The sequence below is a fragment of the Vibrio sp. DW001 genome (assembly GCF_029016285.1).
GTDB lineage: Bacteria > Pseudomonadota > Gammaproteobacteria > Enterobacterales > Vibrionaceae > Vibrio.
In genome coordinates this window covers 1,557,128-1,614,798 of the sequence record NZ_CP091976.1, presented here as the reverse complement: position 1 = coordinate 1,614,798, position 57,671 = coordinate 1,557,128, and the positions used below count along the sequence as shown (strand labels likewise).

30 protein-coding genes (2 of these 30 running past the window's edge) are annotated in these 57,671 nt (G+C 42.6%); 11 read left to right on the top strand and 19 right to left on the bottom strand.

Annotated features, from left to right (window positions below; genetic code table 11):
- Positions 1 to 849: the 5' end (the start) of a hybrid-cluster NAD(P)-dependent oxidoreductase gene (locus L3V77_RS24645; protein ID WP_275138247.1), read on the bottom strand. It extends 990 nt beyond the left edge of the window; 849 of the gene's 1,839 nt are visible here — the first part of the coding sequence; the start codon lies at positions 847 to 849; its stop codon lies beyond the left edge, outside the window.
- A gap of 209 nt (positions 850 to 1,058) precedes the next feature.
- Here L3V77_RS24645 and pyrC point away from each other — a divergent pair, with 209 nt between their 5' ends.
- Positions 1,059 to 2,087 (top strand): dihydroorotase, encoded by a 1,029-nt coding sequence (gene pyrC, locus L3V77_RS24640; protein WP_275137451.1) that lies wholly within the window; start codon positions 1,059 to 1,061, stop codon positions 2,085 to 2,087.
- Positions 2,088 to 2,149: 62 nt separating this feature from the next.
- Here pyrC and L3V77_RS24635 read toward each other — a convergent pair whose 3' ends face one another.
- Complete coding sequence (locus tag L3V77_RS24635; protein WP_275138246.1) at positions 2,150 to 2,938, bottom strand: helix-turn-helix transcriptional regulator; 789 nt, start codon at positions 2,936 to 2,938, stop codon at positions 2,150 to 2,152.
- A 489-nt stretch (positions 2,939 to 3,427) separates the two neighbouring features.
- Here L3V77_RS24635 and L3V77_RS24630 point away from each other — a divergent pair, with 489 nt between their 5' ends.
- Complete coding sequence (locus tag L3V77_RS24630; protein WP_275137450.1) at positions 3,428 to 4,354, top strand: porin; 927 nt, start codon at positions 3,428 to 3,430, stop codon at positions 4,352 to 4,354.
- 222 nt (positions 4,355 to 4,576) lie between these two features.
- Positions 4,577 to 5,146 carry a glutaredoxin gene (locus tag L3V77_RS24625; RefSeq protein WP_275137449.1) on the top strand — a complete coding sequence of 190 codons (570 nt, stop codon included), beginning with the start codon at positions 4,577 to 4,579 and terminating at the stop codon, positions 5,144 to 5,146.
- Between the two features lie 71 nt (positions 5,147 to 5,217).
- On the opposite strand, the gene L3V77_RS24620 is transcribed toward L3V77_RS24625, so the two are convergent.
- On the bottom strand, positions 5,218 to 5,352 hold the full coding sequence (locus tag L3V77_RS24620; RefSeq protein ID WP_275137448.1) for a hypothetical protein: 135 nt from the start codon (positions 5,350 to 5,352) through the stop codon (positions 5,218 to 5,220).
- Positions 5,353 to 5,543: 191 nt separating this feature from the next.
- On the opposite strand from L3V77_RS24620, the gene L3V77_RS24615 reads away from it, so the two are divergent.
- Positions 5,544 to 6,410, top strand: coding sequence for a patatin-like phospholipase family protein (locus L3V77_RS24615; protein WP_275137447.1), 867 nt, complete (start codon positions 5,544 to 5,546; stop codon positions 6,408 to 6,410).
- Here L3V77_RS24615 and L3V77_RS24610 read toward each other — a convergent pair.
- From L3V77_RS24610 to L3V77_RS24595, 4 genes are all read right to left on the bottom strand, one after another.
- Positions 6,397 to 6,786, bottom strand: a complete 390-nt coding sequence (locus tag L3V77_RS24610; RefSeq protein ID WP_275137446.1) for a YbaN family protein — start codon at positions 6,784 to 6,786, stop codon at positions 6,397 to 6,399. The genes L3V77_RS24615 and L3V77_RS24610 overlap by 14 nt on opposite strands.
- 353 nt (positions 6,787 to 7,139) lie before the next feature.
- Positions 7,140 to 7,874, bottom strand: a complete 735-nt coding sequence (locus tag L3V77_RS24605) for a hypothetical protein (protein ID WP_275137445.1) — start codon at positions 7,872 to 7,874, stop codon at positions 7,140 to 7,142.
- Between the two features lie 413 nt (positions 7,875 to 8,287).
- Positions 8,288 to 9,799 carry an EAL domain-containing protein gene (locus L3V77_RS24600; RefSeq protein ID WP_275137444.1) on the bottom strand — a complete coding sequence of 504 codons (1,512 nt, stop codon included), beginning with the start codon at positions 9,797 to 9,799 and terminating at the stop codon, positions 8,288 to 8,290.
- On the bottom strand, positions 9,783 to 10,568 hold the full coding sequence (locus tag L3V77_RS24595; protein ID WP_275137443.1) for a hypothetical protein: 786 nt from the start codon (positions 10,566 to 10,568) through the stop codon (positions 9,783 to 9,785). Before L3V77_RS24595 ends, L3V77_RS24600 begins: the two co-directional genes overlap by 17 nt.
- A 195-nt stretch (positions 10,569 to 10,763) precedes the next feature.
- Here L3V77_RS24595 and L3V77_RS24590 point away from each other — a divergent pair, with 195 nt between their 5' ends.
- Both L3V77_RS24590 and L3V77_RS24585 read left to right on the top strand, forming a co-directional pair.
- Complete coding sequence (locus L3V77_RS24590) at positions 10,764 to 12,839, top strand: response regulator (protein WP_275137442.1); 2,076 nt, start codon at positions 10,764 to 10,766, stop codon at positions 12,837 to 12,839.
- Positions 12,840 to 13,001: 162 nt separating this feature from the next.
- Complete coding sequence (locus L3V77_RS24585) at positions 13,002 to 13,262, top strand: hypothetical protein (protein ID WP_275137441.1); 261 nt, start codon at positions 13,002 to 13,004, stop codon at positions 13,260 to 13,262.
- Positions 13,263 to 13,297: 35 nt separating this feature from the next.
- On the opposite strand, the gene fghA is transcribed toward L3V77_RS24585, so the two are convergent.
- Entirely contained in the window at positions 13,298 to 14,149 is an 852-nt protein-coding gene (fghA, locus tag L3V77_RS24580) for an S-formylglutathione hydrolase (protein ID WP_275137440.1), read from the bottom strand.
- A gap of 361 nt (positions 14,150 to 14,510) precedes the next feature.
- Positions 14,511 to 14,909, bottom strand: a complete 399-nt coding sequence (locus L3V77_RS24575; protein WP_275137439.1) for a VOC family protein — start codon at positions 14,907 to 14,909, stop codon at positions 14,511 to 14,513.
- A gap of 445 nt (positions 14,910 to 15,354) precedes the next feature.
- Between L3V77_RS24575 and L3V77_RS24570 the strand changes: the two genes are divergently transcribed.
- The 5 genes from L3V77_RS24570 to L3V77_RS24550 all read left to right on the top strand — a co-directional run bounded on the left by L3V77_RS24570 (position 15,355) and on the right by L3V77_RS24550 (position 20,620).
- A complete protein-coding gene (locus tag L3V77_RS24570; protein WP_342752118.1) occupies positions 15,355 to 17,454 on the top strand; it encodes a DUF3466 family protein in 2,100 nt (699 codons plus the stop codon).
- A 149-nt stretch (positions 17,455 to 17,603) separates the two neighbouring features.
- Positions 17,604 to 18,758 (top strand): cupin domain-containing protein, encoded by a 1,155-nt coding sequence (locus L3V77_RS24565; protein WP_275137437.1) that lies wholly within the window; start codon positions 17,604 to 17,606, stop codon positions 18,756 to 18,758.
- A gap of 193 nt (positions 18,759 to 18,951) precedes the next feature.
- Positions 18,952 to 19,611: a hypothetical protein gene (locus L3V77_RS24560; RefSeq protein ID WP_275137436.1), complete on the top strand. Its 660-nt coding sequence runs from the start codon at positions 18,952 to 18,954 to the stop codon at positions 19,609 to 19,611.
- Between the two features lie 292 nt (positions 19,612 to 19,903).
- Entirely contained in the window at positions 19,904 to 20,113 is a 210-nt protein-coding gene (locus tag L3V77_RS24555) for a cold-shock protein (protein ID WP_195705240.1), read from the top strand.
- 204 nt (positions 20,114 to 20,317) lie between these two features.
- On the top strand, positions 20,318 to 20,620 hold the full coding sequence (locus tag L3V77_RS24550; RefSeq protein ID WP_275137435.1) for a YkgJ family cysteine cluster protein: 303 nt from the start codon (positions 20,318 to 20,320) through the stop codon (positions 20,618 to 20,620).
- 41 nt (positions 20,621 to 20,661) lie between these two features.
- Here the strand turns inward: L3V77_RS24550 and L3V77_RS24545 are convergent, their stop codons facing one another.
- The 10 genes from L3V77_RS24545 to L3V77_RS24500 form a co-directional block, all read right to left on the bottom strand.
- Entirely contained in the window at positions 20,662 to 21,414 is a 753-nt protein-coding gene (locus L3V77_RS24545) for an efflux RND transporter periplasmic adaptor subunit (RefSeq protein ID WP_275137434.1), read from the bottom strand.
- Positions 21,415 to 21,419: 5 nt separating this feature from the next.
- The gene (locus L3V77_RS24540; RefSeq protein ID WP_275137433.1) at positions 21,420 to 23,414 is read right to left on the bottom strand and encodes a preprotein translocase subunit SecA; all 1,995 of its coding nucleotides are present in this window, start codon (positions 23,412 to 23,414) and stop codon (positions 21,420 to 21,422) included.
- Complete coding sequence (locus L3V77_RS24535; RefSeq protein ID WP_275137432.1) at positions 23,407 to 25,548, bottom strand: peptidase M50; 2,142 nt, start codon at positions 25,546 to 25,548, stop codon at positions 23,407 to 23,409. Before L3V77_RS24535 ends, L3V77_RS24540 begins: the two co-directional genes overlap by 8 nt.
- 9 nt (positions 25,549 to 25,557) lie before the next feature.
- Complete coding sequence (locus tag L3V77_RS24530) at positions 25,558 to 27,453, bottom strand: efflux RND transporter periplasmic adaptor subunit (RefSeq protein WP_275137431.1); 1,896 nt, start codon at positions 27,451 to 27,453, stop codon at positions 25,558 to 25,560.
- Positions 27,454 to 27,725: 272 nt separating this feature from the next.
- A complete protein-coding gene (locus tag L3V77_RS24525) occupies positions 27,726 to 52,343 on the bottom strand; it encodes an LEPR-XLL domain-containing protein (RefSeq protein ID WP_275137430.1) in 24,618 nt (8,205 codons plus the stop codon).
- Positions 52,344 to 52,507: 164 nt separating this feature from the next.
- Positions 52,508 to 53,287: a SapC family protein gene (locus tag L3V77_RS24520; protein WP_275137429.1), complete on the bottom strand. Its 780-nt coding sequence runs from the start codon at positions 53,285 to 53,287 to the stop codon at positions 52,508 to 52,510.
- Positions 53,288 to 53,407: 120 nt separating this feature from the next.
- Positions 53,408 to 54,814, bottom strand: a complete 1,407-nt coding sequence (locus L3V77_RS24515) for a TolC family outer membrane protein (protein WP_275137428.1) — start codon at positions 54,812 to 54,814, stop codon at positions 53,408 to 53,410.
- A gap of 471 nt (positions 54,815 to 55,285) precedes the next feature.
- Positions 55,286 to 56,092, bottom strand: coding sequence for a fumarylacetoacetate hydrolase family protein (locus L3V77_RS24510; protein ID WP_275137427.1), 807 nt, complete (start codon positions 56,090 to 56,092; stop codon positions 55,286 to 55,288).
- A gap of 241 nt (positions 56,093 to 56,333) precedes the next feature.
- Positions 56,334 to 56,549, bottom strand: a complete 216-nt coding sequence (locus L3V77_RS24505; RefSeq protein WP_275137426.1) for a hypothetical protein — start codon at positions 56,547 to 56,549, stop codon at positions 56,334 to 56,336.
- A 368-nt stretch (positions 56,550 to 56,917) separates the two neighbouring features.
- Positions 56,918 to 57,671, bottom strand: partial view of a glycoside hydrolase family 3 N-terminal domain-containing protein gene (locus L3V77_RS24500; protein ID WP_275137425.1) — the end only. 1,820 nt of this gene lie beyond the right edge of the window; only the last 754 of its 2,574 coding nucleotides appear in the window; its start codon lies beyond the right edge, outside the window; it ends in the stop codon at positions 56,918 to 56,920.

Here is a 57,671-nt window from a genome sequence, read left to right as displayed (position 1 = left end):
ATTCTCTATACTCTTTGTAAATCCTTTATCAAAGTAAACCTCTTTTGGCTTGTACTCTAACACTTCTATAGGGTCACCAATCTGTATAGCCCCTTCGTTTAGCGCGACTAAGTTTTGGCCAAAATAGACCTCTCCTTTCTCACAAGATCGAAAGTTAATCAGTGTTTTTAATGGTTCTTTATTGGCTTTATAGCTTCCAGTTTCTGCATCAACGGTGGTAAGAATACATCTTTGACAAGGCTTTCTTATCTCAAACTCAACGTTACCTATCTTAATTCGTTTCCAGCTATCTTCTACAAAGGCTTCCCCCCCAGAGACAACAATATTAGGTCTGAACTGTGCCATATCATGGTTATCCGAACTTCTTTCGTTTAGCGCCGTGAGAGATCCTTCGCTGATAACCAATAATGGATAACCATCAGCAAAACTAACACTATGTCCGAATTTTTCCTTTGCACGTTTCGACTCTTCGCCTGTATAAAGTAACTGCACAGGAAGACCTAAAATTAAACTAAACCAACGATTCGCAGATTCGGTAGTCGAAAAAGCAGTGAAAACATCATTCCAAACATTCGTTTTTACTTGCTCCATCTCGAATTCAGTCATCGACAGTTTGTAAGGTGCAGTGTTATCAAAGCTCAACCACATGCCGTTAGGTGTCAGGTTAGCCTTTACTCTCACTAATTGAGGATATGCTCTAGCCGTGATCATCACGCCCTCTTGATCCGCTAACATAAATCGGCGATCAAACATAATCCCTTGTTTTTCAACCCATGAAGTAGATAGACTGATACCTTTAATTGACTTAATTGGGTAGACATTAATTTGGGAAAGAAGGGACAAAGACAAGTTAGACATCGGATTTCCTTATAAGGTTATTTGCTTACGTCGTGACAAATTGCGCAAACGTTTTCTTTTAAAACCATTTACTCATAAAAAATTGATGAAATACAACACTTTTTCTAATATTATCCCGACGCCATAACTTTTCTAATTCATTGTTCTAGTTCAGTAGCGGCATCGATACTTATCAGTTCTAAAAGTGGAGCAAACTAATCATGACTACTCTCACCATTACTCGTCCAGACGACTGGCATGTCCACTTACGTGATGGGGCTGTTTTAGCGGATACCGTTCGCGACATAAGCCGCTATAACGGGCGTGCGATCATAATGCCCAATACTATTCCACCGATAACTAACACTGAATTAGCAATGGCTTATTATACACGCATCAATGAACACATTGAGTGTGATCATTTCAAGCCATTAATGACACTTTACCTAACAGATAACACCACACCAGAAGATATTATAAATGCAAAAGCGTCAGGTAAAATCGTCGCGGCAAAACTTTACCCTGCAGGAGCCACCACCAACTCGGATTCTGGAGTTACATCGATAAAAGCACTTTACCCCGTTCTTGAAGCGATGGACAAAGTTGGAATGCTGCTACTAATTCATGGCGAAGTGACAACAGCAGAAGTCGATATTTTCGACCGAGAAAAAATATTTTTGGACACGATTCTTGCACCAATAGTGGCGAAGTTTACTACGCTGAAGATCGTTGTTGAACATATTACAACCTCTGAAGCGGTGGCATTTGTCAACAATGCGCGAGATAATGTAGCCGCTACGATCACAGTACATCACCTACTGTTCAACCGTAATCATATGCTTGTCGGCGGCATACGCCCTCACTTATTTTGTCTGCCTATTCTTAAGCGAAATATTCACCAAAAAGCACTAATAGAAGCGGCAACCAGTGGAAACAAAAAATTCTTTATTGGTACTGATTCCGCACCACATTCACAAGATAAAAAGGAGAACAGTTGTGGCTGTGCTGGTTCTTATACCGCTCATGCCGCTATAGAGTTATACGCCGAAGTCTTTGAAAAAGAAAACAAGCTGGAAAACTTAGAAGCATTTACCAGTCACAATGGGCCTGATTTTTATGGCATACCTAGAAATAGTGACAACATCACCTTAACGAAAGAAAGCTGGCACGTAGACAAAACAATGCCTTTTGGAACAGACACTGTCATACCTATCCGTGCGGATGAGCAGATATACTGGAAGGTGAAGTAAAGCGCTCGTTCTATATGTATTTATGGCTCCTAAAAATATGAGCCATAAATACTATCACAACCCTAGGCCAACCTCGTTTTGTATTGATCAGGGGTCTCACTGGCGTATTTTTTAAACATCGCTATAAAAGGGCTTGCTTGATGATAACCCAGTGTCAACGCAACCTCTTTCACTGACATCCCTGATTTTAATAACGTCATTGAATGCAGATACTTTGATCTTATGCGCCATTCTGTAAAGCTCATACCCAACTCTATTTGACAGTATCTTGCGAGTGTACGTTCTGTAGTATGCACCCGGCTAGCCCACTCATTAAGTGACGTGTCATCCGTCGGATTTTGTTCCAGTGTAGATAATATAGGTTGTAATAACTTATGGTGGCTATTGGGTAAAAAATGGCTTTGTTCTTCACTAAGATACAGCTGATCCAACAGTACATTAACTAACCTTTGATCTGGAATGGTGCTCGCCACATTAATCGAACGAAGTCTAAAGTCCTCTATAATTGCGGAGACAATCGGCGTAAGGCTAACTAAGCAGGTATGGCTTGGCATATATTGCGATTTGCTTGATTCAATATTAATCGAGCAGTAACGCAATGGCCTTCTATTAAAGCTGTGATGCATGGCTTCAGCTGGAACCCAAACAGCTAGGTGCGGAGGCGCGATAAATCGAGTTTTTTCAGCTACAATCTCTAGCGAACCACCAGTAACAATCTGTAATTGGCCCCATTTATGTGCGTGTAGTCGAGTCTCGGTATTTTCTCTAAATGCATCGAAGTTCATAAAAACGTCCGATGGAGGCTGATTGATTGTCAATGATGGGTGTAGATATGGGGAGTTTTTCAAAATCAGTTTCTGATAAAATAAAAAAGTACTTTATCATCCACCTCCTCCAGAAAGAAAGCAAGTGAGAGAATATTCAAACACCTCGCACGTTGATATAGCTATGAATCAAATCATCGACTCTTAAAGTTTATGAACGTTCTTATTTTCAAGATAATTTCACATTAGCAACAATTTAATCCGACACTGTGTCCAACTGAATTATCAAAACCTTGAAGATTCCCCATTTATTTTGCGTTTTCATCAATGCCGACTATAGTCCCTGTCAACAATCGCTAGCCATCATTTAACCTACCCTTAGCTAGCCACACTTGATAAATAATTTGGACAAATCCTTCCCCTTAGACATAATTTTAAGTGAGGAATTCAATAAAAATTACAAATGCTAATAATTATAAAACTAGTTGCCATAACAAACTGCAATTCCATGGTTTAGATTATTCGAAAATATTTGAGGGGGCGAATACCCAATATTTTCTACATAGGATATGTCAGATGAAAATTTCAATACTAGCAATCGCTATAGTCACAACGTTAGCCTCAGGATCTTCTTTGGCTGCAACGGTATACGAAAGCGATACTGCCGAATTAATGATAGGTGGGCGTGCTGAAGCCCGATTTAACATTTCAGACAACAACAAAACCGCATCATCTAGCAGCTTCGATGATAAATCACGCGCTCGTATTAACGTCGTTGGGAGAACCCAGATAAGCGAATCTTTAGAAGGGTTTGGTAAATATGAAGCGGAATTTAATACCAGTGATTCAAGTACCATTAATAATCGCTATGTTTTTGCTGGAATAGCTTCAACCGCTGGTGATTTCTCTTACGGTAAGCAAGACTCCGCGCAAGTAATGCTGACGGATATTACCGATACTATGGCCACATTTGGTGCCGACGCCGCAGACCTTACTGATGGAAACAAAGACAAGCGTGACGCCAACTTCTTATATACGGGTCATTTTGCCGATTTTACAGTAAAAGCCAACTACTTAGCCGCTCAAAAAGCAGATGATAGCGATGAGAGTTTTGGTATTGCAGGCATCTATTCCCTAGAATCCATTGATGTAGGTGCCGGTTTCGTTGCTACAGATGATGATTATCAACTCAACTTAGCAGGTAACCTAACGATTGTTGACTTTACATTTGGTGCACTTTTGGCTTTTGGTGAAGCAGCCGATGATGATGCAACCGCATTCGAAATGTCGGCAATATACACGATGGGTAAAATGGTATTTATAGGGGTATTCAATAAAAGCGAATTCGATGCAGCGAGTAAAAAATCAAGTGAAGCTGATAACATCGCAATTGAGGGGGTATACAAATTCAACAGTAATTTAAGAACCTACGCAGGATATAAATTTGAGCAGATGGACAACCTAGACAACCAACTACAAGCTGGCATCCGTTACGACTTCTAGTCCACAACGACAAGGGGACTGTAGTGAGGTCCAATAACAAGTTTGGCCCTTAACTGCATAGTCCCCTAATTCAAATCAAATGCAGGCATATTGAGCGAATAGCAAAACTGATTTCGTGCTAATACCTTAATTAATATGAGCAGTAACTTTAACTCAATGAAATTTTTTTTGCTTTGTCCCTTTCTTATCTAATAGACAAGTTTAGTGAAGGAAAATAATTGTATGGTACAGCCGGTAAAAATTACGTTATATCGTTGGGGTGGAAAATGGGGACCATTCAGTGTCAAGATTCCCTGTGGCGAATGCACCCTAACCAAAGATATACTTAGCGACACGTTTGCAAATGAACTGAAAGATGTACCGGTTGAACTAGAAGTAAAAGATTGGCTTTCTCATTGGTGGGAACCGCTTAAACTTGGAGCGTGGCACGCGCCAATACTTGTTGTAGAAGGAAAAGTCATCAGCCAAGGTGAAGCCCTTAACCGGGGTGTACTCGTTCAATCAGTAATAAAGCAGTGGAGTCAACGCGACGAATTGAAAGGAAATATTGTATTTGGGAAAGCAACATGCCCTTATTGCGTGAAGGCAAAACAGATGCTCGATAACGCTGAAATCGAATACCGCTATTTTGATGTTGTCAAAGACAGTGCAGCACTGTACCGAATGATTCCTGAAGTTAAAGCGATCATTGGGGCAAAAACACCAGTCACCGTACCTCAGATATGGCTAGACAGCCAATATGTCGGTGGCGCAGATCGTTTAGAGGCAGCATTAAACGACACAAAACTCTAATGTTATAAGCAACTCTGTTTCATTTTTAGATAAAGATAAATGCCCCTAAGTATTAATGTGAGGGGCAATTATTATTTAATCATTTTTTTAATCAACGCTTTAATGCGAGATTTTCTTTTTGGCGTTGGCTTACCGTAAATTGCTTCTTCTACCATCTGCTTAGCGATAATTTGACTCAAATATGCTGCACCGAGATCATGTCCCATAATATATTCCCCTTTCAATCCCAAAATGTAACAAACTTTCTATTTAATGTGATTGTAATCACATTAAAACCAACTAACAAGACCTTAATTACATTTTTTAGTAATATAATTACACAAACATCGAATGTTACTCGCTTATCCTACAGTGGTGAGTGTATAGTTAATGCATTACATCAGATAGGTAGACATTCATGACAAAGACAGTATCTCTTGTCCTAGGTAGCGGTGGAGCAAGAGGATTGACTCATATAGGCGTCATTCATTGGTTAATAGAAAATAATTACAAAATTCAATCTATAGCTGGGTGTTCTGCTGGTGCACTTATTGGTGGGATATACGCGGCAGGAAAGCTTGATCCATTCGTAGAGTGGGTTACGGCTATCGACAAAGTATCAATGGCTAAATTACTAGATATCTCCTGGCAATCTAGTGGCCTGTTTAAAGGTGACCGAATTATTAATACATTGGTCGATCTTATTGGCGACACTCAAATTGAAGATCTTGATATCAAATTTACTGCTATCGCTGCTAATGTACGTGAAGAAAAAGAGGTATGGTTAAACTCTGGTCCTCTTTTTGATGCGATAAGAGCTTCTATTTCTCTGCCACTTTTTTTTACACCGTTTGAAATAGATGGAGAATCGTTGATAGATGGTGGCGTACTTAATCCCGTACCAATCGCGCCGACATTTGGAGACAAAACCGATTTAACCTTAGCCGTTAATCTCGGCGGTGACATTATTAAACTGCCAGAAAAAATCGAGGTCATTCCTAGCCAGGTCAAAGGATCGATCCAACAAAAAATAAGCCACTACGTCGACAAATTACAAGATTCTGTCATTGGTTCAATCAATATCAATTTCGAGGCCTATGACATTGCAAACCAAGCTTTTGATGCCATGCAAAGTACAATTGCGCGACAAAAACTGGCGGCCTACCCACCAGATAAAGCAATAGAAATCCCTCAAAACATCTGTGGTACATTTGAATTTGACCGAGCAGAAGAGATGATTCAATATGGTTATGACGCTGCAAGAAAGGCATTTAGCGAGAACTAGACCTAATTTTAGTCGATTGAAAGGTCTTATAGCGGATAATGAACCAAGTCTCAATGAGTAGAATAATGCTTAATAGCACTTGCAACTCGATACGCTCCAACAGGAAATAAATTGTCATCACGATAGACAACCAACTGTAGAGTAGAATTTTCTTCTTTTCAGTTACTGTCAGGCCCTGCTTACGTTTAATTCGAGTAACGGTGGGACCAAGGTATCTGTTATTTTGTAACCAAAGTTGAAAGCGAGGTGAACTCTTACTAAAGCAGAGCATAGCAAGCAGAATAAACGGTACGGTAGGAAGGATGGGAAGAAATACGCCTAAAAACCCGAGTCCAGTCGCTAACCACCCAATAAAAATCAAAAACCACTTTTTCAAATTGTTAAACCGATTAAGAGAAACCCTCCCATTTTATTACGAATAGTTCCCATTAACAATTGATTAATTCAAGTAATGTGTAAGTGATAAAGTAGCAAATGGATTTATCTTGACTAGTACGCAGTTCTTCCATACTGCATATCGCCAGTAGTATATCCATCAATCAGATCAACTCTAAAAAAAACCTATCCAATTAGGATAGGTGGAATAAAAGATCCCAAATAATTACATCGCCAATGAGGCAAAGGTATTATTATTAGTTTTTGTGATTGATTTAATAGCATCGCTTGTTAAATTTTATCTTTTTTTGCCAACCCACAATCGTCAAACAGAGTTTATGAACGTGTGCATACCTACAATTCGATACCATGGTTATAACAAGATGCTAAACTAAAATAAGCTTTGTTATAGAGAACATCTGAATAGGACAATACGTTAATGTACGTATCCTCTTTTTTGTCGAGTGTTTTAAAACCAATCGACTTTACAAATTTATTTAGTGGCGAATTTCTATTCTTTGACTTGTAAATGACACCATCAATAACTCTTTTGATAAGAAGAGACATGAAAAATCCAATAATATTCAGTAACAAAACCGAATTAACACAATAGAGTGACTCAATGACCATGTACTTTTCGCCTTTAGTAAGAGAATCATTTTCAAACCGAAATGAAATAAGTGCGACTGGGATATCACAATTTTCCTCAATAAAACAATAGTTAACAATATTACCGTTGACGACTTCCCGTTTTACCAACTTCTCTACATTACAGTTATGGGCCGAAAAATCCCAATAGCTATCTACTATCAATTTTTTAACTAAATAGTTTTGCAACTCTTTTTGCGAAACTGTTATCATTTCCGAGTCAACTAAATCTGAAAAATCATGACCTAAGCTACTAATTACTTCAACCTGTCTTCTGTGACTTGGAACAATAACATTGTTTTCCCAGCGACTAATGGACACCGTATCAATCCCTGTATCTCCGCCTGTAGATGCCTCGACAAGACCTACCATCTCATTCTGAGTTATACAATTTAAACCTCTTAACTTCTTAATTAATCTGCCGAAATTAACAATATTCATCTAAGCCTCATGTATTAAATGCTTCATAATTCATGAGCCCTAATTTACTCAAATAAAAGAATATCAAATATAAGATTTTTCTGATGTTTATAGCAGTGTTTTCTGTCATTACAGTACTGATTACTATAATTACTTACTGGCAAATAATTACAATTAATTATATTGGCTTGCCAATACCATCACCCTGTTAGAAGGATATAATTGATTAAAACCTTGAGGTACTATTATGATTAGCTCGCGTAAAATTGACGACTTGATTGTTCAAATTGATAATTTAGATAAATATGAAATTAGGCATATTGAAGGATATATAGCAAAAAAACTTAGAACTCTCAACAACCTATATGTAGAGAGTTCTAAGTTAACAGATGCTGAGTTGGATTTTATTAAAAACTTGATAAAAAACCACTAAGTCAAATAATATTTTTCAGTAATGATTTATTAAAATAATTAAGATATTTTTTTAACTTAATTATATGTAATTCATCACCAGTATTACTATACAATTCGACAAATTTTAGTCCCTCATTCAACCCTGCCGTTTTCAATATTCCTTTTACTTGGTGAACAAATTCATTTCGTTCAAGTTTAACTTCCCTTGTGAGATATTTATCTAAAACTTCAACAGCATTTATATGAAAATAGTTATATATATCTAAGAAACTTTCAGAACTCATATCGCCCAGCAATAATGAAACTCGATTCTTAAAAAAATTAATAAAAATAGTATCTATCTCAGATATAGGTTTTGGCATGGAATAATAATAACCTTGCGCTTCATGAAAACCGACAAACTTAAGAAAATCATTTGTGTCTTTGTCTACAACTCCTTCTGCAACAACATTACATCCTTTGTCTTTGATATAATGGAGTATTGAGACGACTAATTCTTTTTCTTTTTCACTATTATGTACTTTGGCTATCAAATTTAAATCTATCTTAACTTCGTCAAATGGTATGCGATCTACTCGATCCAAATTGGAGTAACCTTTGCCGAAATCGTCTAGCGAAAATCTAACACCAAGTAGCTTTAATTGCGCAATATTAAAATACAGTTTGCTGCTTTCGATTTGAGAATCTTCTGTTAACTCGATAGTTACTAACCCTACATCGACATTATGATTTTTTGCTAGTCCATCAAACTTATTAACGAAATCCTTGTGACCAAGTACATCAGGGTCAACATTGACCGAGAGGTTATGATAAGCCCCTACTTCGATACTATTCTCCAGAAATTTAAATGTTTTTTCGATCACTAGCCAATTAAAAGCGAGTTTTTTCTCCATTGTATCAATGAAATGGAGAAAGTTATTGGGTTCAATGATGCCTAACTGCTCGTCGTACAATCGACTCAAGACTTCATAACCAGAAATATAACTACCTTCTTGTATATTGATTTTTGGCTGAACATATAAGATTAAATCTGATTCAAGCTTTGTTATAATATCAGAGCCTTGATCTTTAGGGTCATATTTTACTGGATCATGGTGTGTTTTTGTTTTGTCTGTTAATAAAAATGATACAATATCCTGCTTAATATCAGAAATTCTATCGATCACAAAATCTGGTGTATCCTTAGGAATAAATCCGACCAGGCGTATATCCAGATCGCTAATAGACTGCATAACAAAACTGATAAATTCACTGTCTAATGAACTCACGATATATACAGGAATATCAGATAATGCGTTTTGCTCCAAGTAGTTTAATACCGTTATTCCATCTCCATCTTCCATCTTCATATCTAAGAGTATCAACCCTATTGAATCAAACTCATTTTTTAGCAAGTCAATAGCTCGATTTCCACTTATCGATTTCCTTATATTCGCCTCTTTCGGCACGATATCTCTCAAGGCTATTTCTAGAATATCTTGAAAAAAAGATTGATCTTCTACAATTAGTATATCTTTACACTTTCTTGACATTTAATTCACCCTGAAAACCGACTAAAATTGAACAATAAAATAATTCTTTGTTATACAGCGCATCATAATAGGTTAAAACTAATGACGTGCTGTCTTGTTGCTCTTTATGTATTTTAAATCCAACTGCTCTTAAAAATCTTTTAAGATTGGACTTTTTATTTTTGCTGGTAAAACCGACCATTTTGATTTTTTTTAATAACAACTTTCTTGTTACCAACCCTAGCATGTGTGGCAATATTTTATTCGACAAGCAAAACATTGAGCTAATCTGTAGGCATTGCTCACCGTTCTCATCATTGACTGATGAACAATTTACGTTGTCTAGTGCATGCCAAAGATCATTTTGAGAGAAATATTTATAGGTTATTTGCCCCAGAGGTATACCTTTTCTGTCTGTATACAATATGCAATGCAGCGTATTACCTTGTTCATCTTGGGACTGAATTTCTTTATATACAACATCTTCTATTTTAACATTTTCAGTATTTTCCCAAACATTTGACTTTTCAATTACCTTAGGTTTAAAGTCATGGACTAGTAAATCTTCGTTGGCTAAAACAACATCGAAATAACACTTAGAGGCCCCTTGAAAAACCTCGATTTGACGACGGTGCGTTGGCACAACGACCCAGTTCTCCCAGCGACTTATAGTTACTACATCCAACCCAACTAGCTTATTATCCTTATTCGTTACCAAATCAACAAACTCATTTTGACTTAAAAAGTTTGATGTTCTAAATCTCTTTAAAAGCCTACCGAAATCTATCATTATTAATCAGCCACATCATAGTTCAATTTAGAATAATAATCATATTCTACGCTTGATAATATCATTAAACATAGCAAACACTACTTAGTTTTAATTTTAAAGTGCTAACACTATGTGAAAAATTAGCTGTTAAAGTACTACTATCAAGTTAGCCAATAGGACCAATCTAGAAATCATATGGTGACTATTTATCGAGTGCACAGCTATTATATCATTGCGATTACTGTCATTGCTTTTATGTCAGCTTCGTTTGCGGCGTATTTATATAACATATATTATATCCAAAAAAACACAATTGAAACTCAACAGTACTCTTTATCTTTAGCCAAGTCTTTGAATGAAATAATATTCGACACCAGAAAAATATTAAATTCTGGTAATTATATTGATACGTCATTTATTATTAAAAAACTCGATAATCAAGAGCTGGAAATAAAATATGAAACAGACTCTATCAATGAGTCTATTCAAACCTACATGCAATTTCGAAAGCTACTCGTAAATGAATTTAAATCGCTAATCTCACTCAAAAAACAAGACTATACATTACATCAAGACATGGTAGATAGGGCGTTGAAACTATACAGTTCGACATTAAGAATTACACGAGACTTTTCACTATCTTCAGTAGGTGACAACAAAAACGTTTCAGAGATAGCCAAAGAGCTCGCAATCAACATAGCGGATGCTAGACAAACAGACCGTGACTTTCAATTAGAAGCAGGTATCAAGAAGAAGATAGATTTGGCCACTTCATTTTCAAATTTCATATCTCTTGCAAATATCAATCTCACTAAATTAGATCACGTTACACAAGACAAAGCCCTAATATCATTATTATCCAAAACAAAGATCCAGATTAGTTTATACAATGGTTCATTTCGACTATTCTCTGAAGTGCATATTGCTTATAGAAAAAAGCAACAAAATATAGATTATTTAATCGAAAAAATAGATGATTTTGTTGACTCAAATAATACTCAACAATATCTTTATTTAGTTAGTCATAATAAATCAACCAAGCAATTCTTGGTAGGTCTTACACTATTCTTTGTCATCGTTGTTGGGTTTATAGTCTTTATCTACAATGAATACTTAATATCAAAACACAACCAGAAGTTGGAACACTTTAAAAGTATACAAAAAAGTAAATTCCTGGCCAGAATGAGTCATGAAATAAGAACACCTTTAAACGGGATTATTGGCACTGTAGGGTTAATGTTGGACGACAATAATTGCCGTCAATGTAATCGAACAGGAAGGTATATCGAGACCTTGAACACCTCTTCTATTTCACTAAAAAACCATATAGACAACATTTTGGATCTATCGAAAATCGAGGCAGGAATGATGGAAGTGAATATCGACCAGTTCTCTCCCAATGAGTTTTTCGCTCAAATAGAGAGTATCACTAAACCTTTAGTGGACAGAAAAAACTGTCACTTAGTTTTTTCTGGTACCTCAGATTATATCGAAATATCGACAGACAAAACAAAACTACGGCAAATCATACTCAATTATGTAAGCAATTCCATTAAGTATTCAGATTCAACAAAACTACAATCCATCATAGAAATCGGTTTTAATGTAAAGTTGATTTCTAATTCACATGCGCTGGTGACTGTTGTTATCGAAGACAATGGCATAGGAATGTCTAAAGATCAGTTGTCTCGTTTTGCTGAACCTTTTAGTCAGTTTGGGACGCTGCAAAACGACTCTTCTGGTTTGGGGGCCAACGTGGCGAAAAGTTATGTCAATCTTATAGGTGGGGCGGTCTCTGTTAGGTCTGAATTTGGTGTTGGTACTAAGGTTAAAATAGACTTCAAAAGTCGAGTGTTCAGGCGGCACAACTTGGTAGGCAATCAAGATTTTCAATTGTTTAACTCTACGATAGCGTTAAACATAATTGTTGTTGAAGACAATTTATTTAATCGACAAATCCTGTCGAGACAATTGAAATTGCTAGGTTGTAAAGTAACCAGTTTCACCAACGGATTGGAAGCAAAAACACATCTATCAGAGGGACATCGCTACGATCTTTATATCACTGACATTCGGATGCCTGTAATGGATGGTATCGCACTAACAAAATACATTCGCCAATATGTTGATATTACCGTTCCCATAATCGCATTAACAGCGGATGCACTGAAACAAGACCATATTGTGTTTGAACAAATTGGGATAACAAAAGTACTTACCAAACCAATACTTATTGAAGACTTACGTAGTACCTTACAATTCTATGCCGATCGCTCCTTGGTTGTATAACGGTCAAGTAGCGATAAGCGAATGACTTTAACGGTATCAACGTTTTTAATAGGTGATCCTACAGAATTTACAAAACCCTAACATGAGATGACATCTACGAGACAGATTAAAAGCACAACATTCATATCATACCTGCATCGAAAATATATTGGGAGTCACACGATGCAGCTAAACTCAAGAATCAGCATGAACAACGCGGGTATTCCAGTACTCTCATTCAAATCTGGGCACCAACTCATTACTGAAGTCGCCCAAAAGCCAGCGGCTGCATTTTCGGACAAAAATCACAACCAGCCGTATTCTTATCATAAGTTACAGACAAACCAACAGAATAAGGCATCCTCTGTTTACCAATTCTCTGGAGACAAATTGGTAAACATGAATAACACCTATAAAGGCACACATTTAAACGCCATCGCGTAGTGGTGTATCTTGTCGGTTCGACGACCGATTAGTGGTTAACCTGTCATCCAATTTTTAGCATGAAAACGAATATGATCTTCTATAAATGTCGCAATAAAAAAATAACTATGATCATAACCAGACTGCATACGGAATTCTAGCGGATACTTTTCATATTTGACCGATGTGAGCAAATTTTCAGGCTTTAGTTGGGTATGCAAAAAATCATCTTTGTCACCCTGTTCAACAAGCATTGGTACGGGCGAACCGGAAAAATTACGCATCAATTTACAGGTATCATATTGCTCCCAATCATCTCGATTATTACCTAGATAATTAGAAAAGGCTTTCTGTCCCCAAGGCACCTTAGTCGGATTGGTTATAGGGCAAAACGCCGTCGCTGAACTATAGCGTTCTGGATTACGCAGTGCGATCATTAACGCCCCATGCCCCCCCATTGAGTGCCCACTAATCGCTCTCTTATCTGATACAGGGAAATGCCGTTCAATCACATTCGGAAGCTCTTCAACCACAAAATCATACATCTGATAATGAACATTCCAAGGTGGTTGTGTCGCATTGACATAGAAACCGGCACCCAATCCGAAATCATATGAACCGTCTACGTCGTCCGGTACAGTATCACCTCTTGGACTCGTATCCGGTGCCACAATGGCAATTCCAAGCCTTGAAGCCACCTGAAAGGCCCCCGATTTCTGCATGAAGTTTTCATCGGTGCACGTTAAACCCGACAACCAATACATAACGGGAACAGGTTTATCTTCGGCAGCGTTAGGGGGTAGAAATATTGCAAAACGGGTCTTGCTATTCAGCGACTTTGATTCGAAGCAAAACTGTTTATGCCATCCACCTGCAACTTTTGATGAACTTACATTTTCTAATTCCATTTACTGTGCCTCTATCCAAGCGCCACAAAACCAACCAAGGACGCAAATTTTTCAAGTAACCCTTTTCATGAGCTAATCCGTTTAAATGCATTATGAAAAAAGGACTTATCATAATGAATCGCAGGCCGAATACTTTCACCTTTCTTTAATGAGTCAAAGACGTTGTTTATCTCTGTTAGTTCGATTGTGTGTAGGGCAGTATAAGTATGCTTTAGTGTAGTATATTGCCCCTGATAGTGATGATAATACTATGTAATCACTAGCCAAACTGAAGAGTAAATAACAAAAAAGACCTTCTTTTCATACTGCAAGCTAAGGCCTTAAAGAAAAATATCACTTATGAGATATCTATCAATCGTCTTTATTCTGACCAATCTCTATTTTGAATGACGATACGATAACCATCGATATCTTCATACGTTTTACCAACACGTTTCCAATATGGGTTCCTTGCTTCTACGAATTTGAATCCCGCTTCTATCATAGAACGACAAGCCCATTCCCACTCTCGACTATCCGGCATATAGAACACCAAATACGTATCGGCTACTTGGTGTTCTCTTGGTTCGACAGCAAGTCTGTTGGTAAATTCTAAGTGATAGCTGTGATTTTTATGCCCTAGAACAATTCCATCAAACCCATCTTCATCTTCATATTTAGCTAAAACATCAAACCCTAGCGCGTTTTGATACATGTTCGAAATCGCCGACAGATTGTCGGTCATTCTCGCAACTCGCAAAATTGCATCTTTCGTGATCATAATTGTCCTCCTGACGTTAACTGAAACATAATTGATCTGAGCCAAGCAATCATTGATTAAAGGTGTTAACTGTGAACACGGCTCGAATAATGAAAGCCTTTATATAAAAATTGTGATTGGTATTATAAAATATAAGACATATGCCCTTTTTTATAGCGTATGGTTTCAGCGACAACCCATCAATTTATTTTACATACCTTTAACACCTTGTTGTTTTATAATATGTTGCTTTTTATATTCGTAAAATAAAAAATCATCACATTTAAATGTATTGTCGATCATTTAAATTACTATATATTTGTATTAAATATAGATAATACATATCCGAGTCCTACTGTTTATGGTTAATCCGCAACTCCTTAATTTCTCCATATTTACTTTATTTTTTTGCATTATCGTGAAGCTCTGACCACTAAAGCCATAAAGCAACTTATTCATGATAAATATGTCCAACCAAAATTCAACATTGTTACTGTCGTTATTATTTACCCCTTTTATTTCCCATTCTGCTCTCTATAGGGTCACGGAAGTCACCTCTCCTACAACCAGCGTTGAGTCATATGGTGTCTCCATAGAACCTGACAATGTTGGTACTGATTGCTTTTCCACATCCTGCTCTGACAGTGCTTACGCACTGGCTGGAGATACGCTAAACGGTACTGAAGGGTTTTCTTATAAGGAGGAAGTGCCATTTGCCACCGATAATCAGTTCTTTTACTTAGATTACGACGATTTGGAAGACTATTGTGACGAGGAATTAGGCTATTCTACGTGTGAATATTGGGCGTATGACCATTGGTATGGAGATGTCGATAGTGGCATAGGTGGCTTAGAGAATGAGCGAGAAGCATATTGGGCGAAAGCTTACCAAACCAACAACACCGCTTTTTATGACTCAAATACCCTAACTTTTACCCCTGACTCTGGTAGCAACGCCCCGTCAGTAGACACTGAAGATGACGTTTACTACGATTACACCTATATCGGAGATACTGAAGATAAAGTCATCAATAAAATAATCGTCAACGATGACGGCGACGAATATGTTTTAGGCAATACCAGTAGCGGATATTACGATTATGGTGGTTATTATGTCAGGATGTACCGGCAACGTGGTTACTACTCTAGTGGGTCAGTAGAGACCGTATTGGAACCAGATGCCGATACCAGTCTTACCCTTGCAGATTCGGACGATGAACAAAATATTATTGCTCAAATGGGACAAACCATGGCGTTTGACTCATTTTCTTATGACAACGAAACCTACATTGTGGGAAGTGCCTCTGTTGCCACCTTCTATTATGAAGATGATGATGAAAATAATTATAAGGATTATGATTCAATATATACAACTGACAGTGACGACGAAGATGTCACTTCATGTTTAGATTACGCCGAACCTGCCTTATATCCTCAATGTCAGAACTTTGGTTTTGCTTCGCGGGCCTTTGTTTGGAATATTTCAGATGTTGCAGGCCCCAACACTGCCAGCAATCGATTCTCCGCAGTCGATTGGGAAACAGATACAGACAGCACCTACTATGAATACAACGATGATGAAGCTTCTGCTCAAGCCAGTATACGAGCCGCATCCATTGCAAACGGTGGAACCTACGACTCATTACCTATTCTCGTCGGGTATAACACTGAAATAGACGAAGACTATGACTACTTCCTGATGCAGGCCGCCATTTTTATCCCCAAATCCACAACCAGTTTTAGTGTCGCAGAGAACGCGTGGTCTACCGTTTTCATCGAAGATGTCACCGTAAAAGTAGATGGTTCTTATATCCACAGCAACTCCGTAGCTACCGATATCAACAACAACCTGATTGTTATTGGGCATGCCAAAAGAGATGGTGATTATCCATCTGGTAACGTCACAGACAATCGTATGTTTATCGCGGATGCTAACGACGATGAACCAAGTGCCCGTTTTTTTAACGCACAAGGTGAAACTATCTTTTTCAGTAGTGCGGGAGGCAATGCTAACGCTATCAACGACTACAACGAAATAGTCGGACAAGTAGATGCAGAAATAGCTGGTGAGGTTGGTGGAGACCAACGCGACCATCGTGGATTTATTTATCCATATAATGATTCCGGAACAGATTCTACCAGGATCAATCGTTTATCCAATCAAGCATGGTGGTTGGATGACCTCACCAATGGTGGTGACTACAGCGCAAGTAACAACCATTTTCGTATAGTAGACGCGGGAGATATTAATAACGCAGGAGTGATCTCAGCCACCGCGACCCAATGTTATGCAGATGAAGATAGTACATCTTCTATTGAATATGACTCAACCGATCATTGGGCGTTTTGTAATGAAGGCAATGGTGACGAGCGCGTAACAGCAGTTAAGCTTATTCCTATATCTGGTGCTACAAGTGATGATATTAGTGAACGAGACGACGATTCAACAACGACATCAAGAAGCGCCGGATCCATCAACTGGTTTATATTGGCACTATTGATTCTAATCATACCGCTTAGAATGCTCACTTGTACGCTAAAAATCAGACCATTTTCAAACCTCTAAGCTTCTATTTAGACCCAATGTTCTGTTTGAGTCACTTAAACAGCAACAATGGGTCTCGTGAAGTATGTTCATCGATACGTTATTAGACTCACTTTCATTTTCAATCGCTGCTACAATACGGCCCCTATTCCTGCAACGAAAGTAATCTCATGTACAAACTCTCTTTTTCTCTGACCGAGTTCCTTCACCAATACTGGCAAAAAAAACCCACTATCATCAAGGGTGGCTTTAAAGACTTTCAAGACCCTATCAGTCCAGAAGAGTTAGCAGGACTAACAATGGAAGAAGAGATAGATTCTAGATTTGTTTCAAATCTAAATAACGAATGGATAGCAGAACACGGTCCATTTAATGAAGAGAAGTTCGAAGGACTAAACGAAAGCCACTGGTCATTTATATTCCAGGCCGCAAATCATTGGCATGCAGATGCGGCTAAACTTGTCGAACCCTTTAAAGGTATGCCCAACTGGTTATTTGATGACTTAATGGTCAGTTATTCAGTCAAGGATGGTGGAGTGGGTCCTCATATTGATCAATATGATGTATTTATCATTCAAGGTATGGGAACACGCCATTGGCGTGTTGGAGCAAAAAATGTCGGCCAATATACAGAGAACCACCGTGCAAACGCACTTAGACAAATAGAGTCATTCGATTCAATCATAGATGACATCTTAGAACCAGGAGATATCCTCTATATCCCGCCCGGATTCCCACATGATGGGTATGCATTAGAACCTTCGATGAGCTACTCCGTGGGATTCCGCTCACCCAAAGAGCAAGAGTTAATCAGTAACTTCGCTGATTATGTATTAGCCCACGATATCGGCGATGTTCATCTACACAAGCCAGAAATCACCACTCAAAATGGATTTGGTGAAATAGCCACAACTGATTTAGATTCTTTAACCGAGATGTTGAAGAACTCGCTATACAGCAAGCCAACGATTGATGACTTCATGGGTTGCATGCTCAGCCAATCACGACACAATCTCAACATTGTCCCAGCAGAACCTCTCTGGCAATTGGATGAGATCGCGGACCATTTACACTCTGGATTCGCTTTTGAAAAGGTATCCGGTCTTCGCGCGCTTTATCACCAAAATGATGAAGAAACCGTATACATCAACGGGGAAGTGTTTCAATTATCAGACGATGAGGTTCAGTTGACATCTGCGTTGTGTAATCAAGACACTCTCTCTGTACAAGAGTTGAACGGTAATTTAGATAGCGATTCTGTAAGACTCATTCAGTCTTTGGTCAACAAAGGTTATTGGTACGTAAAAGATCCATTAGAAATGTAAGCCAAGCAGTAATTCTCTGTTGTTTGATTTGGGTACCTTGACGTTTCCTGCTAGCTAGATAATGATGTCATAACACATTGTGACTATTAAATAACTTGTCAGCTCGATTGTGCTCGACTAAACAAACATCAATGGGCAAGGATGCCGATTGCGAAGTTAAAATGGACTAACAGAAAATAAATTGGACATTACTATGCTTTCACGGATTGGAATCGCCATTCAGGCACTACTTGCAACCTCGATTTTTTACCTCGGTTATACCATTTACTCCTTTACTAATACCGTTTCGACCGTTGTTGACACTTACCCACAGTTGGTTAGCGAAATTAGTAAAAGCGCAGAGCAACTAAAATTGGATCAGTGGTTAAAAGTAGCTGAGAGTATAGAGGTTTTGGTTCCTGAGGTGCTGTTGGTAGCAGAGGCAATGAATAAAACGGTGGAGGATCTAAACCTAACAGTCCGCTCTGTCGACCAGAAAATTCCTTTGGTCTTAAAAGAAGTGGCCATTGTCCGAACTCAAACCGTGCCAGAAGTAATACAAAGAGTGGACACTATCAACAATCAAACTATTCCAAACAGTCTGTCTGAGTTAGAGAGCTATAGGACAGCAGTAATTCCTGTTGTCGTCGCAGAAAGCAAAGGATACCGAACAAAAACTATTCCTGCAGTCTTGACAGAGTCGCAGCATCTCCGTAAAGAAATTCCTGTTGTTGTCGCGAGGATTGATGAAATCGTCGACAAAAGCGAACAACTTAGTCGCCAAGCTGCAGAAGGCGCAGTCAAAGGTGTAATAATGTCGCCAATTCAAATCATACGAGATGCTGGTAATGAAATTAATTCAAAGTTCAACTAAATTAGTTGAAGCACTCATCACCAATAACTTTATTACTTATCTCACCATTAATACGGCGAATTTGTTTATACAGAATCGAGAAAAGTAAAACTTTACAATAAAAATAACTACTATATTATAATGGTCGCTCTGGCAGACAGGGTTATTGATGAATATGTTTAGTAAAAGTAAATCCTCAGAATATCGCCTTTATGTTATATCCTTTGTTTTTTCTTGGCTTCATAATTACATTGAATAATTTATGCTCTCAGTGCAATAGCAATTTAAAATGAATTTATTAAAGGGTAACAACATGTCAAAGACAACTGGTTCAGTAAAGTGGTTTAACGAATCTAAAGGTTTCGGTTTTATTTCTCAAGACAACGGCGGTGCAGACGTATTTGTACATTTCCGTTCAATCGTTTCTGACGGTTTCAAAACTCTTGCTGAAGGTCAAAAAGTTTCTTTTGACGTTGAAGAAGGTCAAAAAGGTCCTCAAGCTGCTAACGTTACTCCGTTATAAGTTTAGGATTCGTGCGAGCTCGGCTTCCGTTGCTCGCACAATGTTATTTTTATTCCACACTTCTTAACTAGCCCCTCTCTGTTACACACTTCTCTTTACGATTAACGCACAATTTTAACGTATATATTTAAAAATACTCGGTATGTTTCGACACCAAAGTTCAATTGAACTACTCTATCCCCCTCATATAACTTGTTGACTCTTATGACCACTCACATTGATATTGAATTCTTACCCGATCCCACAATCAGTTGTTCAGACTGTAAAGCCTGTTGCTGTCGATTAGAGGTCATGATTCTTACTGATACGGGTGTCCCTGAAGAACATATAAAAGTCGATCGTTGGGGTTCAGAGACAATGCGCCAATTAGATGACGGTAAGTGCTCGGCACTAGACAGAGAGACCATGATGTGCACAATTTACGAAAATCGCCCATGGGTTTGTCGTGAGTTCGAAATGGGCTCTTTTGAATGTCAGGACGAGCGTACGGAAGGCGGAATAGTCTAATTTAGCTGAGCCCTAATTCTTAGTTAGGTACATGACAACTGTTAGATATCTTGCGAAAAAGTTACTCTACATCTGAGTCCTGCCGCTAACTTCAGTTTTTCATTATCAAGTTCAATCGTTACAGCAAAGGTATTACTAGCCGCATCGATAATTGGGTCTATGATCTTAATCTTACCCTCAAAGCCATCATCACTATTTGTGTAGAGTGTCACCAACGCCCCTCTTTGTAACGTGCCGTAATATTCCGCCGGTAATACCACCTCAGCATGCATCGGATTTAGACTGACAATTTTCAAAAATGGCGTTTCATCTACAAACTCACCCGCCTCTTTTAATCGATCCACAACCACACCGGCTATAGGGCTTTTCGTACGACGCTGACTTAGCCGAACTTTTGCTTCTTTCATTTGAAAAACGGCAAGTCTTTGTTCAGTCAACACTTCATCTTGTTCGTTTTCAGAGATAAGTTTTTTTCTGATAAGATCTGAATTTCGCTTAACTTTTCTTGACGCAAACTCTAGCCTTGCAATCACGGTATCTAATGCTGCTTGTTCTACCGTGGAGTCTAATGTCATAACTACTTGCCCTTTTTTAACCTGATCACCACGCTGAGGTTTTATCGACTTAATCACACCTTGAACTGAGCTGCTCAATTCTACCGTCATGCTCGGTTCTAACAAACAACTCAATTGTGCCTCATCCAATAAGCTTGCATCAATCGCCAAAGTTTGATGGCTTATTCCGAGCGATATCAGCGCCAACACAATTTTTCTTGATACATACGCATGGGTCATAACGACTACATCCTTTTATTAGTAAATGAGAGAAGATCTTGCTTACTTTCGTCACTGCGAAGCAACGCTTTACGGACCCTTTCATGATCCCGCTCTATCCGTCGCTGACAAACCCTTATACCGAATAACATCAGACGGTTCTTTAGCCGCTGCGGGATAGGCAAATACACCGTTTTTCGTAGCACCGAAGCCCATCGGTCACTTAATACGTTGTCTTCTAACGATAACATAAATTCATAGCTACCTTTGTCTCCCTGCCTCGCACAACGGCCTCTTAGCTGTCGATCTACTCGTGAGGAGTCATGTAGGCCCGTAATAATGACATGCAGTCCACCTTGCACATCGACCTCTTCACTTAATTTAATATCAGTTCCTCGGCCCGCCATGCTTGTAGCAATAGTCACTTTTCCTGCGTCACCGGCTTGTGCAACAATTTCCGCTTCTTGTTCATCTTGCCGCGCATTGAGTACCTGATGTTCTATCCCTTCACCGGTTAGGATATCACTCAGGTATTCCGATGCGGCGAGGGATTGCGTTCCAACCAACACGGGTCTCAACTGAGCCTTCAGTTCTGTAACTCGTTCCGATATTGCCAGCCATTTTGCATGGTCGTCAAAATAGACCTTCCGTTGTATCAGTTTTCTTTGATTCGTTTTGTGGGTTGGTACATCAACAACTGGAAGTTCATAGACTTGCCATAACTCACTTTTTACCTCTTCAGCCGTGCCCGTCATACCCGAAAGGTGATGATAATAGCGAAAGAAGTTTTGAAAACTGACACTGGCCAGCGTTTCTCTCGGTGCGCTAAGCTCACAACCTTCTTTAATTTCAATCAATTGATGTAGGCCCCTTTCCCATGTTCTGTCTGGCATCATGCGTCCAGTATGTTCATCAATGATAACTATTTTTTCATCATGGATAAGGTAATGTTTATCTTTTTCAAACAGATGCCACGCTGTGAGAGCTTGTCTGAGTAATTCCAAACGCCTTACTCTACCTTTCCATAACGGACCAAGATCTTGCGTGAGTTGCAGGGTGAATTTCTCCCCAGTTGTCGTCATTTCTATCTGCCTTTGCTGCTTGAGCACTTTGTAGTGTTCGCCCTGCTTCAAACTTGCAATCAATCCCATAGCCTGAGAATAGACCTGTTGTTGAGCTTCTTGCGGCACCTCTTCACCAGAAATAATCAATGGGGTATTCGCTTCATCTAACAATACTCCATCGGCCTCATCAACCACGGCAAAATGCAGACCGCGAAGCATCAACTGATTGAGCGGCTTTTCTTTTCTATTCGGTTGAATACGGACAGCATGCAGATGCAATGCTTCTGTTTTTCCTTTGAGCTGTATGCTGTCTTTGAGATAATCAAACGCCAGTTCATTATTCGTACAATAAACGATGTCACAGGCGTACTGCTGTTTTCTCTCATCAACCGTTAAGTTTTGAACAATCACACCGACCGATAAACCTAACCTTGTATAAACAGGCAGCATCAATTCCGCGTCCCGAGCCGTTAGATAGTCGTTTACAGTGACCAAATGCGTTGGAATGCCGGCAAGGGCTGCTGTTGCCACCGGTAATGTTGCGGTCAACGTTTTACCTTCCCCTGTCTGCATCTGGCCTATGTTGCCATGTAGAATAGCTAAACCGCCGAGTACCTGACTATCGAAATGCCACATGCCGAGTTCTCGCCCGGCAACCTCTCGGATCAACGCAAAGCTTTTCACCACCAAAGCATTCGTCAGCCCATATTTACGCAGCGCTAATTTGGCATCAACTATTTCCTCAGTTAATTGTTCCTCTGACAGCATCAACAATCGATTTTTACTGCGGTTAATACGCCACATCAATGGACGGTAAATGAGTACAGAAGACCGAATTGGTCGGGTAAAAAAAGAGGTCAACTTTCGCCACCAACGCACCATCAATAATTGTTGAACAATTGTTTTTTGCGGTCTGTCTAGCACCGTTGCGGGCATTCTTTGTGGGCGTTTATACATCAAACTGCCTTAAGAAAACTCGGCGAACATTCCGGACCCAACGCCAGATAATTGGTTCTGGGTCATGCACAAACAATACATGTACCCTTTCATCAAATCGTCTTTTTAAGGCATTGGAGCTATCTAATTCGATACGAAAGTAACTCTGATAGCTTTGTAGTTCACTTTCTCTATTAGGGTCGAGTGCGATAGAGCCCCCCCCTTCAATGGTCAAAATTGCACTTGGCAGTTGCTGAGTTGACGCGGGAACTTGGCGCAATATCGACCCCGTATATTCGATATCAGGTTGAGAAACGAAACGAAACGATACACCTCGGGTCTGGTTTCTAACTCGATCAATGTCGTCTTCAGAGATCATAACAGTCAGTGGCAAGTTTTTGTAATCCACAACATAACCAAGTACCTCACCTCGTCTATAGAAACGATCAACAATCCCGTCTCTATTAGGAATAACCAGTTCACCTGAACCTGTCGCCTTCAACGTTAACCCAGATAGTCTTTCATTTGCCCTTTGCAGCTCTTTTTCAATAAATCTCAGTTCCTGTAACAATATATCGGAACCACTCCGATCTCCGACGCTTGCTTTATAACGAGTACGTGCCTCATGTACTTGGGCAGACAGAACCTTTACTTGAGACAAAAGATCGGGTGCACGCATTGTAATAACCGATTGACGACTAGAAACCTGCGCACCATCTTCAACCAATAACTGATCAACAAAACCACTTACCGACACTCGAACAAAGGCTTCTTGTGGAACATAAAGCACCCCTTGAGAATACGTTTTATAGGGTAAAGGCACCAAAAACAATCCAGCAGCAACACAGGCGAGAAATAGGCTCGACACCGTAAATATTCTTGTACGTTTTGCACGCATTTGTGGATCTGTCATAGGCTTAGAGACCATTTTGATAATAGGTGAAAATAAGCTGGTCCAGACGGACCAAAAAGCAAGCAGCACACCAACTACAAAATACTGCGATGCAACAAATAGGGAGATAGCCACCATGACAAACAGGCGGTATATATAAGCGGAACATGAGTAACCGACTAACCAGGCCGATTCAGTTCGACTACGCGCCGTCGTTTTTAACCCTGTCATCCCAAAACCATATCGCTTCAGTAAATAGGCGACTTGCTGGTTGCCTCTATTGCCCAAGTTTGGTATTTCCAGAAAGTCAGCCAACACATAATAAGCATCGAACCTTAGCAGTGGGTTGCCATTAAACAACAAGGTAGAAACACCACCAATTAACATCACATTATAAGCCATGGCACGAACTAGACCGGGCTCAACCGAGACCCAAACAACCATCGCAATAGCGGCCATGAGCAACTCTCCTAGCACACCAACGGCACCAACCAACATGCGTTGATACTTATTACGAAACGATGAAGCCGCGGACGCATCCACGTAAGGTACGGGGATAAAGATCAATAACATAACCCCCATTTCATGCACCTCTCCACCCCATCGTTTCACGGCATATCCATGCCCAAGTTCATGAACTAGCTTAACCATGGGGTAAACCAATGCCATAATTAGCAGGTTGTCGATACCCAATACCTTGTCACTTAGGTTCTCTGTAAGTGCCTGCCAATTGATGATCGCTAACGATCCTCCAAATAAAACTACAACCAACCAAAGTAGCGCGCCAAATTTACTAAATATAATCTTAGCGATAAACGAGGTCGCGTTTAACACGGCTTCAGGGTCAACGAGTGGGATTTTTATACTCAGTGGCGATTTTAACTGCTGAACGATTTTGCCTTTTTCTAGCTTTTCTCTTCTTCTTTGCAACTGTTCGATATCGGGAAGGGCGTTGGTTTGAATAACGTTGGCTTTGTTAAGCTGAGAAACTAGCTGAATAACTTCATCCTGAGATGGAAGATCGTCACCTAACTTTTCACAAGCTGAATCCCAAATCTGCTGAAGGGTGTTCTTTCCATCCATCAGGCCGATAAGTTGGTAGGCTTGAGGGGTGAAACGCTGAAATTGACCCGTCGCGTGATCTTGCAGAACATAAAATACATTTTGACGATAGACGTGTCGGTGAATGGTCGCATGCTTTCGCAAGCGAACCTTTAGGTCGGCAACTTTATACCAAGAATGACTAAATAAGGTCGCAGACATAACGTTGCGCTACCCCCACCAAGTCCAGATCCGTAAGCGAAGCCACTCTAGCATTTCACGCGTCCATATTTCGAACAACAATCTATCGTCTATGACAATCTTACCAATCCCTGCCATGCCTGGTTGTAGCAAAGCAATACCAGAAGAAGTACCGTTAATAGCGACATTTTCTTTTAACACACCTTCGATAACAAAATAGGTTGCACCATCTAATGTCTCAGTGAGCGGGGTTATTTTACTCAATTCAAATTCAAACGAGCTTTCTGGTAAAGCCGACAGATAAAGATTCCCAGTTTGATGCAGGTGTATATCTGCGATACGACTCTCTTTAATCAACATACGTATACGGTAGCTGTCAACAGGCGCGACTTCCAAAAGGCTCTCACCTTTTGACACCGCACTACCAAGCCGTTGGCTAAGATCGCCACTTACGACTAACCCATCAAAAGGCGCGGTTATATCCCCCCTCTCTAATTGGCTATTAACCAGTTCTAATTGGGCTTGAACTTGGTCAGACTGTGCATTTATTATATTGATTTTTGCCCTATCTCTTACCGAAAGTGCCTCCTGATATTGTCTGTTGAGTTTGCTCTTTTCACTTAGCCATTTAAGCCTTTCTAAGCGCAGGTCTTTGTCATCCATTGAGACTAACTGTTGCCCTGCTTTAACAAGATCACCCGCTCTAACAAATGCATCTTTTATGTAACCATCGTAGGGAGTCACAATCGCCCGCTGTGTCGCACTTTCTATGCGTGCATCAGCCGAGAGTCGATACGTTCCCACCGCGGTATATAAGAAAATACCCAAGCCGATCACTGATATAACAAACAACTTCCTACCAAGATACCCAGCACCAAGTAATCGGCCAAGTTGCTTAGCACTGCTATCTGCTATCTTGCGTAATAGCCACCTGTCATTAAGTCGTTTGTCCTCAAGAGCGGGTATCACCATACTTGCGATGCTTTGGCATAAATCAGCCTCCACACTGGACCAAGGGACATCAGGATTACCCTCTAGAACTAATGCGCCTTTAATCTCTCCACCCGCGTAGACAGGTATTGACATAACACACGCATCGCCTTGTTGTTCTGATAATTTGCTATGTGCTAACACCACCTCTTTCGAGAATGGAGGAGGTGATGCTTGCCCTGCTGAAATGTTGTTTTGAGGAAAACGGATGCACTGTCCTTGATCAATACACTCGTCCATGGTCTGTTCTATTGTGCGCACTAGGTTCATTCGTTTACCAAACTGAGCACTATGAGAAAGATGTTTCAATCGAGAACGATGATTCTTGTATTCCCCTAAACTCACTCGGTCACAATTAAATAGCACCGCAAGTTCCGTCACTAGCCTTACCGCTGCACTCGAGTAATTTGGTTCAGCAAGAACGCGTGCCAATATATCTACACGTTCAGCAATACCGGATTGATGTTCTTTTTCAATCTGAAGACGCCTTTGATATTCAACAACTTCTAACCCGGCACTACTCCACTGCACTGCCGTTAAAACCTTCTGTAATTCTGTCTGGCTTTTAACTTCAACCGCCATAGCAATGAGGGCAATGAGTTCGTTATCTTCGTCTCGAAGGGGATAAATCAACGCAAACATTTCGCCGTGGTCAGACGCGTTTAGCGTCGCCACCTGAGGTTGATGGCTGGAGGTTTGCTCATCGGCTAAGGCAACAAGGGGCTCAAAATAGGGCGACTGAGTGTGCAGCGTGCCGACGGTGACCAACACGCCATCAATAGGGACGATGACCAACGCGGACTTTAGTCCATCTAATACGCTGTGGTGTTCAGAAAGCCACTGTTGATAATATTCGTCTTCAACTACGCTGAATTGGTCATTCAGCAGCTCGGAAAATGCCGGCTGAGATTCAGCCGTACCGACCTGTTCTCTCATATTTATTTATTATCCTTAACATTGTAAATACGAATGTTGTCTAGTAGATAAATGTCGAACTCATTTCATCTTCTCTACTTCTGACTAATCGATTGTTTTATCTATTTTTTTCTAACCACGGTTATAACCCAGTACTTGACCTAAAGCATAGTGCCTACCGCTCATTCTTTCCAGTTTGAGGGGTAGGCACTATGTAAATACAATAACCAAACGGTATCCATACCTTATTAGTAGTATAGATACCGTAGAGTAAACATCTTATAAAATGATGCTTACGCGACTTTCTGTTTATTGCGTCCTTTCGTTTTACTAGAGGTGTCTTTCATTACCGCCCAACCCCCTACCGCCGCTAATGCTGCGTGGACATCGATGTTGGTCGAGTCAGCTAACAATGATTCTCCGCCCGTTGCTGGCTCGGTTTGAACGTCATCCGTTTGCGCCTCTTCTGGATTCACTTCCTCAGCCGTCGGTGCGCAAGTGCCATCTTCTGCTTTCACTTCACACTCTTCTTGTTCAACCTCTTGCTCTTCAGGTTCAACTTCACCGGCTACTGCACCGACAACACCCTCTACCGGTCCTGTTTCAGATACACCTTCTTCACCCGCTACTTGATCGGGTGTTTGTTCTGGTGTACCAGCGGCGGTCGGCTCAGTCGGGATGACAAAGTCTGCCCCTTCACCACCACCTGAACTTGTCGCTTGTAACGCAGCTTCTAGTCCGGAGACTGCGGTCTGAGCACTATCAGTAAAGACCGTCGTTAGCGCCGTACGACTTCTTGCGGCTTGACCAAGGTTAGACTCTGCAAACACCTGTTTCGCGTAGCCACTAAATAAACTCGTTTGAAGTTGACGTATCAAATCAAGCTTGCCTTGTGCTAACGAGATAATAAACGTTGCGGCTTGATCTGTATTACTAGAATCAAAAGTGAATCGACCATACTCGCCCACCAATACATCTTCTCTAAAGTTAGCAAAGAATAAGTCACTACCGTAGTGTCCCTGCATTCGGTCGAAGCCTGCGCCGCCTAAAAGGGTATCATCACCCCCAAGGAACAAGTCGATAGCTTCAAGTACTATGGTGCCCGGATTACGGGTTACTTTCGTACCATCACCACCAATTAAGTCATTACCCGCTTGACCGTCTAGTCTATCTGCACCATATCCACCAAAGATAATATCTCTGTCTGAACCACCAATAACGTTATCGTCTCCACCTATAGCGGTGTTTCCGGTTAAGGCAACCAGATAGCGACCCGCCGAATCGTTTTCGATTCGTCCATCATCACCAATAATGATGGTTTCACCAGAGCGATTGGTCACCGTATCATTGCCAACACCCGCAATGGCTTGGTCGTTGCCGTTGCCAAGTGAAATAACATCATCGCCACCTGTTGCATTGGTGGTATCGGTACTAAACAGTACGGAACGCACGCCGTTAATCAAGGTTATCTGGCCATTGTCGCCGATAATACTATCGTCGCCGTTGTTACCCTGTACGTCGTCATTACCATACCCTGCCAGAATAATGTCATTATCCTGATTACCTTGAATACTATCTCCAGAGCCAATATTTTTATTGGTTGTAAAGACCTGAACCGCTTTACCATTCGTGATGTTCACCTGACCAAGGTCACCAAGGATAATGTCTTTATCAGAACCAGTGATATTATTGCCGGATGTCGAGTTACCACCATATAAACGGTCGCTAGCCACACCACCAAAGATAATGTCATCACCACTGTTACCACGGACGATGTCTTCTCCACCTAATACTCGACCGCTGTTGGTCATTCTGACGGCAGAATCTATATCAGTATTCAAGATTCGGTTGGTACCCGTAAACTGTACAATCGTTCCTTTATCACCAAAGATAATATCATTGTCACTGCCACCATCTATCGTGTCGTTACCGACAAGAAGTGAGTCAGAGGTATCAAGGTTATCGTTGGCACTGTCAGCATCTAGCACCACTTCCAATACTTGAGTCGATAAGTCTAGGCGTGTACTTGTATCAAAGTTGAATCCTGCGTCACCGTAGATATGGTCATCACCAGCCAAGCCGAATATCTCATCATTACCTGAACCACCCGCGATATGGTCACCAAAATTACTGCCTGTCAGTGAATCGTCACCTAGGCCACCATAAATAACAACGGAACCTCCAGCTCCTGAGGCATCAATCGTGTCGTTGCCAGCGACTTTATATTCACGACCGTTAGCGGTTTTCGCCAACGAGGTCGCGTTGTAAGTGGAACCGTCTTGAACAGAATCACCCAATAGTATGAGAACACCTTCGCTATCACTACCTGTGACACTCATGGTGTCATCACCACCGCCACCATGGATGAGCGTAATGGCACCTTCTGCGGTATTCGAAACGGTGATGTCATCATTACCCGAACCAAGTAGCAGCTCAACCACTTCTATATCGTGGTATTCGATACCGTTACCGGCGGTCATTCCTAACCCCGTAATGGCGGTATCGGATAACAGACCAATATCGTTTTCTACGCTGCCGTCGTTAAAGACATTAAGCGTATCGGTCATTTCGTTTTCATTTAGGGTGATATCAATGATTGGCAAAGGACCATCGAGTTCCGTTGGCAAGATCACGGCCGTTGATAGAGTACGAGCTTTCCCTTCTGGGACTCCACCTTCAATGATCAGTTTTCCACGAATGTTATTAAGTGTATGCGGTTGAAGCGTCGCTTTCTGTACGGGTTGATTGCTGTCATCTTGATAATCTGGGTTAACCGACAATTCCATAACAATCGCTTTATTCCAATCGCCATCATTGATACCAAATGTAACGGTATTATCTGTCGCGTTAAAGCGTGTGTCACTGCTACTGAATAGCGTTTGCCCATCATTTAATAAGCTAACGGTAACGGGGGCCGTTGGCTTCTTACTCAACACAAGTGAATAATCGTCCTGTGCTGTTTGGCTCACTAGGGTCGTACCGTTGCTCGGCGTAACGATAACGGAACCCGTGTCGTTATCGAGAACAAATAGATCCAGTTCTGTATCGGCAACAACGTCATAGTCAGTACCTGTCAGGTTACTCGTCCCACTTAACACGACACTGGCTTGATACACATTTTCTACGTCACTGTCATCGGTAGCGACGACAGTAAACTCTATCGCCTTATCCCAGTTAGCCTGCGTAAATACAAGCGCGGGTCCTGTAATGGTTAATTGACTCGATCCATCGGTAGGCACCAGCTCGTTGACATTAATCGTGACCTCCTCACCCAGTTCCGGCATGGTTGCAAGGCGAACATTGAATGTCTCCTCTTTACCCCCTTCAGCCAAGGTTGTAGAGCCGTTTTTGGTTAAGATAATGTCCGCTTGATCATTGTCATTAACAGTCAGTTCAACGTTGTTGATATCAAGGCCGTCAAACGCCGGATTATCACTTCTTATGCTGTGATTAATCACATATTGACGTTGACCTTCTGCGCCGATGTCGTCTATCGCTTTCACAAAAATTGGTGTATTTGCATCCCAATTTAAACCCTGAGTATAGGTAAGTACTAGTGACTCATAAAAGTCCACATTGTTAGTTGAAACCAAGACACTCGCGGCTTCATTAGCCGTTTTCTCTTCATCACTGCTGGACGATCTTGCTGCAGAAACCGTAATGTAGGCAACCGTTCCCGCCAAGACATCCGCGCTCGGAATACCAATACCGATATCATAGCTATCGGTCAAACCATCTTCATCTAGCAACATAGCGCCACCAGTATCAACCGTTACGGCACCATTACTTTGGCTCGCGACATTAAGTGACACACCATTGACGAAGATATCATTGTAAGCATCATCATCACTCTCGACACTGTGGTTGATAAAGCTGCTGCGACCTTCTACAGAATACGAGACGATTGGGTTCACTACATCACTCGCGATGTTAAAAGTATCGGCACCCAGTCCGCCAATAATCGTGGTTTCCACTTTATTACTGGTGCTCAAGATATAGAAGGTGTCATTTCCTTCTAGCCCATCCACCTCAGCCAGTTCAACCCCTTGGAATCCAACATTCAACCCTGCGCCAAAGATACCGTCTTTGGTGATCATAAAGCTGTCGTCCGCTTCTGTACCAAGAACAATGACAGAATCCGTACCAGCACCACCATCAATTTTCAGTGCAGAGTTAATACTGTATTCAATCGTATCGGCACCATCACCACCAAACAATTCTACGTCAACGCTGTTATTACTTAGGCCGCTGTCTTTAATCAAGAACGCTCTAACAATAAAGCTGTCATCGCCATCTTCACCATAAAGCTTAGTGATGGCTTTGTTCGAGTAAACTTTGATGTTGTCGTGGCCATCACCACCGTAGATAACCATTGGTAGGCTATTACCACGGCTTAAGAAGCCTAAAGTGGTTTCAACTGTTTCAATCTCATCACCGGCCGCTACCGCGCCGAGTGACGATTGGCGGTCAATACCAAATAACTGACCAATCTGGAAGTTATCCGCACCTGCACCACCATCTAACGTTGTAATTGAGCTCGTGTCGTCACTAATAAAACTATCCGCACCTTGATGACCATTAATGGTTAAACGAGCATTGATATTTCTGTCGTAATTTACACGCTCTACTGTATTGCTGTAACCACCATTACCGTCGCTGTGCATAGCAGCAACGAAGTTGGCTCGCAGCAAGAACGTATCCTCAGCGGAGGTCCCGTTAATCGTCAATGTGTCCGCACCAGACGCTTCGCTACCAGAATCTTCTACATCAATGATATAGCCAGCATCTGCGCCTGTACGGTTAATGGTGTAACGATCGGTTCCGCTTTCGCCGTCCAACAGCAACTTACCGCTGCGTGTGTGCAACTCATTTACAGTCAGAATATCGTTGTCGTTGCCGCCTTTCACGGTGACATCGCCGTCGATCTGAACAACATCTATTAGTATTCTATCTTCCCCGTCACCACCATTAATACCAACGGTTTGTGCTAAAACGGTTCCGATAAGCGATATCTCATCATCTTGCGCTCCAGCATTAATAACCACGAGTTGCGCTTGCAGTGTCCCTGCAAGCTCAATTTTATCTTTACCGTCGTCCGTATCAACCACGATGGTTTCGGACATCAGTGTGCCCGTAACCATAATTTGATCATCGTCGTCATTACCATTAATGGTAATGCTATTACCCGACACAATCAGACCTCGAACATCAACGACAGCACCTATGCTGTCACTGTTACCGGTGTCTCCACTGTCAACCTGAATAGCAATATCTAGAGCGGCATCAAGTTGCGCGTCGCTATTGAGCAAGAATCCATCACCTGAGTTGACGTTAATACTGCCTTGGGTAGACGTCAATGTAATGCCGCTGTTGACCACAATATTATCATCAGCTGAATTGTCGGTTGAGGTAAGGTCAATATCTCCCTTGGCAAAAATATTTTCAATTATAGTCAACGGACTACGCGTAATCAGTGTCACGCTCCCCCCCGCCAATAAACCTTGGTCTAGACCGGCAACAACGCCCCCAACCCCTAATGCCCCAGTGTTGGTCACATAGGTGCTACCCGCTGTTGACTGGCCTTGGATATTACCCACTTTGGTGGAAAGTGCTTTGCTCGCTGAACCAATATCTTGTGACGCAAATAAAAACGTCTTACCAGAAATGACATTATCTCCCGACAAGCTATCATTCAAAATACGTCCGCTCGGCGCAGCAATAAATGCTATCGACGTACTGCCTGTTGATACCTGATTAAGATACAGGTCACCAACTGCTTCAATCACATGGCTATTTTTAGCACTCGATATGGTTAGGTTTTGACCTGCCTGAGACCCCGTATCCAGTTCAATATCTGCGGCTATCGCACCAACGGTATCGAAACGTGAGATAAGATTGATACTTGCACCAACAATATCCGCTACTTCACCGGAATCAATGCTGTCCGCTACGGCATCTAAAATCCCCATATGCGCTTGCAGATCAACATTACCGAGCGTTGATTCAATATGGTCAACGTTCATAGCGAGTTCAGTTTCATTTAAACCAATGTTGTTTAGTGCATTAGCCGTAATCGTACCGCCGGTTAGGTTGATGTCGAGGTAATTACCTGCCTCACCTATGCTACCGGCCATTGCAGTCAGTACGATGCTGTTCGCTCGTATGTTTTCATAAGGATGATCAAAGTCATCAACGATTGAACCGCTATTAGCAAGAAGGTCAACCACCCCTTCTCTTGCATAAATGGTGGCAACATTGATATCTGAGTTTACCTCGGTGACAAAAATAGCGACCCTAGCACGGGCCGTGAACGATGCATCGGCTCCTGTGTCAATGGTAAATCGAGCGGCACTTGAACCAATCGCCCCCTGACCCGCTTCAAGAATCAAACTCGACGAAGCAGAAACCGCCGCAGCTGATCCTGAGGAATCAACAAGAGACGCCTTACTCTTGATTCGTACATTATCACCGGAGGCATGCTCAACATTTAACGTTTGGTTTGAACCTAAGTACAGATTGCCCACGGCCGAAACATTCACCGTTCCGTAAGCAAGAACATCGACATCTTCACGTTGATCAATAATGACCTTGTCAAGTTGAGCAATACGATAAACAGAACTGCTAATAATTGATGCACCAACGGCAACGTCGCTTGATACCTTCTTAAGGTCTATCACTCGGCCTGCAATGCGTTGAATTTGATAAAACTTACCATTCGTTTCAACAAACCCTTGTTCTGTAAGGCCTACATTTTCCCAGTTTTGATTATTGGTATTAATAAAGGTGGTAAACAGTGGGCTACCACTGATTGCCGCTACATTCATATTCACCGAAATTTCAACGTTTAAGTCTGTTGTCGTTAGCGTTAATTTGTTCGCGGTTACCGAAGCGATTTCATAGAAACTACCTTCATCATTCGCAGCAGCACTGTTACCGGCGATGCGAATCTGCATTCCGGCAACAAAACCGTCCGCTTCCCAACTACCACTACTGCGAACCAAAGCATCACCCGTTGATTCATCGACAACGTTAACGACAACATCGACACGTTCTTGGAAAACAAAGTAAACGTCATTTCGTTCCGCTGCGGCCAATTGCACACGTTCTTCATCCGTGTAATCACCATCAAGCACTATCTCAACACTGCCTTCGGCTGAACCTATATTTTCAGAGGTCACTATCGTGATTTTTCCTGCTGCGTTTATATTTTCATCTTCGATTGTGGCTTGCGTATCTGTGATCGGTTTGAGCAAACTACCACTGATAAGGTTAAGCAATTCGTCTTCTGTCCAAACATGCACGCTGCCTGTTAGATCTGCAATTTCTTGCGGTGAAAGGTCATAAGAGTAGTCTGGGTCGAATGCTTCCCCACCGTAGGTCGCGTGTAAGGAATGGTATTCCGCATTTCGTTTATTATTTAGCGTTTGAATCGCATCATCAACAAAGGTATCTAACGCCGCGCCGCTCTTGCCTTGGTCTTCACCAAGTTGGCGGTAGTAATCACTATAATAGGCCGTTTCACCTGCGGAGATGGTCGCATTCACAGTAGAATCGTAGACCCCGTCAGATTGCGTATTTACGACATCCCAGTACGCTTTGTATTCACGTTCTCGAGCAGAAGAATAGGCATCAATAACATCGTCGATTTTTTTCTGAGCAGCGTCACTACCGCCAATCAGACCCAAACTCTCCCACACACCTGTACTCAGTTCTTCGTAGGTTCGTTCATCACGGATAGCCGTTGTATTCGCATCAATCAATGAGCCGTGGGCAACGGTAACCGTCACATCACCTGCACCACTACTGATGGATTTCAAACGCAAATCACCATCTGTTTCACTAATGAAAACATCGTTAACCGCCGTAATAGCAAGATAATCTTTATTCGCAATACCACCGTCTATATTTAAAGCTTGAGTTGCACTACCGACATGCCCTTCTGAATTAATATTGATAATGCCGCCACGAACAACCGCACTGGTTCCGGCGGCGCCTTGTATACCACCAACAGCCGACAAGAACACTTTACCGCCAGAGTCTCTTAAGATATCGCTGTTGGAAGCGGAAGTGATGTTGTTCACCACTAGTGGGCCATCAATTTCTGCGATATTAATTAAGCCACCGTTTGTACGTGCTGAAATACTTGCGTTCGACACGTTGGAAAGGTTCAGTAGTAATGCCATCGATGCCGCGTCATAGCTGCCATCGACATTAACAACCGGAACGCCACCAATATCTCTTGCCTCAAGGATAATGGTTTTACCGCCAACGCTGCCTCTGCTGACGTTGGTAATGGATGCATTGGTATCGATTGTTGTCGTTCCAGTTTCATTACTGATACTGCCTTGAATGATGACATCGCCGCCATTGTTTGAGGTTATGTTCACTTCCCCAGCATCATTACCGGTAAACTTGATGTTAAGTCCATAATCTGCTTTCAGTGAATGGGTGTAAACATCACGAACCTTCGACTCTTTTACAAATTTAGAATAATACGTTTTCTTACCGTACCATGTGCTTGTCGTCCATTTCTTAACCAACGACACTTCTTCGCTTAACGTTATCTGTGAATAACCGGGAATATATTCGTCAGATGATGAACCAGGGGCATATTCAAAATAGGCACCCTCACCACGTAACTGCGGCGTACCTATCTTCTCTGGTGTACCTGAGAATGAGACAGTAGCAGGGTCCGCAGCAAACGCGTCAATTCCTAACCATGAAGAGGTACCTTTCGTCGTATATATACGCTCAAAGCTCTCTTGTCCCATTGCCCATGAATACCTCCACCCTTCTTTCGGTGTATAGGTCATGTCGTTGCTACCCGCAGAGCTGCCACTTGCACTAATAATGCGAACACCGTTTTCATCTTTTTTATAGATGGTCTCAAGAGGGTTTGCGCTGGTGCCTTTTGCTTTATCTCTAATAATCAGCGTTCCTTCACCTCGTTGAGATGCGTCCAAGCCTAATATCTTAATTCCCAGCTCGGTCTCATTGGTCACGTTGATTGTGGCATACCCACCTAGCAATTCTATCTTTGAATTACTATTGGTATTTAGGATGTGTCCTTCCAGTTTGATATAACCGCCGCTGACACGCATGTCACCGACCACTATTTGGTCATTACTCGCATCATAAAAGACCGAGAAATCTTCATTACCCGCGTCGAGTCTGATCAATCCTGTTCGACCGGCCTCACGCCAACCATCCATCGTGTCCTGCATTGCCGACGTAATAGTGAGGTCGAAGATCTCTTTGCCACTTTGGATCTTACCGTTGATATTGATGTATTCAGCGTCAATAGAAATATTATTCGCGTAAATACTTGGTCCAACGATATCTCTATTAATCTGATCATCAATTACCGTACTATTTGCCACCCCTAACCCGTTATTACCTATTGCATTATTCCACTTAGCATATTCAGAACCATCAACAGAGTAGGTAGAACCCGGAGGCAAACTAACCACCAATGTACCTTTGGTCACCACTATCTGACTATCAACATCAATGTCAGCTTGAATGGTGATATCACCACTGCCTAGCACTGGTATACCACTTGGAGGAATAGCACCACTCAAGCTTTTTAGCGTAAGGCTTCCTGAACGGTTAGTGATTTCACCAATGATAGAAATAGAAGGCCACACGAGGATCGGTGTGTCGTTGCCAGGGAAGCGAAGCGCCAACTCCGCTTTTGCTAGATCCAAATCAACATCGTTGATGACACTGATTGTTGGCGTGAATACTGGATCAGCACTTAAACGCTCACCGTTAAGGTACGACCCCCCGTTTTCCTGAGGTATCGTGATCTTATTAATCACAAGTGATGCCGTCGTATGATTCAATATCGAAACAGACGCATCGCTTGGTGTCGTTACTGTTCCAAGGTTACTAAAAGAATCGGAGCGAACATCAATCCGACCTGCTTCCGCGTAAATATCATTTACAGTGATAATCGGCGTATTCACCTGATTTTGTACGAATACACCCGGCTTAACTTCTTCTAGCAAACCTTCTGCCAAAAGTAGCCCTTGTAAACGCGTTATCTCTGATTTGTAGAAGGCTTCTATATCGGTATCTGCCGCATTGCCGTCATTGAAAATATTCAGTTGCTCTTCTGCATCATCGAGGCTGTCAAACAATGAAGAACTCAGAGCAGAAATACTGCTACTAAAAGTAACACCATCTGAGGCTGAGTAGCCGTTGACGGAGCCATCATCGTTAAGGGAATCAAATGTCACCCATTGCTCACGGCGTATACCGGTTTCCAAGGTACCGTAGTTTGTCACTACACCTGAAGCACCTGTTGTTACATCACCGCCTAGATCCGCTGTGCCACCAAGCTCTGACGCCCAGTTTACCGTTTTGGTCTGAGCATCCATATTGGCAAAACCAAATCGCTCAGCATGCAGATTCATCTGCCTTGCGGTTTTTAAGTGCGCGCCGTTATTAACCGTAATGGTATTATTTTGCAGTAGTGTTGCACCGGCTGTCGCGTCATCGACAGGAATCGCACTGTCTGCAAACGCATCGATAAGCGCATGGATTTTATAAGCATCTCTATTGAAATCGGTATCGGTACCAACGGATACATTCATATTTCCGTACGCAGTAACTTTCGCATTGTTCTCAAATACCACCTGATTATCAGGGGTAATATTTGCAACCGATTTAGTTATCGTCACCGAAACAGCACCGCTTGAATCGGCTTCTACTGACGTCACCACCGTGCCTTTACCACGCGCTGAAATTTGAACATCCCCACTGCTGGTAAGGACCGCGTTATTGCCAATGCGTACCTTAGCTAATAGCTGATTATCTTTCACGATGACCGTTGCTCCAGTCGAAGCTAACGCACCGGAGGCATTAAGAATAACCTTGTCTGTAATATTAAGTACATTCAGAGCATTCAGTGAAATGCCATGAGTCTCATCATCGCTTGTCGCATTAATAACGGCATTATTCGCCACATTAATAGCGGTCTCTATATCGAGAATCGTACGGCTATCTGCGCCTGCGGCACTCGCTAGACCAATCGCAAGGGCGTTGATATAACCGCCTTGATCTTTCTTGATTTGATTAAGCGCGACAATATTGATGTCTTTAGCGTTAATCAAAAGATTATCACTGTGTCCGTTATCACCTAAGTTAACCATCACATCGGAAGTAATAAGGTGGTCAAGTTCAGCACCTGAGCCAGATAACAAACCACCCGACGCGGCGACAATCTTGGCATCAAAACGGGCAACGTGTTCTGCTTTCGCGTCTAGGATACCTGTGCCACCTAACACGCCAAGCGTAATATCGGTTTCATCACTGACATTAACCTTCGTATTGCTTGTGCTGAGTGTTTTGGCTCCTACACCTGCACCCGCTAATACGCCACCACTACCCGCTACCGCGTTTGCATAGTTATTTTCTGTCCCATATGCCGAAAGAAGTAAGTCATAACCGTTATATATCACGTCATTAAAATCAACAGTGCTATTGATATAAGCTTCGAGATCCGCAATAACCACACCTGCAGCAATGAAGCCTGCAGCAATACCATACGCATCGGTTCTTTGCGTGGAATTTGCGATAGATTTGACCGAACCCGTACCATATACCGTAATAGATGAGTCGGTAATGCCTGCGTTAACATTGCCCACCACTCGGCTATCAACGATAACTCCGGCCCCAGCAAAACCAATACCTGCGGCAATGGAGGTTGCATAACCTTCCGCGTAAACATCGTCATTGGTTTGAGCGAGAACGGCAAAATTACCCATACTGGTTAGGGTAGAATTGCGAACATCACTATCTATACTGATATCCACATTATTGTTGATCTCAGAAGCTGCGATAGACACAGCAATACTAATTGGAGCCAAACTCGCGGCCACCGAAGCAGCAACAGCCAATGCATCAATATCTGAAGCGCTGTAAGATTTAACGGTAATGCCTGAAGCCAAGATAGTCGCGCTATCTTCAATGTAACTATCTAAATCAGCATAGATGTTATTCGTTACACCAACCCCGGCACCTGAACCACTAATCCCAATGGCACCACCAGCTACCGCAACACTTGCCGCCACAAGATTTGCTTTAATGATCATTTGTGCGCGGGAATCCACGTTTAATGTACCGCTAGAATACAATTGACTATTGTCTATATAACTTGCTACCCGTAGGCGATCACTAGAAGAGCCTATATCGTTTTGGGCAATTGAAGCACCAATTGATACCGCGACACCACCACCTCCGCCACCGGCACCGGCTGCCGAGGCGGCGACAACCGTTGCGTTTATATTAGAGATATTTTTTGCTTTAACATCCACCAAGCCCACTTTATTAAGAGACGACCCTAATCGACTGTTTGCAATATAGGCTTTAGTGTCTCCATAGACTCTGTTTGAAGATTCCGCTCCTGCACCACTGATGGCAACCCCACCCAGTCCGCCTCCTGCTGCTGCAAGCGAGGCTGCAGAAGATGTCGCTTTTATCGTGTTACTTGCATTTGCCGTCAGTTGTACAGCGCCGCTGTTTAACTGGTTAACACGATTAATATAACTGTTCGTATTGCTATCAATCGTATTACGTGCAAGCGAAACCCCTACTGAGACTGATATACCACCGACGCCACCAAAAGCAGCCGCAAGCGCGGCGCCAACAGCATCCGCATTGATTTTAGAGGTATTGTTGCTGGTTAGCGTTAAGCTACCTACATTAATAGATTTACTACTAGCCGATGTGTTGTCGATATAGGTATTGATTTCGTTATAGACCGTATTGGTTGTATTGACTCCAGCGCCTGCTCCTGAAATACCACCAACACCTCCGCCTGTCACTGCTGCACTCGCGGCCACAACAACAGAATCTATGGTCATATTCCCTGTGGCTAACAAGGTAAGCGATCCAGTGGCGTTTATTCCGCTGTTTTTCACATACGCATTAACTGATTGGCGTTTGCTGCTGCTACCAATATTGTTGTAAGCAAAGGCAGCACCAAGCGCTACCCCAATACCACCTGCGCCTCCACCAGCACCTGCGCCTCCACCAGCACCAGCAAGAGATCCTGCTACAACAGTCGCGTCAATGTCTGATGTATCCGATGCCGTCACTGACACTGAAGAGGCACCGCTGACTTGTGTATTTTCGATAAAGGCTTGAGTTGTGCCAAAAATATCGTTCGATGCGCTAGCACCTGCACCACTGATACTAACGCCTCCAACGCCTCCACCAGAAAGTGCTGAGCTTGCTGCTACCGAAATAGCATCAATATTACTTCGAGTTGTTGCTGAAAGTGTTAATGCACCCGTGCTACCAATTGATGAGATGCCTTTTAGGTAAGCCGAGTTATTCATATCAATAGTATTGTTCGCAAGTGAGATACCCACGGAAATACTTAGACCTCCAACACCACCAGCGGCGATACCTAATGACGCAGAAACGAGCGTCGCCGTAATACTTGATGTACTGCGGCTTGTCACGTTAACACTGCTTGCCGTCACTGTTTTACTGCCGCCAGTATTATCTATATAACTACTCGCTAGGCCGTATATCTCGTTGGTTGCACTGACACCTGACCCTGCGCCAGCAGCACCACCAACACCGCCAATCGCAACAGCCAAACTCACCGCGATGACTTCCGCTCTGATAGTCATATTCGCTAACGCGTCAAGACTCAGTGATCCACTTGCATTGATTGCACTATTTTCTACATAAGAAAGAACCTTTAATCTATCGCTAGACGTTCCTATCTCATTGTGTGACACACCCGCACCGATTGATACACCAATGCCACCACCCGCGCCACCCGCGCCAGCTACAGCTACTGCCGCGACTGTCGTTGTAATCTTCGAAATATTTTGTGCATTTAATGAAACGATACCTGCTTGAGTAAGCGAGCTATTTTGCAAGTACGTCGCGGTTTCGCCTTTGATAATATTATTAGAATCGGCTCCAGCTCCAGAGACTGCCAAGCCACCACCCGCGCCACCCGCAAGGGCTAACGACGCCGCAAATGAGGTTGCTTTAATCGTATTATTCGTAATCGCATCAATGTCGACAACACCAGACCCGGAATTAACCGCGTTCGCGTTAGCAATATAAGACTTGGTATCCACGTCGATCGTATTGCGGGCCAACGCCACACCAATAGTCACCGTGGCACCACCGCCAGCACCAAAAGCACCACCTAGAGAAGCAGCACCTGCTAGCGCGGTAATCGTAGAGATGTTTGATGAACTTAATGTAAGGTTTGCGGCTGAAATAGATTGGTTACTGTTTAACGCGTTGTTGATATAACTTGCGACATCGGCATACACGGTGTTCGTCGTATTAACACCACTACCCGCCGCCGCTAAACCGCCACCAGCACCACCAGCAATCGCAACGCCACCCGCTAGAACCGTCGCATTGACGGTTAGATTACCAACCGTGTCTAGCCCAATGGTACCTGATGCATTTATAGCACTATTTTTAATGTAGCTATTAACCGTCAAACGGTCGCTTGATGAACCAATATCATTGGAAGAAACGGCTGCACCGATAGCCAGTCCAACACCCCCACCCGCGCCACCCGCACCAGAGGCGGCAATAGCGGCAACCGTAGCGGTTATTGTAGAGATATTACTTGCATCCGCATCAACAGTGCCCACATTCAGTAGGAACACATTGTCCAGATACGTTGCTGTTTCACCTCTAACGATATTATTCGAATCCGCACCCGCGCCTGAAATCGAGGCACCGCCGCCTGCACCACCAGCAAGCGCTAATGAGGCAGCAATGGAGGTCGCGGTAATCGTATTGTTGGTCACTGCATCAAGGTCTACGATACCGGTACCGGTGCTAACCGAGTTCGCGTTAGCAATATAAGACTTGGTATCCACGTCAATCGTGTTGCGAGCGAGCGCGACACCAATAGTAACTGAAACACCGCCACCTGCACCAAAACTACCACCTAAGGACGCCGCGCCCGCATCGGCTGTAATCTTCGACGTATTCGACGAGTTCAAAACAAAGTTCGATGCGGTTATCACTTTATTTATACCGTTTTGGTTATCAATAAAACTTGCTACATCGGCATACACGGTATTCGTCGTATTAACACCACTACCCGCACCAGAAATTCCGCCTCCAGCCCCGCCAGAAATCGCAGCACCACCGGCACCAACACCTGCGTTAATGGTTAGGTTGCCAACAGTCGTTAACCTAACGGCCCCTGTTGCATTAATCGCACTGTCTTTAACATAGCTTTTAACCGCTAAACGATCGGCTGATTCACCAATGTCATTGGCTGAAACCGATGCACCAATTGCAAGCCCAACACCGCCACCTGCCCCACCAGCCCCAGAAGCAGCAACGGCTGCCACTGTTGCCGTGATCGTCGATGTATTACTCGCATCGGCATCCACATTTCCGACGTTGATAAGAGAAACACCGTCAAGGTATGCCGCTGTTTCGCCTTTGATTATATTATTTGAATCAGCGCCCGCACCCGAAATCGAAGCACCTCCTCCTGCACCAGCAGCAATGGCTAATGACGCAGCGACAGACGTCGCAGTAATCGTACTATTCGTTGTCGCGTTGAGATCAACGGCGCCTGTCCCCGTATTCACTGCATCTGCATTCGCGATATAAGATTTAGTATCCACATCAATCGTGTTTCTTGCTAACGCCACACCAATGGTTACCGATAGACCACCACCTGCACCAAAGCTAGCGCCAAGTGAAGCCGCACCTGCATCCGCGGTAATAGTCGACGTATTGGAAGAATTTAAAGTAATACTCGATGCCGTAATCGCTTTACTGACATTAGCTAGATTATCGATGTAACTTTCGACATCAGCATAAACCTTGTTCGTCGTATTGACGCCACTTCCTGCGCCTGCCAGACCGCCGCCGCTTCCCCCCGCAATAGCGACACCGCCAGCACCAACACCCGCGGTAATAGTCAAGTTACCTAGTGCGGTTAGATCGATAGCGCCCGTTGCGTTTATCGCGCTGTTTTCCACATAGCTTTTCACCATCAAACGGTCACTAGATGAACCAATATCATTTGCGGATAAGGCTGCGCCAATAGCGAGACCAGCGCCTCCACCAGACCCACCCGCTCCGGAAACGGCAACCGCAACAACCGTTGCGGTTATTGTAGAAGTATTCGTTGCATCAGCATCGATACTGCCAACGTTAAGCAGATTAACGCCATCTAGATACGCTAAGGTATCGCCAAAGATCTGATTATTTGAATCTGCACCAGCACCTGACAATGAAATTCCACCACCGCTACCAACAGCAATACCTATTGATGCCGCCACTGATATTGCTGTAATGGTGTTGTTTGTCGTGCTGTTAATATCAAGCGTTGAGCTGCCCAACTCCAACGTTGCATTCTTAACATAAGCATTGTTATTACTATCAATCCTGTTACGCGCTAACGCCACGCCAATTGAACCCGTAATCCCGCCACCAGAACCAAAACCAGCGGCTAAAGACGCCGCTCCAGCATCCGCGGTAATCGACGAGGCACTATTTGCCGTTATGGTCAGCGAACTGGTCTTGATCTGTTTTGTCGAGTCAGTTGAATTGTCGATGAAACTATTTACCGATGAATAAATATCATTGGTTGCGCTGACCCCCGAACCCGCACCGGCAAGACCACCGCCAGAACCACCTGCTATAGCAAGCGACCCTGCACCCACACCAGCATTAATAGTCATCCCTGCATCGGCTAACAAAGTAATAGTTGACGTTGTATCGACAGATGAATCTTCAATAGAAGCATCAATCAATACACGTGCACCACTCATACCAATGCTATTCTCTGCAACAGCAGCGCCAATAGATAGACCCACACCACCGCCATTACCGCCCGCACCAGCAACCGCAATAGCCACAACCGTAGCATCGACTGTTGAAATATTTGTTGCCGTTACACCCACAGAAGAATCACTATGAATGGTGCTGCCTTTAATTTTCGCGGATGTCGAACCTTTAACGGTGTTGATAGAATTTGCACCACCACCACTGATCGAAATGGAACCCGATGTGCTGTAACTTGCCGCTATTGATGCCGCAACTGAGGTCGCCGTTATCGCTGCCTGTGAAGCTGCGACTAAATTCACCGCGCCAATACGGCGAGCTTGTGAACCAACAGATGCACCGCTAACAAGAGCGGAGACGTTGGTTGTTACATTATTTTCAGCGAGTGAAACCCCGATACTTAGTGTGCCAGCGGATGACGATGGCGAATACGCACCAGCCACAGACGCACCGACCACCGAAGTACTGATGACTGATTTATCTTTTGCTATGACACTTAATGAATCGGCTAAAATAGACTTGTTCGCGACATTCGCTGTGATGCCTGAATTGACGTCCACAACGATATTATTGGTTGTTGAAGCACCCACACCACTTAACGCACCCGCGCTGCCTGATGTTGATTGTGCGATTGCAACTGAAGCAGCAACCACCGTTGACGATATATCCTGAGCACTTTCAGCATGGGTATTCACCACCCCACTGATATTGATATCTGAGTTATTAATCAGTGCACTAACGGTATTTGCCTTGTTGCTGTTGTCTGGGTCTCCACCAATATTATTCTCGGCTAACGCGACACCAATCGAACCAGAAACACCAGTGCCAGTTGTGGAACTCGCGTAAGCGACACTTGCGGAAACAACCGTAGCAACGATATCTCCCGTTGCATCGGATTGAACAAAAGTACCAATCGTGCCCGACGATTTACCTGCTGTTGTTGATGTTTGATTAACAGTAGAGCCATCGATCTTCGCTTCGGTATCGCCATACACTTCATTGGTGACACTCGCGCCAGCGCCAGTGAATGAAATCGTGTTGGTTCCGCCACTTTGTATACCAACGGAAGCGGCAACGACGACGCCGACAATATCCGTATCATTGTTGGCTTTTACATCCAAACGCGATGTATCTAAATCATGGGTTGGTAATGTAATGGTGCTATTGTTTTCTATCTTAGCTCGCGTATTCATGCGAACTTTATTCATGCTTATAGCAGCGGCAACTGAAATGCCAAGCTTGCTATCAAAACCTGGAGAGGTTTCTTTGGTCACCGCTGCACCTAGAGCAATGGAGACAATGTCTGCGTTGCTATTTGCCTGATGACTGACCTTCCCTGTGGCACTCGTCAGATCGGTATTGCTGATAAGCGCATCAACATTGCTATTGATATTATTTTCCGCGTAAGTCACGCCAACAGCGCCATTTCCCGCATACGCAACACCTAACGCAACCGCATAAATTTCTGACTTATCTTTCGCTTCAATATCAACTGCGAAGCCAGCGTCATTTTTACCCGCAACCTGCATGTCTATAACATCTATCAAGAACGCGTCCACGTCCGATGTCACATTATTAATCGACACATTACCTGCAAGCGCAATACTACTCGTGGTACCAGCCGAGGTTTCTGCTAACCCTGACATAGCGACGGCCGCCGAAACTGTCACAACGGTGCTACTGTTTATTGCCTCGACCGTTAGCTGATCGAGCGTTACATTCGTTGCCCTTGAAATACCGGCACTGACTATAAAGGTTGCATCATTTCTAAGACCGATCCCGGCCGCGGCTAGCGCAAATTTTTGTGCCGAGGAGCTTGCATAAGCGATAGGGAATGCATAAACACCGCTTCGCTCGTTTGCTGACAGTTTAAGCGTATCCGCATTAAAGCTGGCTATGTTATATAGGCCAGATGACGTCGTGCTATTAACGGTATTAAAAATGAACGCACCAGAGATACTGATGCCATATGAACTATTTTCGACTGGAGGTTCTGTTTGGCCTGATGGGGTAACTTTACCGGTTGCGGAAGCGGCACTTACAGCCGCACCAATAATAACGCCATCACTATCGGCTCCAACTCGTGCATCACCATTAACGTTAACATTACCCTCAATAGTGACATTGTCACCTTGTGTTCCGATAAGCGCTAGCGTTTGTTTCGTCACGTCAGTCACTATTACCGAACCGCCGACGCCAATAGCGCCGCCTGATGCCACCGCTCCGGCCACTGCGATAAGATCAACCTGGTTATTAGCAACAACGCTCAGCCTTTCTTCCGAGACCACGCTACCTAAACGCGTTCCGACATCGATAGTCGCGCCTGATTGAATCTGCGCGACTGATGTACTATTTAGGTTGTAGCCCATATAAAGACCAGCAACACCTAATGTTCCATTACCGGAACCACTCGCGTAACCAAGCCCAATAGCAAATAGTTCGCTATCAGACTTAAGCCCTAATTTGTCCGCATAAACATGAGCACCATCTTCAATAATCGCGTGGCTATTCATAGTGACATTATTTATATAAACGCTTGCACCAACCCCGTTTAGGGCGTCTGTAGCACCTTTGGCTTTATTCAGTTTTTCGATCAGCGGAAGACCAGAAGAAGTGGACGTCGCATTACCTATATAATCAAACGATTTATTGACCGTTTTAGAAGTCATGTCGATATCACGAGCACTCAGTACCAACCCGCTATCAAGTATCGATTGCGCCGCAATATTCGCTTCTGGATCCGTTAACGTATCAAAACTGTTTTCCAAATCGGTACGTTGATTGACCTGTACCTGACCTTTAATTCTCGCATCAGACGATTGCGTTGAATCGAATAAAGCGAAATTAAGCGATAGCGAAACTTTTGCGCCAGCGGCGGTGGATTTAACCGAATTATCAACAAGATAAACATTCGAATCACCACCAAACAATTGATTAGGAATGCTGTTGTATTTATTACCTAATCTTTCCCACAACGTTACGTCACTAAAATCTGCCGTATTCATTCGCAGATCGTTAATGTCGTCGCCTAAATATTTGTAGACGGCGCCTAATAAACCGGTACTCGGTTTCAGTGCGGTTCCAGTTTGTAGCCAATCATAATTCCCTTTTTCTAGAGTACCTTCAAAACGAATAAGATCGCCTTTCTTGATAACGTAGTCGGTATTGATCATCGCATTCGTTATAAGTGTCGGTTTGACATATTTGAAGGTGGTATCAGAACTGATCAACCCTGTCAGGTTTTGTGCCTGAGCATCGAGGGTGATTTTGTCTAATACGTCAACCTGAGTAGACCCTTGCATATAGGCCTTCGCATCATTATTTAGGCTCGCAATAGTAACGGAAACAGCGGCACCAAATGGCACCTGTTTGAATGCGCCTGAGGTTCCAGCAGAACCCAATGCTTGAGACAATTGAGATGGGGTACTTGAAACGGAATTCACTTCAGTAAGTAAACGAGTGTCTACTGTTGCATGTTGTTGCAGTGTCCCGCCCACTTGAATATCACTAACCTGTCCTTCCAATCCAATCAGAGATTTAACTCTGTTCGTGTCGTCGGCATAAACCAGTGCAATACCCGCTGTAAATTTGGTTGGGGCGATGGCATTATCGTTTTTCAATGCGGTGTCCGCAAATGGGACGAATTTTCTGTATGTTTTTGAATTATCGAGTTGATTTTTATACTTATCGACATACTTGTCGATGATCGTGACCGTTCGGTCCACAATAGCCTCAGCTTTGGTTCCTGAGTTCCCTTTTATGTTCGCTTGAGCTTGGGTCGCATCGACAGTAACATTGCCTTTCGCTAGTATGGTTCCCGCTAGTGTCGCGACTGTTTCTCCAGTTTCAATATGAATGGCAACACTTGCGGCCAATTTACCTTCGCCACCTGCGTCACTTAATGCTTCAACATAGGTGAAATCAAATGTACTCGCATTAACCTCAAGATCGCCGTCGGTTACAATATTCGCGGTATGATCAACCAGTACTATCGAGTTTGAATCCAATAAACCCACTGCGACACTCGCAGAAAGCCCTTCTATGTCAGCAAGTGGTTCAGCTGACACATTCAAATAGTTCTCTGTTTGGCTGGCAAGACTCACGTCGCCTTTCGCCAATATTGTTCCTTTGATATCAACATTCGCCGTCGATTTCAGGCTGCCTATCGCGATCGCTAAACCACCAGAGATAGGTGATGATGCCACTCGGCCAATCGAGTGTGCTTTAAGCGAAATATTGTTTCCATCGAGAATCGCGTCTTCAGAGATGGTAATCGTTGAGTCAACTTCCGTGCGTGAATAGCCTGCGATAAGGCTTTGACTCTCTAGTTCGGTTTTCAGCTTCTCAGAGTTAACGGTCATCTGGCCACCGCTATAACCGATAGGTATTCCACCTCGAGTAGATTCTGCTCGTGCAGACAGTATTATATCCTTGCCTTGTATCGTGGCAGAGTTAACCGTTATTGATGCGCTGAGCTGATCTAAATTATAAAAACCGAGCCCAACGATATCATTGCGTTTATCGTAAGCATTTAACGTTATGTCGCCACTATTTGTCAGTGACGAACCTTGGGCTGAAATCGTCGCGCCATCATCAATAATGATGTGTCTAGCGTCAAAGGTAATACTACCAGCCGATCCCGTTAGGTTGTCAGTACTCAACGAAGCAGTAACGGTTATCGTTCCACCTTTTGAACGAAATTCTATATCTTGTCCAACAACAGAAGTATTATTAATAATATTGAGGTCACCACTGCTTTCACTAACCAACGAAAAGTCACCGCCAGTAATCGTTACCCAATCAAAATCCGTCACATCAAATGTGTCGCTACCCCCGTAAAAGACGACATCGTTTGTCGCCGCCGTACCATCCACCGTTATCGTTACTTTATCAGTACTAGTATCCGTACGGCCGCTAACATCAATGCGGAATTCATTATTGGCTGAACTGCCAATTAACATCGCATTGGTTGACGCAGCGTCCAGAATAACATCCATACTGCTTGCGTTTGCGTCTAATAATGTGGCACCTGTATCCGCGATTAATGATGCTTTTTCCACACTATCTAAATCGACTGAAGTCGATATAGTCAACGCAGAATCCGCAGGGTCTGTCCCCTTCCAAACCAATTCATCATCAAGTAGCTCAAACTGAGTATAGGCTGAAGTCGTCGTGGCCGAGATGGTATCAAACCCTGTGCCACCGGAGACCGAAACATCATCAATATCGATATCAAAGAAATCGATACCTGCAGAACCAATAAAGGTATCGCTACCCCCATTACCTTTTTGGGTTGTCATTTGCATTGAAGCAAGCAAACTCAAGCTCATTCCAGTAACAACAGAACCAGCAACGCTTCCTTGAGATAGCCCTAGAACATCAAGCAACGAAAGGTCAGTGCCAGCAACACCCAAATAACTCAACCCAGACAGCGACACGCTGCCTGAAGCCTGATTATAACTTGCGCTAAGCGCCCCTGTTTCTCTATCGTCTGTGGCGTTAATTAATGCAATCAGTTCATCAAGGGTTGTTGAAGTGGCCACATCTATGTCAAAGATGGTGTTATCAATATCATCAAGGGTTATACGTAACGTGGTTTCGGTGACTTCATTCCAACCTTCAACCAAACTCAGGCTGGTCGTTCCAGATACACCGTAGAAACCGCTCGCATCAAAAGTGTCAGTAAGCGCGCCACCAGTAAGTGATGACGATTCAAATCCAGTTAAAGAGATCAGTGACAGTTGCACAACCGCGGCGGTGTCAGTGACATCAGAGATCGCCAACTGATCGTTGTCTAAATCAAAATTATAATCCAACGCCGCATTACTGCTAAAATCAGCGATGATAATATCTTCACCACGACCACCTATCACGGTATCGTTGGTGCTGCCACTGACATATACCGTATCGCTGCCGTCACCTGCATCAATGACATTACTGCCTTGTGCACCTCGGATGACGTCGCTTCCACCATAAGTGAATATGACAGACTGACCAACAAAGGCAGTAAGATCGACAATATCCGCAGTCTCACTACCTGAAATCGAAATAATATCACTGGCATCAAAGCCAATGAGAGTATCAACAATATTACTACCTTGTTGATCAATAGAAGCTGAAACACCATGTTCGGCCACAATGTTAGTTGCTACCTGTTGACCTGAATAAAGGCCAGTGAACTCGATTTGCCAAACCGTGCCGTCTTGCGTTACGGTCATTTGACCGTAGTTCAAATTCAATGCTTTTTCGATTGCGCGGGAGACATCTCGTGCATCCGCATCCCACGAAATCTCATCAGTAATAATGTCACCGAAGGTGTCCGTTATGGTGAGTTTATACCCACTATCCGTCGTTATTATAGGGACATCTAAGAGCCACTTTTCATTGGTGCCTTGAGATAAGTCGAGTTCATAGTCACTTCCAGGTAGAGCGATAGTCGCACGTCCCGCAAAACTTTCTTTAACCGTATCGACTCCAGCACCCGAAGTCATCGTATCGGCACCAAGACCACCTATTAACGTATCCCCATAAGCAGAAGCCGTTATAGTGTCGTCATAATCCGTACCTTGTAACGTAATGTGATAATCATCTGCATTCGCAGCATTTAGTGTTCTGCCTAAGCCATCTTCTGATGTCGCTCTAAGGTAAACACTTTCTACCTCTAACAAGATGTCTTCTTCGCCACTTGAACCAATGCGAAGCTTGTTTGTGGTTAATTCGAAGTTTTCCGCTCGAACTTCGATAACCTCATCACTGCCATCACCGCCAGTTAAGTTATCTGCGCCAGCGCCACCAATAAGGATATCGTCTTTAAGACCACCAAGTAGAATATCGGCACCCGCACCACCGTCTAAGTGAGCCGATACATCCGCGGTAGAGAAATCAAAGTAGTTATCACCCGAACCACCTTTCGCCGCGAGAAGATCAACATCCACTATGCTGATCGTAAGATCCGTTGTTGTGGTATTGGGTAGCGTAATGCTTGTCGCAGTAAAGAGACTATCCGTGTTGTTCCAGTCACCATGCGTCAGTTTAAAATCAGCACCCGTAGCAACAACAGAGGCCTGGATATCTGTTCCTGTCGTCCCCATATCACGGTAAAGGACACTATCAAAACCACCATTCCCATCAACGCTGTCTGTAGACCCATCGCTATTAGCAATATCGTCTATAAAATCAACAACAAACAGATTATCGTTACTATCACCAAAAAAGGTATCGGCATACTCGGTAGAGCCAATTAAAGTGCTGATGCCCGTAACTCTATCAAAACCAGATGTCGTTTCATTTTCTAAGTCAACGGAAACTCCGCTTGTATAATCACTATAATCGAGGTAATCCGTGCCACTACCACTTATTGTATCGAAACCGCGAAAAGAGACGTCTACGTCTGTTGCTTGTTTTAATATAGAACCTGCAACGTCTTCCAACGTGGATAACACGCCTTCACCTTGACCACTTATTTTCCAATTGAAGCTGTCATTAATTGCGGAAAGGACATGTTGAGAATCACTACTGTTTGTTGCCTCAAGCTCTTCAATATTGAGAAAATCAACGATTCCATTGGTCCCCATGGACCCAGAGTTCTCCCCGCTGATCTGCCAAGTGCTTTCTGTAACATCAGTACCTGTTGCTACTTTGTCGGTACCGCCAGCACCATCAAATTGAAGAACGAATTGACGTTCACCGAGATCAAGAAAAGATTGGTCTATCGTCAGAGTTTCATCACCGCTCGTGCCTGTCACGGTGATAATACTGTCTACTGCGATGTCAGAGAGCTTACGCTCACCCAATATTGTGCCATTTACGTCATTATTGATTAACTGTATATACTGTTCATTCGCCGCATTTTCTATGACTTGTAACGTCACATTTGCGTCCGCGACCAGTACCGCTAATGGATCAGCCGATAATAATAGACGTGGCTCGAGTTGCTCTAACGCAAACGTGTTTAGATGCAGTTTTGCTGAGTCATCTTGCGTTGGTTTAACCGCTTTATTTATTCCTTCAAATAAACGGCTCAACTGAGGTAGGCGTCCTTTTGCGAACTTATTCTTGCGAGAACCATTATAAATTCGACTTCTGTTCAGGTGTTGATTATCCATAACTGTAACCCTGTATGTGACTTTCTGGCACGTAGAAAGCCCCTTAAAACGTATAATTCCGCCTACCTGCATAAAGCAAATTGCACAGCTTTACAGCTGTGCGGTATTTGCTTTAAGCGTAAGTACTCATTGCTTGGCTTAGACCTGATCGAACCAAGCGCGTATTAATGAACTTCCACACTTTCTTCTATCTCTAGCGTCGTCGCCTGGTCTGTATCATTCTTTTCTCTTGGCAAACGCTGTAAAACTTTGTTTAGATTTCGCATTGAATGGAGATGGGTATAGATAAGCTCTAACCCGTCGTTCGCCATCAGCGCCATTAGTTCATCTTGAGGTAGCGCTTTTAGCTTTTCTTTACTGATCACTTTGAAACCAGTCAAAGTGCGCTCTTCGCCGTTCGGTAGCGTAAATTTCGCCCCCATGTCTTCGAACAGTTCAAGCTCATTAAGTTTTTTACAGAAAGCCTGTGTACGCTGATAGTGCGTTTGGTAATCCTGTAGAAAATCTAGGACTTTACCAAGATAATGTGTTTGCTCGCCATCGGCATCAAACAGACGTTCACCACGTCCTTCTTGATTGCATCCCGTATACTCTTCGTCTAAACAGAGCGTTAGGGTTTTTCCTGCGTCAGTACTCGCAAAAACAAAAGGATAACGGCGAACAAACGCTGGAATATAGTTTGCTGTCCAATCGCCCTTGTCATCGATATATAGGTTTTCGTCTTGACGTACACCCATGATAACAACCGGCAATAAGTCGTCACCTTCCCCTGCAAATACGATTGAGTAATCTTCTGCTGCACTTGGAAATTCGACCGCCATTAACGGTACCGAGTTAACTTGTTTAGCGAAACCATAATGACTTTCAGCTTTAATTGACCAATCTAGGTGACGCTGCTTATTTACTGCTTCTACTTGTCCATAAATTAATAGTTGTGTAGCCACTTCGAACTCCTGATCTCTTTGTTTTAATACGACTATTTTTTTCTAGTCCCTGAGTACTGTTTTCTTTAAGCTCTGTCTTTTATAAGTCCTGTCTTTTTGAATACAGTTTTTTAAAATCTATTATTGACGTAATGCTAATGACTCGCTTCCTAACGTTTCCTCCATAGCATTTATATCCGTTGACACATCTTCTCCAAGCAGTGCTGAGTTTATCTGCTGCATATCCAACTCATTAAGCGTACCCACTGCTCTCTTTAAGCGTAGGTTATTTAGTAGGTAATCATATCGAGCCGCTGAATATTCAGTACGAGCAATAAAAAGATCTCTTACCGCATCTAGTACCGTGACACTGGAGGTAACACCCGATTCAAAAGATTGTTGTTTCACATCAACCGCCAAATCATAGGCTTCAACCGATTTTTTCAATGCATTTACTTTGCTTATCGCACTTGTTACACCAGTGAATGCCGATCGCGTTTCACGATTGGTTTCACGCCATGATAGTTCAAGGTCATCTTTGGACTTGTTATATAAACTTTCCGTTTCGCGAACCTTGGAAGAAACCGCACCACCGGCATATAGCGGTAACGTCATCTGTACTAAAAAAGTTTGTGTGTCCACTTCGCTGCCGCCACCAAATAACGAACCATCCGTTTCACTGTTATTCTGTGTGAATACAAAGTCGAAGGTCGGATAGTGACCACCTTGTTGACGTCGAATCTCTTGTCGTGCTGACGCGAGCGCGCCTCTTTTTGCGAGAATCATAGGATTATTTTTCTGTGCATTTTCTAGCCATGCTTCTACCTGATAGGGGTCAGGTTCTGCCATCGCCATTTCTTCGCCGAGTGTTACCAATGAGCGAGGTAGTGAGCCTGTGATCTCATGGATACCTTGCAGTGCATCTTGCAGGTTGTTACTGATCTCAATTTCACGGGCTTGCGCTTGCAGAAAGCGCGCTTCAGAGTCGAGTAAATCCGTGGTTCGAGCTAAACCATTCCGAACCTGTAATTCAACCAATTCAAAATGCTTTTCAAGGGCGGTCACCTCGGCATGGATACCAAGGTAGTTATCTCGTTTTTTGAGAACATTAAAATAGGCTTCTGCGACACGCATTAGCAACTCTTGCTTCACGTCTTCTAGCTCAGCAGCAACACGTTTAACGTCTTCTTTGGCTTGCTTAAAATACGCCCAATTGCTGTAACTATATAAAGATTGAGTAAGAGAAAGACTGAGTTCGTCTGTGGGATAAGACGTGCTGCCTTTGTTGTAAACTGTATTGTCAGAACTGACAATTTCTTGTTTGGTTTCTGTTCGGCTCGCATCAAACTTTATGGTTGGTAGCAAAACTGCCATTGCCTGATCGTAGATTTCAATATCGGCTTGATGTTGATATATTCCTGCACGATACACGGGATCATTTTCCAACGCTTGTTGATAAACCTGCAACAAGTTTTCTGCTTGTAGACAAAATGGCGTTAACCCAAGCAGCAGTACACTGTGTTTTATAGTTATGAGTTGTTTTTTCATTACGTCCATGTGTAACCTTGTAATAAACAAATTCTATTTAGGCTTACCTAAAATACGTGTTCGAACCGCTGGTTCTAAGAACTCGACATCATATCTGTGTAAGGACTTATTCTTATTTACTATAAATAAAATTACCAATAACAATAGTAGAACACATTGCTAACATTCACCTGAAATGAAAACATCCTTTTGTTCCTTTTTAACCCTTTAATTGCTATAAACACTCTTTTTGTCTCAAATTAAAGACAGTTTTCAGTCAACAATTGAGAAATTAAGCCTAATTCCTTATTTTTAGTAAGGAATTTAAAATGTAAACAACCATAAATTAGACTGTTAACTCTAACGGGGCCTGAGGAAAAATGACAATATATCAACGCCTTATCGTACGGATGAACAACGGTTAAAAAGAGCCAAAATATACCTTTTCTCACTTCAAGTTCTGTTGATTACGAAGTTTCCTCGACCAAAAAATCAAAACCGAATTTGGTTTTTAACTTCCCCAACACCGTCTATCGTAACGGAAACAATATCGTTATCCGCAAGGGCTTTGGTTTTACCCGGTGTACCCATAAAAATCAGATCACCAGGCTTCAATGTAAAATAACGGCTCAAGTAACTGACAACTTTATCAACGCTGTGAATCATAGAACCTGTGTTTTCTTGTTGAACAACCTCTCCGTTCAAACGTGTGGTTAAAAGCACATTTCGATAATCAATGCCGCGAGTGATGGCACTGGATATCGGACCAAACCCATCCGCCGCTTTTGCTCTCATCCACTGCAGATCACGGCCTTGCCAACTTCGTTCGGTTAAATCATTTCCGGCTAATACACCAAAGACCACATCTTTGGCCTGACGTTCGGTAATATTTTTTGCCTCTTTACCTATAACAACGACAAGTTCTCCTTCGAAATGAACGTTCTTTGCATCTTTTGGGACATGAACATCTTTACCTGAAAGTAGTAAGGAAGATGGAAGCTTTAGAAATAACGGAGGAGGTTGATTCGATGGTGAAGACATATGACTGGCGAAATTCATTCCAACCGCAAAAACCTTTTCAGGCTGAGTAGGAATGAGCAATTGAACAGAACGTAATGGAAGCCGACTTTTCGACACTGTAAAGTTATCAAAAAGGTCACCAACAATAGGGTGAATGGTATCACCGACTAATTGTCCGTATTGCACCTGCTCTTCGTGGTAGTAACGAACAAACTTTTCAATTTCGGCTACAGCACCAAATGGGTATATCAACGAAAGAGTGACTAGAATCCATTTCATGGGGTTTCCTTTCCTAACCAATAATTAACGCTATACGTTGTTGGGGTGACTCAGGATCAATGAATGGAGTACATAAATAACCATTTTCATCTTATCAATGAATTAGTGGTTTAGATTAAGAATGTAAAATAAGTAATGAAAAGGATAAGTAAACATTGTGCTTATGACTGAGCTTCCAACAAAGCGCAGAAAACTCAGTATCTTATAGTGACTTTATTGTTAACAATACAACAAGTAGTCACTAAGACCATCTATCGCTAACCCAACCATCAATATTCTGATCGTAGTGATGCCCGGCAAAGTCATGATGCGACATTAGGTTTTCTTCTAAATCGGGTTGTTCAGAGAGCATATGCCCAATATGCCTAACCATAGGATCCGCGCTGTTAGATCGCTGATGCCTTTCGGCCGTATCTTTGATCAACTGAAATCGATAGGTTTTACTGTTTCTTTTCATGCGCGGCTTCCTTGTAGGTTGAGGTGATAATTAACCATAGAATGCGATACATCACGCGTCAAATTAGATGAAATGACTGCTTTTTGGTGAATAACCAGTTTATTGAGTTATTTAACAATTAGCATTAGTCATATAAGACTTACTAAGTTGTTCATTTTTTGAACGTTTTTAAATCCTGATCATTAATTTTGAATTGAAAAATTGAAAAATGGTGGATATTTATCCTGAATCTCACATTTTAGACGGTGATATTATTTTATTTATTTTTCACAGAAACTAAAAAACGCACCCAAATAGTGCGCTTTTGTACACCGTTTACTCATTAAACGGCAAGATAAGTATCCGTCCACGATCAATGACGGCTTAGGCTAAATCTCCCAACGAATGTTGGCAACAACGGCGGTCAATTCACCTTCGGTAAATAACATAAACGGGGTATCGATATATCGAAAATCAAGACCTGTATTGGAAAAATGATGGCAAGGTATCGACACCGTCAAAAAACCTTCATTTACATTGGGCAGTTGGTCAGATATGTCGATGCGCGAAAGCCGTTCCAGCTCTCCACGGTCCATGAATACTTGTAATGCTAAGTAAACGGGCATATCAGATGCCTTCTCGACATTAATATCAAAGCAAATACTCCCGCTATCGTTATCGTAACCAGACAGGTCTTCAGCACTTCCATTACTGGTTTGCAGGTAAATGGACGCAAGAGATCGATTAAATTCGACCCGCACCGCATCTTGTTGCTGCTGATAGTTGAACGGAGAGGTACTGATATCCGTTAGCTGCATGTTGTTGTTACGAGATACGTCGATTCCAATTGGATGCAAAGAATCTGATATTTTCATTTGGTAGTCACCGACCGTGGCATTAACACCAAACATATGAGTTGCGTGTTCGGCAATCGTTTCTGCCTCGTTAAGCGCAATATCCAAAGGCAAGTTATCGAGATATCTCGACTGCAATTCATCGCTATAACGAAGACCATAACCATAATCAAACAACGGGGCATGCTCACCAATCGGATCTTGCTCGTATGCTGGCACCTGATAATCTGGAATATGTGCAGGCTTTCTGTGAACACGGGTACTGCGTTTTTTGTTTGGCCAACTGAAT

Coding starts and splice junctions, on each gene's coding strand:
- L3V77_RS24605 (WP_275137445.1), bottom strand. CDS start 7,874: ATGAATATTGTTAATTTCGGCAGATTAATTAAGAAGTTAAGAGGTTTA.
- L3V77_RS24540 (WP_275137433.1), bottom strand. CDS start 23,414: ATGTATAAACGCCCACAAAGAATGCCCGCAACGGTGCTAGACAGACCG.
- L3V77_RS24615 (WP_275137447.1), top strand. CDS start 5,544: ATGACAAAGACAGTATCTCTTGTCCTAGGTAGCGGTGGAGCAAGAGGA.
- L3V77_RS24555 (WP_195705240.1), top strand. CDS start 19,904: ATGTCAAAGACAACTGGTTCAGTAAAGTGGTTTAACGAATCTAAAGGT.
- pyrC (WP_275137451.1), top strand. CDS start 1,059: ATGACTACTCTCACCATTACTCGTCCAGACGACTGGCATGTCCACTTA.
- L3V77_RS24570 (WP_342752118.1), top strand. CDS start 15,355: ATGTCCAACCAAAATTCAACATTGTTACTGTCGTTATTATTTACCCCT.
- L3V77_RS24560 (WP_275137436.1), top strand. CDS start 18,952: ATGCTTTCACGGATTGGAATCGCCATTCAGGCACTACTTGCAACCTCG.
- L3V77_RS24595 (WP_275137443.1), bottom strand. CDS start 10,568: ATGATAGATTTCGGTAGGCTTTTAAAGAGATTTAGAACATCAAACTTT.
- fghA (WP_275137440.1), bottom strand. CDS start 14,149: ATGGAATTAGAAAATGTAAGTTCATCAAAAGTTGCAGGTGGATGGCAT.
- L3V77_RS24565 (WP_275137437.1), top strand. CDS start 17,604: ATGTACAAACTCTCTTTTTCTCTGACCGAGTTCCTTCACCAATACTGG.
- L3V77_RS24625 (WP_275137449.1), top strand. CDS start 4,577: ATGGTACAGCCGGTAAAAATTACGTTATATCGTTGGGGTGGAAAATGG.
- L3V77_RS24585 (WP_275137441.1), top strand. CDS start 13,002: ATGCAGCTAAACTCAAGAATCAGCATGAACAACGCGGGTATTCCAGTA.
- L3V77_RS24545 (WP_275137434.1), bottom strand. CDS start 21,414: ATGACCCATGCGTATGTATCAAGAAAAATTGTGTTGGCGCTGATATCG.
- L3V77_RS24550 (WP_275137435.1), top strand. CDS start 20,318: ATGACCACTCACATTGATATTGAATTCTTACCCGATCCCACAATCAGT.
- L3V77_RS24505 (WP_275137426.1), bottom strand. CDS start 56,549: ATGAAAAGAAACAGTAAAACCTATCGATTTCAGTTGATCAAAGATACG.
- L3V77_RS24525 (WP_275137430.1), bottom strand. CDS start 52,343: ATGGATAATCAACACCTGAACAGAAGTCGAATTTATAATGGTTCTCGC.
- L3V77_RS24530 (WP_275137431.1), bottom strand. CDS start 27,453: ATGAGAGAACAGGTCGGTACGGCTGAATCTCAGCCGGCATTTTCCGAG.
- L3V77_RS24630 (WP_275137450.1), top strand. CDS start 3,428: ATGAAAATTTCAATACTAGCAATCGCTATAGTCACAACGTTAGCCTCA.
- L3V77_RS24535 (WP_275137432.1), bottom strand. CDS start 25,548: ATGTCTGCGACCTTATTTAGTCATTCTTGGTATAAAGTTGCCGACCTA.
- L3V77_RS24600 (WP_275137444.1), bottom strand. CDS start 9,799: ATGTCAAGAAAGTGTAAAGATATACTAATTGTAGAAGATCAATCTTTT.
- L3V77_RS24575 (WP_275137439.1), bottom strand. CDS start 14,909: ATGATCACGAAAGATGCAATTTTGCGAGTTGCGAGAATGACCGACAAT.
- L3V77_RS24620 (WP_275137448.1), bottom strand. CDS start 5,352: ATGGGACATGATCTCGGTGCAGCATATTTGAGTCAAATTATCGCTAAG.
- L3V77_RS24515 (WP_275137428.1), bottom strand. CDS start 54,814: ATGAAAAAACAACTCATAACTATAAAACACAGTGTACTGCTGCTTGGG.
- L3V77_RS24510 (WP_275137427.1), bottom strand. CDS start 56,092: ATGAAATGGATTCTAGTCACTCTTTCGTTGATATACCCATTTGGTGCT.